Origin of the sequence: Halomonas sp. DN3 (genome assembly GCF_024137905.1) — a bacterium.
GTDB lineage: Bacteria > Pseudomonadota > Gammaproteobacteria > Pseudomonadales > Halomonadaceae > Halomonas > Halomonas litopenaei.
The window spans coordinates 1,035,446-1,093,116 of the sequence record NZ_CP099965.1 but is presented as its reverse complement, the minus strand read 5'-3'; the positions used below and the strand labels follow the sequence as shown (position 1 = coordinate 1,093,116).

48 protein-coding genes and 1 tRNA gene (2 of these 49 running past the window's edge) are annotated in these 57,671 nt (G+C 63.1%); 22 read left to right on the top strand and 27 right to left on the bottom strand.

Translation table 11 applies throughout. The annotated features are described in order from the left end of the window. The 3 genes from asd to NKF27_RS04900 all read left to right on the top strand — a co-directional run. Positions 1 to 442 carry the final stretch of an archaetidylserine decarboxylase gene (gene asd / locus NKF27_RS04910; RefSeq protein ID WP_253555561.1) on the top strand. The gene continues 458 nt to the left of window position 1, outside the view, so only the last 442 of its 900 coding nucleotides appear in the window; its start codon lies off the left edge, out of view; the stop codon is at positions 440 to 442. 211 nt (positions 443 to 653) lie between these two features. Further along, complete coding sequence (locus NKF27_RS04905; protein WP_213227713.1) at positions 654 to 965, top strand: DUF1778 domain-containing protein; 312 nt, start codon at positions 654 to 656, stop codon at positions 963 to 965. Then, positions 965 to 1,504 (top strand): GNAT family N-acetyltransferase, encoded by a 540-nt coding sequence (locus tag NKF27_RS04900; protein ID WP_253555560.1) that lies wholly within the window; start codon positions 965 to 967, stop codon positions 1,502 to 1,504. Before NKF27_RS04905 ends, NKF27_RS04900 begins: the two co-directional genes overlap by 1 nt. Before the next feature lie 102 nt (positions 1,505 to 1,606). Here NKF27_RS04900 and epmA read toward each other — a convergent pair whose 3' ends face one another. Continuing rightward, complete coding sequence (epmA, locus tag NKF27_RS04895; protein ID WP_253555559.1) at positions 1,607 to 2,578, bottom strand: EF-P lysine aminoacylase EpmA; 972 nt, start codon at positions 2,576 to 2,578, stop codon at positions 1,607 to 1,609. A gap of 98 nt (positions 2,579 to 2,676) precedes the next feature. Beyond that, entirely contained in the window at positions 2,677 to 3,243 is a 567-nt protein-coding gene (efp, locus tag NKF27_RS04890) for an elongation factor P (protein ID WP_253555558.1), read from the bottom strand. Positions 3,244 to 3,348: 105 nt separating this feature from the next. On the opposite strand from efp, the gene epmB reads away from it, so the two are divergent. Further along, entirely contained in the window at positions 3,349 to 4,386 is a 1,038-nt protein-coding gene (gene epmB, locus NKF27_RS04885) for an EF-P beta-lysylation protein EpmB (protein WP_253555557.1), read from the top strand. 117 nt (positions 4,387 to 4,503) lie between these two features. After that, positions 4,504 to 4,956 carry an antitoxin Xre/MbcA/ParS toxin-binding domain-containing protein gene (locus NKF27_RS04880; protein WP_108449818.1) on the top strand — a complete coding sequence of 151 codons (453 nt, stop codon included), beginning with the start codon at positions 4,504 to 4,506 and terminating at the stop codon, positions 4,954 to 4,956. A gap of 315 nt (positions 4,957 to 5,271) precedes the next feature. Here the strand turns inward: NKF27_RS04880 and leuA are convergent, their stop codons facing one another. Then, the gene (leuA, locus tag NKF27_RS04875; protein WP_213227706.1) at positions 5,272 to 6,978 is read right to left on the bottom strand and encodes a 2-isopropylmalate synthase; all 1,707 of its coding nucleotides are present in this window, start codon (positions 6,976 to 6,978) and stop codon (positions 5,272 to 5,274) included. A gap of 607 nt (positions 6,979 to 7,585) precedes the next feature. On the opposite strand from leuA, the gene NKF27_RS04870 reads away from it, so the two are divergent. Beyond that, positions 7,586 to 8,917, top strand: coding sequence for a glycerophosphodiester phosphodiesterase family protein (locus NKF27_RS04870; RefSeq protein ID WP_253555556.1), 1,332 nt, complete (start codon positions 7,586 to 7,588; stop codon positions 8,915 to 8,917). 212 nt (positions 8,918 to 9,129) lie between these two features. On the opposite strand, the gene arcC is transcribed toward NKF27_RS04870, so the two are convergent. The 9 genes from arcC to pgi all read right to left on the bottom strand — a co-directional run bounded on the left by arcC (position 9,130) and on the right by pgi (position 22,383). Continuing rightward, positions 9,130 to 10,077 (bottom strand): carbamate kinase, encoded by a 948-nt coding sequence (gene arcC / locus NKF27_RS04865; protein WP_253555555.1) that lies wholly within the window; start codon positions 10,075 to 10,077, stop codon positions 9,130 to 9,132. A gap of 77 nt (positions 10,078 to 10,154) precedes the next feature. Continuing rightward, positions 10,155 to 11,165, bottom strand: a complete 1,011-nt coding sequence (locus tag NKF27_RS04860; protein ID WP_045994511.1) for an ornithine carbamoyltransferase — start codon at positions 11,163 to 11,165, stop codon at positions 10,155 to 10,157. 76 nt (positions 11,166 to 11,241) lie between these two features. Beyond that, positions 11,242 to 12,498: an arginine deiminase gene (arcA, locus tag NKF27_RS04855; protein WP_045994512.1), complete on the bottom strand. Its 1,257-nt coding sequence runs from the start codon at positions 12,496 to 12,498 to the stop codon at positions 11,242 to 11,244. Positions 12,499 to 12,593: 95 nt separating this feature from the next. Beyond that, entirely contained in the window at positions 12,594 to 14,021 is a 1,428-nt protein-coding gene (gene arcD / locus NKF27_RS04850; RefSeq protein ID WP_253555554.1) for an arginine-ornithine antiporter, read from the bottom strand. A gap of 411 nt (positions 14,022 to 14,432) precedes the next feature. Continuing rightward, a complete protein-coding gene (serB, locus tag NKF27_RS04845; protein ID WP_253555553.1) occupies positions 14,433 to 15,656 on the bottom strand; it encodes a phosphoserine phosphatase SerB in 1,224 nt (407 codons plus the stop codon). Positions 15,657 to 15,711: 55 nt separating this feature from the next. Continuing rightward, positions 15,712 to 17,967, bottom strand: coding sequence for a DNA topoisomerase IV subunit A (gene parC, locus NKF27_RS04840; RefSeq protein ID WP_253555552.1), 2,256 nt, complete (start codon positions 17,965 to 17,967; stop codon positions 15,712 to 15,714). An 88-nt stretch (positions 17,968 to 18,055) separates the two neighbouring features. Further along, positions 18,056 to 19,936, bottom strand: coding sequence for a DNA topoisomerase IV subunit B (gene parE / locus NKF27_RS04835; RefSeq protein WP_045994516.1), 1,881 nt, complete (start codon positions 19,934 to 19,936; stop codon positions 18,056 to 18,058). 55 nt (positions 19,937 to 19,991) lie between these two features. Then, the gene (locus NKF27_RS04830) at positions 19,992 to 20,630 is read right to left on the bottom strand and encodes a YqiA/YcfP family alpha/beta fold hydrolase (RefSeq protein WP_253555551.1); all 639 of its coding nucleotides are present in this window, start codon (positions 20,628 to 20,630) and stop codon (positions 19,992 to 19,994) included. A gap of 85 nt (positions 20,631 to 20,715) precedes the next feature. After that, positions 20,716 to 22,383: a glucose-6-phosphate isomerase gene (gene pgi, locus NKF27_RS04825; RefSeq protein WP_253555550.1), complete on the bottom strand. Its 1,668-nt coding sequence runs from the start codon at positions 22,381 to 22,383 to the stop codon at positions 20,716 to 20,718. 127 nt (positions 22,384 to 22,510) lie between these two features. Between pgi and cmoA the strand changes: the two genes are divergently transcribed. Continuing rightward, on the top strand, positions 22,511 to 23,248 hold the full coding sequence (gene cmoA / locus NKF27_RS04820; RefSeq protein WP_253555549.1) for a carboxy-S-adenosyl-L-methionine synthase CmoA: 738 nt from the start codon (positions 22,511 to 22,513) through the stop codon (positions 23,246 to 23,248). Then, the gene (cmoB, locus tag NKF27_RS04815) at positions 23,245 to 24,249 is read left to right on the top strand and encodes a tRNA 5-methoxyuridine(34)/uridine 5-oxyacetic acid(34) synthase CmoB (protein WP_253555548.1); all 1,005 of its coding nucleotides are present in this window, start codon (positions 23,245 to 23,247) and stop codon (positions 24,247 to 24,249) included. Before cmoA ends, cmoB begins: the two co-directional genes overlap by 4 nt. Before the next feature lie 104 nt (positions 24,250 to 24,353). Here the strand turns inward: cmoB and NKF27_RS04810 are convergent, their stop codons facing one another. From NKF27_RS04810 to NKF27_RS04780, 7 genes are all read right to left on the bottom strand, one after another. Beyond that, complete coding sequence (locus NKF27_RS04810) at positions 24,354 to 24,605, bottom strand: Rho-binding antiterminator (protein ID WP_253555547.1); 252 nt, start codon at positions 24,603 to 24,605, stop codon at positions 24,354 to 24,356. 274 nt (positions 24,606 to 24,879) lie between these two features. After that, positions 24,880 to 26,307 (bottom strand): sulfate adenylyltransferase subunit CysN, encoded by a 1,428-nt coding sequence (gene cysN, locus NKF27_RS04805; RefSeq protein ID WP_253555546.1) that lies wholly within the window; start codon positions 26,305 to 26,307, stop codon positions 24,880 to 24,882. Positions 26,308 to 26,433: 126 nt separating this feature from the next. Further along, on the bottom strand, positions 26,434 to 27,390 hold the full coding sequence (gene cysD, locus NKF27_RS04800) for a sulfate adenylyltransferase subunit CysD (protein WP_253555545.1): 957 nt from the start codon (positions 27,388 to 27,390) through the stop codon (positions 26,434 to 26,436). Positions 27,391 to 27,502: 112 nt separating this feature from the next. Further along, positions 27,503 to 28,240, bottom strand: coding sequence for a metallophosphoesterase (locus NKF27_RS04795; RefSeq protein WP_253555544.1), 738 nt, complete (start codon positions 28,238 to 28,240; stop codon positions 27,503 to 27,505). A gap of 35 nt (positions 28,241 to 28,275) precedes the next feature. Then, positions 28,276 to 28,725 (bottom strand): DUF1249 domain-containing protein, encoded by a 450-nt coding sequence (locus NKF27_RS04790; protein ID WP_045994525.1) that lies wholly within the window; start codon positions 28,723 to 28,725, stop codon positions 28,276 to 28,278. A gap of 1 nt (position 28,726) precedes the next feature. Further along, positions 28,727 to 29,353 carry an NUDIX domain-containing protein gene (locus NKF27_RS04785; protein WP_108131435.1) on the bottom strand — a complete coding sequence of 209 codons (627 nt, stop codon included), beginning with the start codon at positions 29,351 to 29,353 and terminating at the stop codon, positions 28,727 to 28,729. 135 nt (positions 29,354 to 29,488) lie between these two features. Beyond that, entirely contained in the window at positions 29,489 to 30,187 is a 699-nt protein-coding gene (locus NKF27_RS04780; RefSeq protein WP_253555543.1) for a hypothetical protein, read from the bottom strand. Between the two features lie 322 nt (positions 30,188 to 30,509). Here NKF27_RS04780 and greB point away from each other — a divergent pair, with 322 nt between their 5' ends. After that, on the top strand, positions 30,510 to 31,055 hold the full coding sequence (gene greB, locus NKF27_RS04775) for a transcription elongation factor GreB (RefSeq protein ID WP_253555542.1): 546 nt from the start codon (positions 30,510 to 30,512) through the stop codon (positions 31,053 to 31,055). Positions 31,056 to 31,099: 44 nt separating this feature from the next. Here the strand turns inward: greB and NKF27_RS04770 are convergent, their stop codons facing one another. Then, complete coding sequence (locus NKF27_RS04770) at positions 31,100 to 32,092, bottom strand: methyltransferase (protein WP_253555541.1); 993 nt, start codon at positions 32,090 to 32,092, stop codon at positions 31,100 to 31,102. Next, complete coding sequence (locus NKF27_RS04765) at positions 32,089 to 33,039, bottom strand: methyltransferase domain-containing protein (RefSeq protein WP_253555540.1); 951 nt, start codon at positions 33,037 to 33,039, stop codon at positions 32,089 to 32,091. The genes NKF27_RS04770 and NKF27_RS04765 overlap by 4 nt, the downstream gene beginning before the upstream one ends. A 169-nt stretch (positions 33,040 to 33,208) precedes the next feature. On the opposite strand from NKF27_RS04765, the gene NKF27_RS04760 reads away from it, so the two are divergent. The 6 genes from NKF27_RS04760 (at position 33,209) to NKF27_RS04735 (ending at position 42,490) form a co-directional block, all read left to right on the top strand. Continuing rightward, positions 33,209 to 33,285, top strand: a tRNA-Arg gene (locus NKF27_RS04760). Positions 33,286 to 34,296: 1,011 nt separating this feature from the next. After that, positions 34,297 to 36,021 (top strand): hypothetical protein, encoded by a 1,725-nt coding sequence (locus NKF27_RS04755; protein WP_253555539.1) that lies wholly within the window; start codon positions 34,297 to 34,299, stop codon positions 36,019 to 36,021. Further along, positions 36,018 to 37,469, top strand: coding sequence for a hypothetical protein (locus NKF27_RS04750; protein WP_253555538.1), 1,452 nt, complete (start codon positions 36,018 to 36,020; stop codon positions 37,467 to 37,469). Before NKF27_RS04755 ends, NKF27_RS04750 begins: the two co-directional genes overlap by 4 nt. A 536-nt stretch (positions 37,470 to 38,005) precedes the next feature. Next, on the top strand, positions 38,006 to 38,644 hold the full coding sequence (locus NKF27_RS04745) for a hypothetical protein (RefSeq protein WP_253555537.1): 639 nt from the start codon (positions 38,006 to 38,008) through the stop codon (positions 38,642 to 38,644). Positions 38,645 to 39,403: 759 nt separating this feature from the next. Further along, positions 39,404 to 40,891: a DUF1254 domain-containing protein gene (locus NKF27_RS04740; RefSeq protein WP_253555536.1), complete on the top strand. Its 1,488-nt coding sequence runs from the start codon at positions 39,404 to 39,406 to the stop codon at positions 40,889 to 40,891. Positions 40,892 to 40,954: 63 nt separating this feature from the next. Then, entirely contained in the window at positions 40,955 to 42,490 is a 1,536-nt protein-coding gene (locus NKF27_RS04735; protein ID WP_253555535.1) for a DUF1254 domain-containing protein, read from the top strand. Positions 42,491 to 42,686: 196 nt separating this feature from the next. On the opposite strand, the gene NKF27_RS04730 is transcribed toward NKF27_RS04735, so the two are convergent. The 3 genes from NKF27_RS04730 to NKF27_RS04720 all read right to left on the bottom strand — a co-directional run bounded on the left by NKF27_RS04730 (position 42,687) and on the right by NKF27_RS04720 (position 45,282). Beyond that, positions 42,687 to 43,109, bottom strand: a complete 423-nt coding sequence (locus NKF27_RS04730) for a DUF3617 family protein (RefSeq protein ID WP_253555534.1) — start codon at positions 43,107 to 43,109, stop codon at positions 42,687 to 42,689. 244 nt (positions 43,110 to 43,353) lie between these two features. After that, entirely contained in the window at positions 43,354 to 44,163 is an 810-nt protein-coding gene (locus tag NKF27_RS04725; RefSeq protein ID WP_253555533.1) for an enoyl-CoA hydratase/isomerase family protein, read from the bottom strand. 189 nt (positions 44,164 to 44,352) lie between these two features. Further along, complete coding sequence (locus NKF27_RS04720) at positions 44,353 to 45,282, bottom strand: LysR family transcriptional regulator (RefSeq protein ID WP_253555532.1); 930 nt, start codon at positions 45,280 to 45,282, stop codon at positions 44,353 to 44,355. Positions 45,283 to 45,482: 200 nt separating this feature from the next. Between NKF27_RS04720 and NKF27_RS04715 the strand changes: the two genes are divergently transcribed. The 3 genes from NKF27_RS04715 to NKF27_RS04705 all read left to right on the top strand — a co-directional run bounded on the left by NKF27_RS04715 (position 45,483) and on the right by NKF27_RS04705 (position 48,721). After that, complete coding sequence (locus NKF27_RS04715) at positions 45,483 to 46,337, top strand: DUF4437 domain-containing protein (RefSeq protein WP_253555530.1); 855 nt, start codon at positions 45,483 to 45,485, stop codon at positions 46,335 to 46,337. Between the two features lie 319 nt (positions 46,338 to 46,656). After that, the gene (locus NKF27_RS04710; RefSeq protein ID WP_253555529.1) at positions 46,657 to 47,568 is read left to right on the top strand and encodes a LysR family transcriptional regulator; all 912 of its coding nucleotides are present in this window, start codon (positions 46,657 to 46,659) and stop codon (positions 47,566 to 47,568) included. Between the two features lie 142 nt (positions 47,569 to 47,710). After that, positions 47,711 to 48,721, top strand: a complete 1,011-nt coding sequence (locus NKF27_RS04705) for a zinc-dependent alcohol dehydrogenase family protein (protein ID WP_253555528.1) — start codon at positions 47,711 to 47,713, stop codon at positions 48,719 to 48,721. Here NKF27_RS04705 and NKF27_RS04700 read toward each other — a convergent pair whose 3' ends face one another. Continuing rightward, positions 48,722 to 49,099, bottom strand: a complete 378-nt coding sequence (locus NKF27_RS04700; protein ID WP_045994728.1) for a YkvA family protein — start codon at positions 49,097 to 49,099, stop codon at positions 48,722 to 48,724. Positions 49,100 to 49,591: 492 nt separating this feature from the next. Here NKF27_RS04700 and NKF27_RS04695 point away from each other — a divergent pair, with 492 nt between their 5' ends. Then, the gene (locus tag NKF27_RS04695; protein WP_253555527.1) at positions 49,592 to 50,509 is read left to right on the top strand and encodes a TIGR03571 family LLM class oxidoreductase; all 918 of its coding nucleotides are present in this window, start codon (positions 49,592 to 49,594) and stop codon (positions 50,507 to 50,509) included. Between the two features lie 53 nt (positions 50,510 to 50,562). Here NKF27_RS04695 and NKF27_RS04690 read toward each other — a convergent pair whose 3' ends face one another. Further along, complete coding sequence (locus tag NKF27_RS04690) at positions 50,563 to 51,531, bottom strand: LysR family transcriptional regulator (protein WP_253555526.1); 969 nt, start codon at positions 51,529 to 51,531, stop codon at positions 50,563 to 50,565. Between the two features lie 130 nt (positions 51,532 to 51,661). Between NKF27_RS04690 and NKF27_RS04685 the strand changes: the two genes are divergently transcribed. Both NKF27_RS04685 and NKF27_RS04680 read left to right on the top strand, forming a co-directional pair. Then, on the top strand, positions 51,662 to 53,197 hold the full coding sequence (locus NKF27_RS04685) for an efflux RND transporter periplasmic adaptor subunit (RefSeq protein WP_253555525.1): 1,536 nt from the start codon (positions 51,662 to 51,664) through the stop codon (positions 53,195 to 53,197). Then, positions 53,194 to 56,406: an efflux RND transporter permease subunit gene (locus NKF27_RS04680; RefSeq protein ID WP_253555524.1), complete on the top strand. Its 3,213-nt coding sequence runs from the start codon at positions 53,194 to 53,196 to the stop codon at positions 56,404 to 56,406. The genes NKF27_RS04685 and NKF27_RS04680 overlap by 4 nt, the downstream gene beginning before the upstream one ends. Positions 56,407 to 56,542: 136 nt before the next feature. Here NKF27_RS04680 and NKF27_RS04675 read toward each other — a convergent pair whose 3' ends face one another. Continuing rightward, entirely contained in the window at positions 56,543 to 57,139 is a 597-nt protein-coding gene (locus NKF27_RS04675) for a TetR/AcrR family transcriptional regulator (protein ID WP_253555522.1), read from the bottom strand. 235 nt (positions 57,140 to 57,374) lie between these two features. Between NKF27_RS04675 and NKF27_RS04670 the strand changes: the two genes are divergently transcribed. Next, positions 57,375 to 57,671, top strand: the 5' portion of a protein-coding gene (locus tag NKF27_RS04670) for a carboxymuconolactone decarboxylase family protein (protein WP_253555520.1). 258 nt of this gene lie beyond the right edge of the window; only the first 297 of its 555 coding nucleotides appear in the window; it begins with the start codon at positions 57,375 to 57,377; its stop codon lies off the right edge, out of view.

Sequence of the window (57,671 nt, the reverse complement as noted above, 5' to 3'; positions counted from 1 at the left end):
CGAGATGGTCTACGTGCCCGGGCGCCTGTTCTCGGTCAACGACGCCACCACCCGCCACGTCCCGGGCCTGTTCGCCCGCAACGAGCGGCTGGTATGCCACTTCGAGACCGAGCACGGTCCCATGGTGCTGGTGCTGGTGGGTGCGATGATCGTCGCCGCCATTGAAACGGTGTGGGCCGGCCAGGTGACACCGCAGTCCGGCCGGGTCGAGCGTGTCCGCTTCGATCGTCCGATTCACCTCGCCAAGGGCGCCGAGATGGGCCGCTTCAAGCTCGGCTCCACCGTGGTCATGGCCTTCGCCGAAAAGGTCGACTTCGATGCCTTGAGCGGCAAGGCCGGCAGCCCCGTCGCGGTGAGCATGGGCCAACGCCTGGGCGGCGAGCCGGGAACCAGCGCAACACCGGCGACGGCAGACGGCGAAGCGACCGCCAGCGCGGACTGAAGCGCCAAGGCGTGTCGGCAACGCCTGTGGCATGACAACACTTTTGAAAGGGGCGGCGGTGGCCGCCCCTTTCGCGTCTGTCCCCAGCCCCCACAGAGCCGACTGAACGAATACAGCAAGACACCGAGGGGAAAGAAAGCAAGCTCTGGAGATGTACGCCGGCAGGGCGTACAGTGTGATTTGAAGATCACACGCACTGGAGGTCAACACCTTGGCCAGCCAATCTTCCGACGCCAGTACAGAAGCACGTCAGCGCAACACTGAACGTTTTGGCTTCCGTACAACACCGCGTATCAAGCAAGCCATCGAGCAGGCGGCCGCGCTGAGTGGCCAGGACATGTCCACGTTCGCGTTGTCCGCGGCGTATGAGCGGGCAATGGAGACCATCCGGGCGCATGAAGTGACACGGCTCATGCCTGAAGATCATGAGGCCTTCCTTGAGGCCATCGAGAACCCTCCGGCTCCGACCGAGAAGCTACGTGACGCCTTCACCCACCATCGGCAGACGGTGGCGAAGCGCTGATGTCGACCACCGTCGTCATCGAGCCGCTCGACAAGTCTCGACACCATCGAGCGGCTTTTTGGTCAGGGGTGGATCAAGTCGACAACTTTCTGCAGCGCACCGCCAGCAGGCTGATGGATGGTGGCACGATTCGCGTCTTCGTGATGACAGACCCAACTCGGGATCCCTCGAAGATCCTGGGTTTCTATTCGCTCAACGCCCATAGCGTGGACTGTAGCGACCTGCCCAACCGCTACAAGCGCATGGCGAATGCGGATGGCAGTATCTCTGCCGCCTTCATCGGCATGATCGGCGTCGATCAACAGTTCCAGGGGCAGGGAATCGGTAGACGCCTGCTGGTCGATGCATTGAATCGAGCCTTTGCAGCATCACTGAGAATAGGCACGGCCGTTGTGCTGCTCGATATTCTGGACTGCGGAGACTCGCAGGCGGTGGAAAGAAGGCTGCGTCTATACACAGGCTTTGGTTTTCAGTCTCTGCCATCGAATCCGTTACGCATGTTCCTGCCGATGGCCACTGTCGCGAAGCTCCAAGGCTGAACCGCCACAGACCTTCTACCTCCCTGTCCAGCGACCCCTTCTAGCTGACGATCAAAAGATCTGGGCACCTGGAATGACTACCCCACGAGGTGCCCAACCCCCTCAACAGCGCGGTGTGGGAAAGGCGATCACCTCTTCAAGACGCGACTTGCCCAGCGCCAGCTGGATCAACCGGTCGAGTCCCAGGGCGACCCCGCTGCCCTCGGGCATGCCGGCGCCCAGCGCCGCCAGCAGGCGCTCGTCGACGTCGACCTCGGCAAGGCCTTCCTCACGCCTGGCGCGATTGTCACCGGCGAAGCGTGCGCGCTGTTCGTCCACATCGGTCAGCTCGTCGTAGCCGTTGGCAAGCTCGAGCCCATTTAGATAGACCTCGAAGCGCGAGGCCACCCAGGCGCCGTCGCGGGGGTCCTGGTGACGCCTGGCCAGCGCCGCCTGGCTGGCCGGGTAGTCCAGCACCACGTCGATGCCGTCGCGGCCAAGCTCGGGCTCGATGGCGAGGCTCATCAGCAGGTCGAGACACTCATCGCGCGGTGCCTCGGCCATGTCGAGGCCACCGCGTTCACCGGCAATACGGCGAAGCGATGCGATTTCCACCTCAAAAGGATCGATATCCAGCACCTCGCCAAACAGCTCGCGATAGCGACGCTTTCGCGTCGGGCCAGGATCGAACGGCAGCACCTCGCGGATCAGCGCCTGGGTTTCTTCGATCAAAGCATCGAGACTCCACCCCGGGCGATACCACTCCAGCATGCTGAACTCGATATTGTGGCGGCGTCCCACCTCGCCGTCGCGAAAGCTGCGGGCGATCTGGAAGATCGGCCCACTGCCGGCCGCCAGCAGGCGCTTCATGTGAAATTCCGGCGACGTCTGCAACCACAGGGTCTCGCTGCCCGCCGGGGTGACCGCTCGACAGGACAGCGACGCCAGGTGCACGTCGGTGCTGCCACCGTGACCGAGACAGGGGGTCTCCACCTCGAGCACGCCGCGCTCGACAAAGAAACCGCGCACCCGCTGCATCAGCACGGCGCGGCGGCGCAGGGTGTCCAGCGAGGCCGTGGGTTGCCAGTCTGTCATCGTTCGTTCCTTACCACTTGCCCAAACGACAAAGGCCACGCGATCGCGTGGCCTTTGTCCGTATCTCGATCTGCCAATCCGGGGATATCGCCCTCGCCTCAGGCGCGGGAGACGTAATCACCGCTACGGGTGTCGATCTTGAGCACTTCGCCCTGGTTGATGAACAGGGGAACGCGCACCACCGCACCGGAAGACAGGGTCGCCGGCTTGGAGCCGCCCTGGGCGGTGTCGCCCTTGAGGCCCGGGTCGGTCTCGACCACTTCCAGCTCGATGAAGTTGGGCGGGGAGACCGAGATGGCGTTGTCGTTCCACAGGGTCACGGTGTACACCACCTGCTCCTTGAGCCACTTGTCGCTGTCGCCCAGGGCTTTCTTCTCGACGGCGTACTGCTCGAAGGAACCGTCGGTCTTCATGAAGTACCACATGTCACCGTCGGTGTAGAGGTACTCCATGTCCAGATCCATGACGTCGGCGCTTTCCAGCGACTCGCCGGACTTGAAGGTACGCTCCCATACGCGGCCGGTCATCAGGTTGCGCAGCTTCACGCGGTTGAAGGCCTGGCCCTTGCCGGGCTTGACGAATTCGTTCTCGACGATGGCACAGGGGTCACCGTCGAGCATCACCTTCAGACCGCCCTTGAATTCGTTGGTAGAATAGTTCGCCATGAGATCTCGTTCCTTTCGGTGCCCGGCCCGGCCATCGGCTCAGAGCGGCACTCAACTGACATTTTGCGAGGACAAGCCCCTCGCACGCATCGATGGATGGCCCGCATGATAACCCGAAGCTCGACGCTTTTGCATTGCTCTGCCCCGGATGAGCCGGGACTTCCCGCCCCCGGCGGCTGGCAGCGACAGCTGGCCGGCGCCATTCGTGACCCGCGCGAGCTGTGCCGACGCCTGGGGCTCGACGCCTCCCTGATCCCCGGCGCCGAGGCCGGCCACTCCCTGTTCGAGGTGCGTGTGCCCGAGGCCTTTGCCGCGCGCATGCGCCACGCAGACCCGGACGACCCCTTGCTGCGCCAGGTGCTGCCCCTGGATGCCGAGCAGACAAACCCCGAGGGCTACGTCACCGATCCGCTCCAGGAGGCCCAGCACACCGCCCGTCGCGGCCTGATCCACAAGTACGCCGGACGGGTACTGCTGATCACCAGCCCCGCCTGCGCGATCAATTGCCGCTACTGCTTCCGTCGCCACTTCCCCTACCAGGAAAACGCCCCCTCACGCAGCCAGTGGGACGACACCCTAGACTACCTGCGCGAGGACGATACCCTGCGCGAGGCGATCCTGTCCGGTGGCGATCCGCTGGCCGCCAGCGATCGCCAGCTGGCCTGGCTGGTCGAGCGGCTCGACGCCATCCCCCATCTCAAGCGACTACGCCTGCATACCCGGCTGCCGGTGGTGATCCCCGATCGCGTCGACGGCCCCCTGCTCGAGTGGCTCACCGGCAGCCGCCTGCAGAAGGTCATGGTGCTGCATATCAACCACGCCAACGAGATCGACGAGGCCGTCGCCGGCGCCTGCGCGCGGCTCAAGCAGGCCGGCGTGACCCTGCTCAACCAGAGCGTGATCCTCAAGGGAGTAAACGACTCGGTAGATGCACTGGAAGCGCTCTCGGAGCGGCTGTTCGAGGCCGGCGTACTGCCCTACTACCTGCACGCCTTCGACCCGGTGTCCGGGGCAGCCCACTTCGACGTGGCCGACGCCCGCGCCAACGCCCTGGTCGACGAGTTGCGCACCCGCCTGCCCGGCTTCCTGATGCCGACCCTGGTCCGCGAGGTCCCCGGCGAAGCCAGCAAGACGCCGTTGTAGCTGTGACGCAATCGTCAAAGTACGCTGGGTATCAGGCCCGTCGTGGGGCGAGGGAAGCTGCAACAGCCTCTCGTCCTCTTTTGTGATATCGACCGATGCCACAAGGAAAGGTGCAACATGAAGTCTGCCATCAAGGTTTTCCGACCGAAGCAGGCCGACCACAAAAGTGACCTCTGGCACGCCATTGGGCTTCCCCGGCGAGGCCCGCAACTGCACGAAGCGTTAAGAAATGGTGTCGCCTACGAGGTGTACTCCATGCTCGCCTCCTTCACGGGGTTAGGAAAGCAGGACCTGAGACGCTTTGTCGCCATCTCCCCCACCACACTGAGGCGTCGAGCGACGACTGGCCGCTTCACCGTGGACGAGGGCGACCGGCTTTATCGTGTTGCCGAGGTATACCACTGCGCCATTGATCTGTTCGAGGGTGACACGCAGCAGACTAACCAGTGGCTGCTTACCCCTGCCCCTGGTCTTGGAAACACGCGGCCGGTGGATATGGTGGTGACATCGGCTGGTACAGCTGCCGTGCTGAACCTGATTGGACGGCTCGAGCACGGCGTCTGCGTGTGAGTATCGCTCATGACAGACACTCGCCTTGCGAAAGCAGTTAATCCACAACGTCGGTGACGAATCTCGCGGTGCCAAGCGTCATCGTGCCGAGGGAAACGAACTACCTGATCAACCCGGCGCATTTCAGCTTCAAGGCGATGGTCGATGAAGCCCGAGAGATGCCCTTCGCTCCCGATAAACGTCTTTAGTAACGACTGCTGGTGACCCACTCCGCAGAACGCCCCTCCCTGGACCACACCAAGCATGCTGCAAAAAAACCGCCCCCGGGGTTTCCCCCGGGGGCGGTGCGTTTACGCCATTTGCCGGCGGCGCGAATCAGGCCACGCTGTCGGCGGTGACGTTGGGCGCCACCTCTTCGGTGGACAGGCAGCGGTTGATCGCGCTCATCACACCCTTGATCGAGGCGCTGGTGATGCTCTCGTCGGTACCGACGCCGAACACCGCCTCGCCCTTGACCCGGACCTCGACGTAGGCGATCGCCTCGGCGTCGGCGCCCTGACCACGGGAGTGCTCGTGGTAGTCGATGATCTCGATATCGTGGCCTTCGCTGCGCAGCGCCTTGACGAAGGCCGCCAGCGGGCCGTTGCCTTCGCCGCTGATGGTGTGGCGCTCACCGTCCTTGGCGATGCAGGCTTCCAGCGTCACCGTCGGGCTGTCCGGCTCGGACGACAGACGGTGGCTGACCAGGCTGTAGGGCTCGGTCTTGGCCAGGTACTCGTCGACGAAGGTCTGGTAGATCATCGCCGAGGTGATCTCCTTGCCGACCCGATCGGCCACCTCCTGCACCACCAGGCTGAACTCCATGGACAGCCGGCGCGGCAGTTCGATGCCGTGCTCCTGCTCCAGCAGGTAGCTGACGCCGCCCTTGCCGGACTGGCTGTTGACGCGAATCACCGCCTCGTAGCTGCGGCCCACGTCGAGCGGGTCGATGGGCAGGTAAGGCACCGCCCAGACGCTGTCGGGGTCTTCCTTGCGCAGCGCCATGCCCTTCTTGATGGCGTCCTGGTGGGAGCCGGAGAAGGCGGTGAACACCAGATCGCCGACGTAGGGATGACGCGGGTGGACCGGCAGCTGGTTGCAGTGCTCGACCTCGCGCATGATCGGGGTGATGTTGGAGAAGTCGAGGCCCGGATGGACGCCCTGGGTGTAGAGATTCATCGCCAGGGTGACGATGTCGACGTTGCCGGTGCGCTCGCCGTTGCCGAACAGGGTGCCCTCGACCCGGTCGGCGCCGGCCATCACCGTCAGTTCGGCGGCGGCCACACCGGTACCACGGTCATTGTGGGGGTGGACGCTGACGATCAGGTGATCACGGTGCTCGACGTTGCGGCAGAACCACTCGATCTGGTCGGCGTAGTTGTTGGGGGTGGCGCACTCCACCGTGGCCGGCAGATTGACGATCATCTTGTTGTCGGCGCTGGCCCCGAAGGTCTCGCTCACGGCATTGACGATCTCCACCGCAAAGTCCATCTCGGTGGTGGTGAACAGCTCCGGAGAATACTGGAAGGTCCAGTTGGTCTCGGGGGCCGCCTTCATCAGGTCACGGATCTGGGTGGTGGCATCGACCGCAATCTGGATGCACTGGGGCTTGTCGACATTGAATACCACGCGACGGAACACCGGATCGGTGGCGTTGTAGACGTGAACGATGGCGTTCTTGGCGCCCTTGAGCGATTCAAAGGTGCGCTCGATCAGGTGCGGGCGGGCCTGGGTCAGTACCTGGATGGTGACGTCGTCCGGGACCTTGTCTTCCTCGATCAGGCTGCGCACGAAGTCGAAGTCGGTCTGGGAGGCGGAGGGGAAGCCCACCTCGATCTGCTTGAAGCCAATCTTGACCAGCAGATCGAAGAAGCGCTGCTTGCGCTCCTGGTCCATCGGATCGATCAGCGCCTGGTTACCGTCGCGCAGATCGACGCTGCACCACTGGGGCGGGGTCTCGATGCGCTGGCTGGGCCACTGCCGATCAGGCAGGTCCACGGCCACGAAGGGGCGGTACTTGGTCGAAGGGTCCTTGAGCATCATGGCGTTTTCTCCGGAATAGGGTGTGTCGAGCGAAGCGTTATTGGAAGGCCTGTTGGGCGGCCCGGCCAGCGCCTTGTGAGCAAAGGCCAGGTAAAAACGGCGACGCCCCGCTCGCCAGAGGCGAGCGGGGCGTCATAAGTCGTTCCAGGACCGAGACGATAGCGACCACGACAATTCGCGCACCAGCCATCCGTACATCGTCGCAACGACGAGAGCGGACACCACAGGTGGCGTGACGGGACGGGTTCATGGTGGGGCACTGGGTACTGACGGACATCTTGCAACCTCGACTCAACCTGACTGGTGGCGATCCTGCCGGCGACGCAAGCACAAAGGGCGTCGCCACGCGCATTCAAACGCGTAGTAGTAGTCGTAGGTCGAGGTGGCGAGATGTCATGTTCATGCGCTCTAGAAAATCAGTCTTCAGCGACGTTGTCAACTGCGGCGCGCCAGCGCGGGCGCCAAGAGCGCTCGCTGTCATGTGAATGTCCCCGAGCCGGACTAGGGTAATAGAGCGATTCCGGCGCCCCGGAACCACCGTAATCTCTGATAACACCACCAGACTCGTGCTGATGGTTCAGCATGGCTGACACAAAGGAGACGCTCCATGGATGCCCATCACCACCGCCGCCCCGCGCCCCTCGCCGCGTTACTGTCATGCGCGATCACAGCCATCGCGCTCTGCGGGGTCACCGCCGCGCCCGCCATGGCCGAGGACAACGCCTCCAACGCCAGCGCTTCTTCCTCCCTGCCGGTCAGTCTGGGCCCCCGCCCCTACTTCCTGATCGACGACATGGACGAGGACAATGCCCAGTCCGCGGAGCTCAAGGCGACCCTTGAGCAGTGCGCGGCCAACCTTGAGCAGCCCACCCGGAGCGACTTCTCCATCGGCCACCGCGGCGCCCCCCTGATGTTCCCCGAGCACACCCGGGAATCCTACCTGGCCGCCGCGCGCATGGGCGCTGGCGTGCTCGAGTGCGACGTGGCCTTTACCGAAGACAAGGAACTGGTCTGCCGCCACTCCCAGTGCGACCTGCACGGCACCACCAATATCCTCGAGACCGAGCTTGCCGAGCAGTGCAGCGTGCCGCCGACCTTCGATGCCGATGGCAAGTTGACCAACGCCGCCGACGTCCAGTGCTGCACCAGCGACATCACCCTGGCCGAGTTCAAGACCCTGGAAGGCCGCATGGACGGCGTCGACACCAGCGCCGACACCCTGGAGGCCTACCTGGCCGGCAACCCGCGCTGGCGCACCGAGCTCTATGCCGATCGCGGTACCCTGATGAGTCACGCCGAAAGCATCGCGCTGTTTCAGGACCTGGGCGTCAAGATGACCCCGGAGCTGAAGACACCGAGCGTCGAGATGCCCTTCGACGGCATGAGCCAGCAGGACTATGCCCAGAAGCTGATCGACGAGTACGTCGAGGCCGGCGTGCCCCCGGAAGACGTCTTTCCCCAGTCGTTTCTTCTCGATGACGTGCGTTACTGGGTCGACAACACCGAGTTCGCCGACCAGGCGGTGTATCTGGACGATCGCTATGACGTGGAAGGCTTCGACGTGACCGACCCCGCAAGCTGGGAGCCGTCGATGCAGGAGCTGGCCGATATGGGAGTGAAGATTCTGGCCCCGCCGATGTGGATGCTGCTGGCCGAGGGGGACAGCGAAGACCGGCCCATCGTGCCATCGGTCTACGCCGAGAAGGCCAAGGAGGCAGGACTGGAGCTGATCGCCTGGTCCTTCGAGCGCTCGGCGCCGCTGACCCGTGACGGTGCCTGGTACCACCAGACCATCGACAATGTCGTCGACAACGATGGCGACAAGATGGTGGCGCTTGACGTGATGGCCCGCGATATCGGGGTCAAGGCGGTGTTCTCTGACTGGCCGGCGGCGGTCACCTTCTACGCCAACTGCATGGCCGACGAGTTGGCAAAATAAGCGGCAATGACCACCAGCGAACCTGGTCGGAACGCATAAAAACGGCCGGGTGGATAACCACCCGGCCAGAACGCCTTCCGTGGCGTTGGCGCCCCTAACGCCATTCCGAGGGCTCCATCCTAACGATCGTCAACCTGGAGAGCGCTCCCCCATCGGCGGTAGCCAGCCGCCTCCAGACGAGGGCAGGCAACCAGGCATGTCCCGCTCCTCCTTCAAGGAGCCGTCGTCTCCTGGGCGAAGCTTATGCCGGTGGCCCTGATACTCACCCGAGTGCCGGCGTGGCCTGCGACGATAGCCTCGATATCGGCCAGCGCCCCGATAACTGCAGTCTTGCCGCTTGAACGAGCAAACTCACAGGCCGCCTGCACCTTGGGCCCCATGGATCCTGCGGCAAAACCCTGGGCTTCCAGGCTATCGGGATCGGCCATCGCCACCCGACGGCTATGCGGGGTCCCCCAGTCCAGATAGACCCCGTCCACATCGGTGGCGATGATCAGAAGATCGCTGGCGAGTTGCTGTGACAACAGCGATGAGCACAGGTCCTTGTCGATGACCGCCTCGATGCCCTCGAGCTTGCCATCCTCCCCGTAGACCGTGGGGATGCCGCCACCGCCGGCACAGATCACCACGGTGCCCTTCTCCAGAAGCCAGCGCAGCGGGCGAATCTCGAAGATCCGTTTGGGTCTAGGGCTCGGCACAACGCGGCGGTAGTGATCGCCGTCTCGCGCCATGGTCCAGCCCTTGAGCTCCGCCAGCCGGCAGGCCTCGTCGCGCTGGTAGATGGGGCCGATGGGCTTGCTCGGCTGCTGGAAGGCCGGGTCATCGGCGTCCACCTCGACCTGGGTCAACAGCGACGCAAAGGGCACCTCCGGCGGCAACAGATTGCCGAGCTCCTGCTCGATCATGTAGCCGATCATGCCTTCGGTCTCGGCACCCAGCACATCCAGAGGAAAGGCGTTGTCCTCATCGTAGGCCGCCCCTTGCAGGGCCAAAAGGCCCACCTGGGGCCCGTTGCCATGGGCAATCACCAGCTCGTTGCCCGATGCGATGCGCGCGATCTGCTCGCAGGCGATACGAATGTTGGCGCGCAGGGCCTCGCCGTTCATGACCTCGCCACGCCGCAACAGGGCGTTGCCACCAAGGGCAATCGTGATACGCATAACAGTGTCCTTCCCGTTCGGGGTTGCAGGCGGCCCACGGGCCGCCTGGCTATCTTGCCGATCCGTTGGTGCGTGGCTTACACATCGCCGAGGGTCGAGACCATCACCGCCTTGATCGTATGCATGCGGTTCTCTGCCTGTTCGAAGGCGATGCAGGCCGGTGACTCGAACACCTCCTCGGTGACCTCGATGCCGTCCTTCAGCATCGGGTACTGCTCAGCGACCTGGCGCCCCACCTTGGTGTCACAGTTGTGGAAGGCCGGCAGGCAGTGCATGAACTTGACCCTGGGGTTGCCGGCGGCCTCCATCAGCGCCTTGTTGACCTGGTAGGGCAGCAACTGGTCGATGCGCTCGGCCCAGGCCTCCACCGGCTCGCCCATCGACACCCAGACGTCGGTGTGGATGAAGTCGACGCCCCTGACCGCCTCGCGCGGGTCCTCGGTCAGGCAGATGCGCGCGCCGCTGTCCTCGGCGAAGCGCCGGCAGTTGGCCAGATGCTCCTCGTCCGGCCACAGCGAACGTGGCGCGGCGATCCGCACGTCCATGCCCAGCTTGGCGCCGATCAGCAGAAGCGAGTTGCCCATATTGTTGCGGGCATCGCCCAGGTAGGCGAAGGAGATCTGGTGCAACGGCTTCTCGGCGTGCTCGCGCATGGTCAGCACGTCGGCGATCATCTGGGTCGGGTGGTACTCGTCGGTCAGGCCGTTGTAGACCGGCACCCCGGAGAACGCCGCCAGCTCCTCGACCACCTCCTGGCTGAAGCCGCGGTACTCGATGGCGTCGTACATGCGCCCCAGTACCCGGGCGGTATCGCGCATGGACTCCTTGTGCCCGATCTGGGACGAGGTGGGATCGATGTAGGTGACGTTGGCGCCCTGGTCATAGGCGGCCACCTCGAAGGCGCAGCGGGTCCGAGTGGAGGTCTTCTCGAAGATCAGGGCGATGTTCTTGCCCTTGAGTCGCTGGGCCTCGCAGCCGCTGTACTTGGCCCGCTTGAGATCCCGCGACAGGTCCAGCAGGTAGCGCAGCTCGCGCTCGGAGTGATGCATCAGCGACAGCAGGTGACGGTTGTGGATATTGAAGGACATGAGGGTCTCCTTGACGGCCACCTGGGCAGCCGCCGATTCACGGTAAGAAAAAGCGAAGTAACGCGTAACGACGTCGTCAGAAGTCGACGGGATCTCGCTGAATCGGACAGGTCATGCAGTGACCGCCGCCCCGTCCACGGCCCAGTTCACTGGCGCTGATGGTGATCACCTCGACCCCGGCCTTGCGCAGCAGGGTGTTGGTGTAGGTGTTGCGGTCATAGCCGACCACCACGCCTGGCTCCAGGGCGACCACGTTATTGCCGTCGTCCCACTGTTCGCGCTCGGCCTCGAAGCTGTCGCCACCGGTCTCCACCACCCGCAGTTTCGGCAGCCCCAGCGCCTCGGCCACCACCTCGATGAAGCTTCCCTTCTCGCGGCGCACGTCGATGCCACTGGGCTTGCTCTCGTCGGGGCGCAGACTGAAGGGAACGATGTCCTTGACCACGTCAGGGAAGACCGTCACCAGGTCGCGATCGCAGAAGCTGAAGACGGTGTCCAGGTGCATGGCGGCACGCGACCGGGGCAGTCCCGCCACGATCACCCGTTCGGCCTCGCCGGCCCTGAACAGGGCGCTCGCCACCTGACCGATGGCCTGGTGCGAGGTGCGCTCGCCCATGCCGATCAACACCACGCCGTTGCCCACCGGCATCACGTCGCCGCCCTCCAGGGTGGCCGAACCATGGTCCTGGTCGGGATTGCCGTACCACACCTTGAAGTCGGCGCCGGCGAAGCGCGGGTTGAAGCGATAGATCGCCGAGGTCAGCAGCGTCTCCTGGCGACGGGCCGGCCAGAACATCGGATTGAGCGTCACCCCGCCGTAGATCCAGCAGGTGGTGTCGCGGGTGAACAGGGTGTTGGGAAGCGGCGGAAGAACGAAGCTGGACTGTCCCAGATAGTCGCGGAAGGTCTTGAGGGTCTCGCCTCCGTGGCTCTCGGTGATGTCGGCCCAAGACACCCCGCCGATCAGGAACTCGGCGAGTCTCCGGGGCTCCAGTTCACTGAGCCAGGCGCGGACCTCATCGGCAAGGCCGAAGCCGACCAGGTTGGAGGTCACCTTGCGCTCGAGAATCCAGCGCATGGCGTCGCGATTTTCGAGGGTTTCGGTGAGCAGGTTGTGCATCTCGAGCACTTCGATGTCACGCTCGCGCATCTTGGTCACGAAGTCGAAGTGGTCGCGCTTGGCCTGGTTGGTCCACAGCACATCATCGAACAGAAGGTCATCACAGTTGCTGGGGGTCAGTCGCTGATGAGCAAGCCCAGGCGAGCACACCATGACCTTGCGAAGCTTGCCTACCTCGGAATAGACACCCAATCGTGAAGATCCACTTTTCATTCTGTTTCTCCTTCCCTTTTGCGGGACTGTCACTACCGCATCATCAATGAACCTGACCGCTGTAACATGTCGAACATCGAGGTCTAACTACATAACTACAGACTCAACCACCCCTGATAGAGCCCCAGCGTGGCCACCAGCGCCGAGGCGATAGTGACCGCGAAGATAATCTTCTCGATGGGGGTAAAGACCTTTTCATCACGCTCGCTCTTGGCCTTGTAGAAGGACACGGCACCAGGGGCGTAAAGCAGCGCCGACAGCAACAGATAGTCGATACCGCCAGCAAACAGCAGCCAGATCGCGTAGAGGGTAGCCAGGCCGCCGATAAACAGATCCTTGCGGCGTACCTCAGGCTCCTTCTCGTAGGTTTCTCCCTTTACCGCGAGCAACAGGGCGTAGGCTGCCGACCACAGGTAAGGCACCAGGATCATCGAGCTTGCGAGGTAAAGAAGGCTCAGGTAGGTGGACTCGTTGACCAGCGTCAGCAGCAGAAAGAGCTGGATCAGGCCGTTGGAAAGCCACAGGGCGTTGACCGGCACCTTGTTGGCGTTTTCCTTGCTCAACAGTTCAGGCATGGTGCCGTCGCTGGAGGCCGCGTGAAGAATCTCGGCGCACAGAAGCGTCCAGGACAGCAAGGCGCCAAGCAGCGAGATCACCAGGCCAAGGCTGATCAGATGTCCGCCCCAGGGGCCGACCACCTGGCTCAGCACCAGCGCCATGGACGGGTTCTTGAGCTCGGCGAGTTCCGGCTGGCTCATGATGCCCATGGACAGCACATTGACCATCACCAGAAGCAGAAGCACACCGACAAAGCCGATCACGGTGGCGCGCCCGACATCGCGACGATCGCGAGCCTTGGCGGAATAGATGCTGGCACCCTCGATACCGATAAATACCCAGACGGTGACCAGCATCATGTTGCGAACCTGGTCCATGACGCTGCCAAGATCGGCGTTGCCGGTGCCCCAGAAGTCCATGGTGAAGACGTCCAGGTGAAAGCCGATGGCGGCCAGCACGATGAACATGATCAGCGGGACGATCTTGGCGATAGTGGTCACCAGATTGATGAACGCCGCCTGCTGGATGCCCCTGGCCACCAGGAAGTGAACCGCCCACAACAGGATCGAGGCACAGCCGATGGCCACCGGCGTATTTCCCTCGCCGAATACTGGGAAGAAGAAGCCCAGGGTGCTGAACAACAGAACGAAGTAGCTGACATTGCCGAGCCAGGCACTGATCCAGTAGCCCCAGGCGGAAGAGAAGCCAAGATAGTCGCCGAAACCAGCCTTGGCGTAGGCATAGATGCCGGCGTCGAGTTCCGGCTTGCGATTGGCCAGGGTCTGGAAGACGAACACCAGTGCCAGCATGCCGACCGCGGTAATTCCCCAGCCGATCAGCACCGCCCCTGGTGCGGCGCTCGCCGCCATATTCTGCGGAAGCGAAAAGATGCCGCCCCCGATCATCGAGCCGACGACCAGCGCGAGCAAGGCGCCGAGTCTCAGCTTTCCTGTGTCATTTTCCATGGGAAGGGTTTCCTCGTGGGGACCAAAAGTTTGCCAATTCAGGCTACTCTCTTTTTGGCCCCGTGAGGCTACCGAAACCGCCGTACACACCTCTCTGCTGACTCGTGTCAACTACGCCTTTCGACGTACATAATAACGACCCCGATCAGGTTATATCGCTCCACCACCACTGTTTGATCTCGGCCGCTTGCAACGACCTTTCCCTCGGATTTGCGGTCAATGGCTCGTCCCGAACGAGGGAACTTTGCTTCGCGAGCACTCGCAGTGTCATGCCCCAGCTGCCAGGTTCGCGACAACGTTCAGGCTCGCTGGCACCGTGCGGGAATGGGGGGGACAAAAAAAGGGAGCCCTGGGCTCCCTTGCAGTAGAAGTGAACATCGCGTCCAAGCGGCGATGTCGATGTCGTCTGGACTATTCGTGGCCCGGCGCCTGGCATGAAAGATCCGCCTGGCGATAGCCGATCAGATAGAGCACGGCGTCAAGCCCCAGGGTCGAGATGCTCTGACGGGCCTGGGCACGCACCAGCGGCTTGGCCCGAAAGGCGATACCGAGTCCGGCGGCGGCCAGCATCTTGAGATCGTTGGCGCCATCGCCCACGGCGATGGTCTGTTCCATGGCGATCCCCTCGCGCTGGGCGATCTGGTGCAACAGCGCGGCCTTGCGATCGGCATCGACGATCGGCTCGCGCACCTCGCCGGTGACCTTGCCGTCCTCGATCACCAGCTCGTTGGCGTGGATCTCGTCGAAGCCCAGCCGCTGTTGCAGATGTCGGGCGAAGTAGGTGAAGCCGCCGGACAGGATGGCGGTGCGGTAGCCCAAGCGCTTGAGCTGGGCCATCAACTGTTCCACCCCGTCCATCAGCGGCAGCTCTTCGGCGATCTCGGCCAGCACCGACTCGTCCAGGCCCTTCAGCTTGGCCATGCGCTCACGGAAGCTCTGCTGGAAGTCGAGCTCACCGCGCATGGCCCGCTCGGTCACCTCCGCCACCTCGTCGTAGACCCCGTGGCGGCGCGCCAGCTCGTCGATGACCTCGGCCTTGATCAAGGTCGAGTCCATGTCGAAGCACACCAGGCGACGGTGGGTGCGCCAGATGGAGTCTTCCTGCAGGGCGATATCGACCCCGTGGGTCGCACCCAGCGCCAGCGCCTTCTCGCGCAGCGACTCAAGGTCCACGTCCTCGCCGCGCAGCCAGCACTCGACGCAGCTACCCTGGGCCGGCGCCTCGCCGTCCAGCGGCTCGCGCCCGGACAGGCGATGGATCAACTCCACCGTCAAGCCGTGCTCGGCGGTCAGTGCCCCTACCTCGGCCAGGATGCCGGCGGGCAGTCGCGGCGCCAGCAGGGTCATGATCAGGCGCGGCTGACTCGCGGTCTCGCTCCAGCGATGGTATTCGTCGGCGCTGATCTGGATCGCCTGGACGTCCAGGCCCAGCTCGTCACCGGCGCCCGACAGGGCGCCTTCCAGGTCGGCCTCGTGGTCCAGCGCCACCAGCGCCTCCAGCGAGACGATGCCGAAGGTCACGCTCTGGTTGATGTCCAGCAGGCGCGCGCCGCTGCGGGCCAGGATCCGCCCCAGGCCGGCCAACTGGCCGGGGCGGGCCTGGCCGGTAGCGCGCATCAGGATTCGTCGTGTCATGGTTGTGTTCCTTGGGCACCCGCACCAACCGGCGGGCGCCGTACCGTCGTAAGGGTTACGCCTCGAGGCGCTCGAGCCGGTCGACCTTCTGCAGCCCGCGAGGCAGCTTGCTGCCTCGGCGTCCGCGATCTCCCCGATAGTAGTCGAGCTCACCGTTCTTGAGCGACAGCTTGCGCTTGCCGGCGTGCACCACCAGGGTATCGCCTGGCGCCAGCACCACCAGGCCACGCACAAACTCTTCGCGCCGGGCCGCCCGCGCGCCGGGAATATCCAGCATCTTGTTGCCCTTGCCCTTGGACATCTCCGGCAACTGATCCAGCGGGAACAGCAGCAGTCGGCCTTCGTTGGAGACCGTCGCCACGGTCAATTCCTCGGCCGCCGGCAGCTCCACCGGGGGCAGCACGTTGCAGCCCTTGGGCAGGCTCAGCACCGCCTTGCCGGAACGGTTCTTGCCGGTCAGGTCCTCGAGCCGGGCGACGAAGCCGTAGCCGCCGTCGGAGGCCAGCAGGAAGCGGGCGTCCCCCGGCGCCAGCATGACGCCGGCCATGTGCGCGCCGGCCACCACGTTGACCTTGCCGGTGACCGGCTCGCCCTGGCCGCGGGCACTGGGCAGCTGGTGGGCCGGCAGGGTGTAGGCCCGGCCGGTGTCATCGAGCAGCACCAGCGGCTGGTTGGTCTTGCCCCGGGCGGCCAGATGGAAGGCGTCGCCGGCCTTGTAGGACAGCCCGGCGGGGTCGATGTCGTGGCCCTTGGCGGCACGAATCCAGCCCTTCTCGGACAGCACCACCGTCACCGGATCGGCACCCACCAGTTCGACCTCGGACAGCGCCCTGGCTTCCTCGCGCTCGACGATCGGCGAGCGGCGCTCGTCGCCGTGCTCCTCGGCGGCCTTGCGCAGCTCCTGCTCGATCAGGTCGGTCATCGCCGCCTCGTTGCCGAGCAGCTCTTCAAGACGCTTGCGCTCCGCCTCGAGCTCGTCCTGCTCGGTGCGGATCTTCATCTCCTCGAGCTTGGCCAGGTGGCGCAGGCGCAGCTCCAGGATCGCCTCGGCCTGACGATCGGTCAGACCGAAGGCTGCCATCAGCGCGCTCTTGGGCTCATCCTCCTCGCGGATGATGCGGATCACCTCATCGATATTGAGGTAGGCGATCAACAGGCCTTCGAGCAGGTGCAGGCGGTCGTTGACCTTGCCCAGCCGGTGCTCGAGGCGACGGCGCACCGTGGTGCGGCGGAAGTCGAGCCATTCACCGAGCAGCTCCGGCAACGGCATCACCCGCGGGCGGCCATCGAGGCCAATCACGTTGAGGTTGACCCGCACGTTCTTCTCGAGGTCGGTGGTGGCAAACAGGTGCGCCATCAGCGACTCGATATCGACCCGATTGGAGCGCGGCTCGATCACCAGACGGGTCGGCTCCTCGTGGGTCGACTCGTCGCGCAGGTCGGCCACCATGGGCAGCTTCTTGGCCTGCATCTGCGCCGCGATCTGCTCCAGCACCTTGGCCCCGCTGACCTGGTAGGGCAGCGCGGTGATCACCACCTGGCCCTCTTCCTGCTCGTAGCGGGCGCGCATCTTGACGCTGCCGCGACCGCTTTCGTAGAGCTTTCGAAGGTCCGCGCGCGGGGTGATGATCTCCGCCCGGGTGGGAAAGTCCGGGCCAGGCAGGTGCGCCATCAGGTCGGCGGTGGTGACGCCGGGATTGCGCAGCACCTCGCAGGTGGCCTCGACTACCTCGCGCACGTTGTGCGGCGGGATGTCGGTGGCCATGCCCACGGCGATGCCGGTGCCGCCATTGAGCAGCACATGGGGCAGACGCGCCGGCAGCACCACCGGCTCGTTCATGGTGCCATCGAAGTTGGGCGCCCAGTCCACGGTGCCCTGGCCGAGCTCGCTGAGCAGCACCTCGGCGAACTTCGACAGCCGCGCTTCGGTGTAGCGCATGGCGGCGAAGGACTTGGGATCGTCCGGGCTACCCCAGTTGCCCTGGCCGTCCACCAGCGGATAGCGATAGCTGAACGACTGAGCCATCAGCACCATGGCCTCGTAGCAGGCGCTGTCACCGTGGGGGTGGAACTTGCCGAGCACGTCGCCGACGGTACGCGCCGACTTCTTGTACTTGGCGTTGGCGTTCAACGCCAGCTCGCGCATGGCGTAGATGATGCGCCGCTGCACCGGCTTCATGCCGTCGCCGATATGGGGCAGGGCCCGGTCGAGAATGACGTACATCGAATAGTCGAGGTAGGCCTTCTCGGTGTATTCGCGCAGGGACAGACGCTCGACGTCGCCCTCCGCCACCTCAATGTCCAGAGTCATGATCCCTCGTTCTCAATCCTGGTCGCCTGAACCGACGACGTGAAATCCGGGAGCGTCACTGCGTGCAAGTCACCGCGATGGCGGCCCGTCACACTTCGATATCCGCCAGGTTGCCGTAGTCCTCGAGCCAGCTCTTGCGGTCCGAGGCGCGCTTCTTGGCCAGCAGCATATCCATCATTTCCATGGTGCCGTCGCCCTCCTCCCGGGTCAGTTGCACCAGTCGCCGAGTCTCCACCGCCATGGTGGTCTCACGCAGCTGCAGCGGGCTCATCTCGCCAAGGCCCTTGAAGCGCTGCACGTTGGGGGTGCCGCGCTTGCCTTCCAGCTTGCGCAGGATGGCCGCCTTCTCGCTCTCGTCCAGGGCGTAGTAGACCTCCTTGCCGAGGTCGATGCGGTACAAGGGCGGCATGGCGACGAAGACGTGGCCGGCGTCGACCAGCGACGGGAAGTGACGCACGAACAGCGCGCACAGGAGGGTGGCGATGTGCAGCCCGTCGGAGTCGGCATCGGCGAGGATGCAGATCTTGTGATAGCGCAGCTTGGACAGGTCGGCGCTGGCCGGGTCGGCGCCGATGGCCACGGCGATGTCGTGGACCTCCTGGGAGCCGTAGATATCGTGAGAATCGACCTCCCAGGTGTTGAGAATCTTGCCGCGCAGCGGCAGGATCGCCTGTGTCTCGCGGTTGCGCGCCTGCTTGGCGCTGCCCCCGGCGCTGTCACCCTCGACCAGAAACAACTCGCTCAAGGCCGGGTCCTGGCCACTGCAGTCGGCCAGCTTGCCGGGCAGCGCGGGACCGGAGGTGACCTTCTTGCGCGCCACCTTCTTCGAGCTCTTCTGGCGCCGCTGGGCGGCGCTGATCACCAGCTCGGCCAGCGCCTCGGCCTGGTCGACGTGGTGGTTGAGCCACAGCGAGAAGGCGTCCTTGACGACGCCGGAGACGAAGCCCGCCACGGTGCGTGACGACAGCCGCTCCTTGGTCTGGCCGGCGAACTGCGGATCGAGCATCTTCACCGACAGCACGTAGGCGACCCGCTCCCACAGGTCCTCGGCGGTCAGCTTGACCCCGCGCGGTAGCAGGCTGCGGTACTCGCAGAATTCCTTGAGCGCCTCGAGCAGGCCGGAACGCAGGCCGTTGACGTGGGTGCCGCCCTGGGCGGTGGGGATCAGGTTGACGTAGCTTTCCATCAGCGAGTCGCCGCCTTCGGGCAACCACTGAATCGCCCAGTCCACTCCCTGCTCGTCGTCGGCGAAGTGACCGACAAAGGGCGAACTCGGCAGTACCTCGTAGCCGTCGGTGGTCTGGGCCAGATAGTCGCGCAGGCCGTCCGCAAACTGCCAGGTGGTGGCGGTGCCGTCGGCTTCCACCAGCTCCACCTTGAGGCCGGGGCAGAGTACCGCCTTGGCCCGCAGCAGGTGCTTGAGCCGCCCCACCGCCAGGTTGGGGCTGTCGAAGTAGCTGGTATCCGGCCAGAAGCGCACCAGGGTGCCCTTGGCGCGCTTGGCGGCGGTGCCGATGACGTGCAGATCCTCGACCTTGTCGCCGTGCTCGAAGGCCATGGCGTGGCGCTCGCCGTCGCGCAGGACCTCGACCTCGAGGCGTCGCGACAGGGCGTTGACCACCGACACCCCGACCCCGTGCAGACCGCCAGAGAAGCGGTAGCTCGACGAGGAGAACTTACCGCCGGCGTGCAGCCGGGTCATGATCAGCTCGATCCCCGACACCCCGTGCTCCGGGTGAACGTCGATGGGCATGCCGCGGCCGTTGTCCGTCACCTCGATGCCGCCGTCGTCACGCAGTACCACGCGGATCTCGTTGGCGTGTTCGGCGAGCGCCTCGTCGACGCTGTTGTCGATGACCTCCTGGACCAGGTGATTCGGGCGGGAGGTGTCGGTGTACATGCCGGGGCGCTTGCGAACGGGCTCCAGCCCGGAAAGCACCTCGATCGAACTGGCACTGTATTGGGTCATGCGTGGTCCATCATCAGGATGACTGGGATCGTCTTTGCGCCGTCGACTGAACGGCTCACTCGGCCGGTACCGGCGCCACTCGCCCCGGCGCCAGGGCGTGACCGCCGTGGGCGAACACCGCCGGCAGGTAGTCGGCCAGGGCATTGAAGCCGTGCTCGCCGCCGGGATGCAGGATCGCCTTGGCCCCACGGTAGGCGGCGAAGGCGTCGGCGCTGTCCAGCGTCTCGTCCTCGGTCACCAGCAGCAGCAGATAGCGCCCGGGTGTCACCACCTCCGGCGTCATCTCGGCGATCTGGTCACGGTGGCCCTGCCCGACCACGAAGCGCTCACCGGTGTAGGCGTTGACGAAGCTCTCGCCGAGCATGGTGTCGACCAGCCTGGCCGGTCGCACCGCCGGATTGACCAGCACCGCCGGCAGCTCATGGCGCTCGGCCAGTACCGTGGCCAGAAAACCGCCCATGGAACTGCCCATCAGCATGGGGCTGGGCCCCAGCCGGGGTAACAGCGATTCGGCGAGCCGCAAGGCGTCGGCCGCCTGCGAGGACAGGTCCGGGGTCTCGCAGGGAAGCCCCAGCTCTTCACAGGCAGCCTTGACCAGCCGCGCCTTGGGCGAGGCCCCGGCGCTGTTGAATCCATGCAGGTAGAGCACGCCGCTCGCTGCGGCAGCACTCGACGCCGATGCCGGGCTCAGCATAACGGAAAACCTGTATAAATGGCCAGTTTTCGACCCTCCCCTGCACCCGCAGGGGCGCTGTCGCTATCGCTCATGTCGCCGGTCATCAGTCCCGCGCCGCCTGCCAGGTGGCCTCGATCAGCCCGCGGGTGGAGTCATCCATCGCCTCCAGCCCCTGGCGCCCCTCGATGATGTCACGGGTCTCGTTGGCGATCTTCTTGCCCAGTTCAACGCCCCACTGGTCGAAGGGATTGATGCCCCAGATGGTGGCCTGGACGAACACCTTGTGCTCGTAGAGGGCGATCAACGCGCCAAGGGTCTGCGGGGTCAACCGCTCCAGCAGCAGGGTGGTCGAGGGCTGGTTGCCGCGATAGCGCTTGTGCTCGGGCCTGGGCCCGTCATCGGCGATGGCGTCGTCGCCCAGCATCAACACACGGGACTGGGCGAAGCAGTTGGCCAGCGTCAGTCGGTGCTGGCCCATCAGGTGCTCGCGGGTGGCCGGGTCCTCGACGTCATCGTAGCGGGCCAGTGGCGCGATAAAGTCGCACTCCACCGCCTGGGTGCCCTGGTGCAGCAACTGGTAGAAGGCGTGCTGGGCGTTGGGCCCGAGCTGGCCCCACAGCACCGGACAGGTGGAGTAGTCGACGATATCGCCGTCGTTGGTCACCGACTTGCCGTTGGACTCCATCTCGAGCTGTTCGAGGTAGGCGGCGAAGTACTCCAGGCGTCCATCGTAGGGCAGAATCGAGTGGGCACGGATATCCAGAAAGTTGTTGTTCCAGATACCGGCCAGCGCCAGCAATACCGGCAGATTGTCCTCGAGCGGCGCCTTCTGGAAGTGCACGTCCATGGCGTGGGCGCCGGCCAGGAAATCACGGAAGCCGTCCATGCCGATGACCAGGGCGATGGGCAGGCCGATGCCGCCCCACAGCGAGTAACGCCCACCGACCCACTCCCAGAACTCGAGCTGGTGGTCGCAGGCGATGCCCCACTCGGCCATCTTGTCCGGGCTTGCCGAGACACCAATGAAGTGCTGGCGCAGCACCAGCTCGCGATCCACGCCCTCCTGGCGCGCCTCGACCAGCCGGGACAGCAGCCAATCCCGCGCGGTATTGGCGTTGGACAGGGTATCGATGGTGGTGAAGGACTTCGACGACAGCACAAACACGGTGGTCTCGGGGTCGAAGCGCATCAGGTAGTCGACCAGCTGGGAGCCGTCCATGGTCGAGGCGAAGTGGACCTCGACCGGATGGGTATCCGCCGGGCGATAGTCGGCCAGGGCGTGGGTCACCATCAGCGGCCCCAGGTCGGAGCCCCCGACCCCCAGGTTGACCACGTCGCGGATCGGCTTGCCGGTGGCGCCGCGCCACTGGCCGGAATGGAAGCGCTCGACCATGGTCGCCATCTTGTCCAGGGTGGCGTGCACCGCCGGCACCAGATCCTCGCCTTCTACCACCAGCGACGCATCCTGCGGCAGACGCAGCGCGGTATGCAGCGCAGGGCGGTCTTCACTGACATTGACCCGCTCACCGGCCAACAGGCGACGGATGGCGTCAGGCACGCCGGCCTCGTCGGCCAGCGCCAGCAGATCCTCGAGGGTCTGCTGGTCCCAGCGCTGCTTGGACAGGTCGAGTTTCAGCCCGGCAGCCTCGTGGCTGAAGGTGGCAAATCGCCCGGCATCCTCGCGAAACATGTCGCACAGGTGGCGCTTGCCGACTTCCTGTGCCTTCTGCTTCAACGCCTGCCAGGCCGGCGTTTGATCGATCGATGGCATGATTCCTCTCCTTGGGCCCTGTCTGGTGGGCAAAGCTGGGCCGAACGGCGACGGCAAGCCTCATCGTGCAGCCTGACCGCGGGGCGCGTACAATCACTCTCCCCGAGCCCGACAACACTGGCAATCCATGAGTGACGCATCTTACCGTGACGCCATCTTTTCCACACCCCTGGACAAGGTGGCGCGCTTTTCGTTCGACGAGCGGGTCGTCGCCTGCTTCCCCGACATGATTCGCCGATCGGTCCCCGGCTACGGCCAGATCCTCGGCATGCTGGGGGTGATCGCCGAGCGCCACCTGCGCCACGGCGCCCACGTCTATGACCTTGGCTGCTCGCTTGGCGCCGTAGGCCTGGCACTGGCCGGCCAGCTGCCCAAGGACGCCTTCAGCCTGACCGGGGTCGACCTGTCCCCGGCCATGGTCGAGCGCGCCCGCCAGACCTTGGAGAACGAGTGCCCCGACCACGCCATTGAGGTGATCGAAGGCGACATCCGCCACCTCGACTACCGTCCCAGCGGCATGATCGTGCTCAACTTCACGCTGCAGTTTCTGGCCCCGGAAGACCGAGACGGCGTGCTCGAGAAGCTCTACCAGGCGCTGGAGCCCGGCGGTGTATTGATCCTGTCGGAGAAGATCAAGGCCGGTGACGAACAGGACAATGCCTGGCTGGTGGAGCGCTATCACGACTTCAAGCGCGCCAATGGCTACAGCGACCTGGAGATCAGCCAGAAGCGCAATGCGCTGGAAAACGTGCTGGTACCCGACACCCTGGAACAGCACCACCAGCGCCTTGCGCGGGTAGGCTTCGAACGCTCGCTGACCTGGTTTCAGTATCTGAATTTCGCCTCCATGGTGGCCTTCAAATGATTCCCGAGCATCAGCGCGATGTGTACCGCGCCTTTCTCGAGCAATCCTTCCGCCACGCCGGCATGGGCGACTGGCTTGCCCGCCTGCCCGAGCAGTTCGCCCGTGGCCTCGACCGCCAGCGTCACGGCGACCTGCCGGCCTGGGAGAAGGCGGTGGCCAAGCTGCCGGCGCTGCCCGACAAGCGCCAGGTCCAGCTCGATCGCGACGAGGTCACGGTCGAGCTGGAGCTTGATGAAAGCCGTCGTCGCCAGAGCGAGAACCTGCTGCGCGCGCTGATGCCGTGGCGCAAGGGGCCGTACCGGCTGGCAGGCATCGCGATCGATACGGAGTGGCGTTCGGACTGGAAGTGGCAGCGGCTGGCGCCGCACCTGTCGCCGCTGCGCGGCCGACGGGTGCTCGACGTGGGTGGCGGCAACGGCTATCACGCCTGGCGCATGGCCGGCGCCGGTGCCGACTTCGTGCTGGTGATCGATCCCTCACCGCGCTTCTACTGGCAGTTCCAGGCGGTCAAGCACTTCGTCGGCGACGCCGACGGCGGACGCACCCACTTCCTGCCGGTGGGCATCGACGATGTGCCTCAGGGCCTGGGCTTCTTCGACAGCGTGTTCTCCATGGGCGTGCTCTACCACCGCCCTTCCCCCCTCGACCACCTGATGCAGCTGCGCGACGCCCTGCGTCGAGGCGGCGAACTGGTGCTCGAGACGCTGGTGGTGGAAGGCGACGAGACCCGGGTGCTGGTGCCGGGCGATCGCTACGCGGCGATGCCCAATGTCTACTTCCTGCCGTCGTCGCGCGCCCTGGTGGGCTGGCTCGAGAAGGTCGGCTTTTGCGACGTTCGGGTCGTAGATGAAGCCCCCACCAGCCTGGAGGAGCAGCGCTCCACCGACTGGATGACCTTTCAGTCGCTGGGTGACTTCCTCGACCCTGAGCGCCCCCACCTGACCCGCGAGGGACACCCGGCCCCGCGTCGGGCGGTGGTGATCGCGACGCGCCCAGCCTGATCCCGTGCCCCCTGCCCCCATAAGACGCGACGCCCCGCTGATCCAGTCAGCGGGGCGTCGTCGTCAGGGGCGGTATCAGGGGCTGTGTCAGGGGCGGACCCGCGTCACACGAAGTCCAGCACCATAAAGTGGGGGTTGTCGACCAGCACTTCCATGCGGGTAATGTCGTCGAGCGCCACCATGCGCTCGCCGCGCTCTGTCTTCAGCGACAGACACTCCTCGCGATCCTCGTTGAAGGCGGTATCCAGCGCCTCGCCGTGCTTCTCGTCACCGCCTCGCAGCGACAGCTTGACCGGGAAATGGTACAGGCAGGCGATTTCGATATTGTCATAGAGATGGCAGGCCACCATGTTCATGCCCTCCCTGCTTCCGTGGGGGAATGGAAGACGTCGTCATGACGTCACACGCGACGCATCCTGCCTTTGGTCTAGCCCAGGCACCAGCCCGCCACCATCTGGCTGCTCAGTTAGAGTTAAATCCATCGGAAAGCACGAGTATTCTGGTTCAACCAAGCCACTGACACGCCGCTATTACTGTGCTCTTTCAGTGCTCATCTGACAGCGGCCCCTGCGCCGTAGCGCAGGGGCCGCTGTTGCAGCGAACCAACGATGGTGAAGCCAGTCGCGGACGTCAGCGCTTGAGCAGCTCGCGCACGTCCTTGGCCTCCCAGTGGGGGAAGTACTTGCGCACCAGGGCGTTGAGCTCCAGCTCGAAGCCGGCCCAGTCGACCTGCTCGGTGCCGCCGCCTTCGACGCTGGCCGCACCGCGGATCATGCCGGCGCCCACGGTGACGTTGGTCAGCCGGTCGATGACGATAAAGCTGCCGGTGCCAGGCACCCACGCGTAGTCGTCGATCGGCACCTCGGCGGTCAGCGCCACCCGGCAGCGGGCGATGGCGTTGAGCTCGAGTCGCTCGGCGCCATGACGCTCCAGGCTGTTGACGTCGACCTGATAGTGGATGGCGTCGACGTGTCCCGCCACGGCACGCCCGGCCATGCGGATATCGTACTGACGCCCAGGCTCGAGGGCGTCGTCGTGCATCCACACGATGTCGGCGTCGAAGGCATTGGACAGGGTGATGTCGGCGTCTGCCGCCACCAGCCAGTCGCCACGCGAGATATCGATCTCGTCTTCCAGGGTCACGGTGATGGCCTGGCCCGGGTAGGCATCGTCAAGATCGCCTTCGAAGGTGACGATACGCTCGACCCGGCTGAGCTTGTTGGACGGCAGCGCCTTGACCGCCTGGCCGGGACGCAGGATGCCCGCCTCTAGGGTGCCGGCGTAGCCGCGGAAGTCGAGATTGGGGCGATTGACGTACTGCACCGGGAAGCGCAGATCGCTCAGGTTCTGGTCGCGGCTGACCTCCACGGTCTCTAAAAGCTCCAGCAGCGCCGGGCCCTGGTACCAGTCGAGGCGCTCGCCGCGATCGACCACGTTGTCGCCCTTGAGCGCCGACAGCGGCACGAAGCGGATGTCGCTGGCGTCGAGCTGCTCGGCGAAGGCGCGGTAGTCGGCGACGATCTCGTCGAAGCGCGCCTGGGAGTAGTCGACCAGGTCCATCTTGTTGACCGCGATGACCAGATGCTGGATGCCCAGCAGGTCGGCGATAAAGCTGTGGCGACGGGTCTGGGTCTGCACGCCGTAACGGGCGTCGATCAGGATCACCGCGAGGCCGGCGGTGGAGGCACCGGTGGCCATGTTTCGGGTGTACTGCTCGTGCCCCGGGGTGTCGGCGATGATGAACTTGCGCTTGTCGGTGGAGAAGAAGCGATAGGCCACATCGATGGTGATGCCCTGCTCGCGCTCCGACTGCAGACCGTCGACCAGCAGCGCCAGATCCACCTCTTCGCCGGTGGTGCCCTTGGTCTTGGAGGCCTGGGTGATGGCCGCCAGCTGGTCGTCGAAGATCATCTTGGAATCGTGCAGCAGGCGACCGATCAGGGTCGACTTGCCGTCATCGACGCTGCCGCAGGTGATGAACCGCAACAGGTCCTTGTTTTCGTGCTCGTGCAGATACTGCTCGATGTTGTCAGCAATCAGACTGGACTGGTGAGACATGCTGTACCCCTGATGGTGACCCGGCGTCGTGCTGGACGCCGGACCCTTGATCTGTCATCTGCGTCCTCGCTCCCGGTCACTGTCGGCCGGGGCAAGGCGCGTGGCTGCGTGCGGTCGGTGCTGGCGTCAGAAGTAGCCTTCGCGCTTCTTCTTCTCCATGGAGCCGGCCTGGTCGTGATCGATGGCACGGCCGGAGCGCTCGCTGGTGCGGGTCAGCAGCATCTCCTGGATGATCTCCGGCAGGGTCTGGGCCTTCGACTCCACCGCACCGGTCAGCGGGTAGCAGCCCAGGGTGCGGAAGCGCACCCACTTCTGTTCGGGCTCTTCGCCTTCGGCCAGGGGCAGGCGTTCGTCATCGACCATGATCTGCATGCCGTCGCGTTCCACCACCGGGCGCGGGGCAGAGAAGTACAGCGGCACGATGTCGATGTTCTCGAGGTAGATGTACTGCCAGATATCCAGCTCGGTCCAGTTGGACAGCGGGAAGGCACGGATCGACTCGCCCTTGTTGATGCGGGCGTTGTACAGATTCCACAGTTCCGGACGCTGGTTCTTGGGGTCCCAGCGGTGGTGGCGGTCGCGGAAGGAGAACACCCGCTCCTTGGCACGGCTGGCCTCCTCGTCGCGGCGGGCGCCACCGAAGGCAGCGTCGAAGCCGTACTGGTCCAGCGCCTGCTTGAGGGCCTGGGTCTTCATCACGTCGGTGTAGCCGCTGGAGCCGTGGTCGAAGGGATTGATGCCGGCGGCACGCCCTTCCTCGTTGGTGTGAACGATCAGCTCCATGCCCGCTTCCTTGGCCATGCGGTCGCGGAAGGCGATCATCTCGCGGAACTTCCAGGTGGTGTCCACGTGCATCAGCGGGAACGGCGGCGGGCCAGGATGGAAGGCCTTGCGCGCCAGGTGAAGCATCACCGAGGAGTCCTTGCCGATGGAGTAGAGCATCACCGGGTTCGAGAACTCGGCGGCCACTTCACGGATGATATGGATGGACTCCGCCTCGAGCTGCTTGAGGTGGGTCAGTCGCTTCGGCGTGAGCGACGCCTGGGCGGCGCCCTCACGGGCTGGTGCGGAAAGGCTGGTCATGGCCGGACACCTCGCATGACGGGAAAAGTGGAGATGTCAGCGAGGATAATGCGGGGCGAGTAATAACGTAAAAGAATTAATAACTATCTTTTTAGAACCAAGCGTAAGGCGCCTAGATATCGACGCGCTCCACCCAGGTCTGCCACTCTCCTTCCCGCTTCAGCTCCACCACCCGGTAGCCGGGGCGCGACGCCTCATCCACGGCGAACTCCTCGCTGCCGGGCAGGAACTGGTCAGAAGTGGAGGGACAGGCGTAGACGTCGACCCGCCCATGGGCCAGGGACATCACGCCGTGGAAGGCCTGATGCACATGACCGCACAGCACCATCTTCACCTGGGGATAGCCGTCCAGCACCTCCCAGAAGCCGTCGGCATCCACCAGGCCCAAGGCGTCGATCCAGGCGCTGCCCACCGCCAGGGGCGGATGGTGCATGGCGATCAGGGTCGGGCGGTCGTCCTCGGCCAGACGCGCGCCGAGCGCGGCCAGGGCCTCTTCTCCTAGCTGCCCGGAGGCCTCGCCGACAAGCTGGGTGTCGAGCTGCAGAAGCCGCCAGTGGCCGGCCTCGACCTCGGCCAGGATGTCCCGCTCGGCGCCCATCAGCGCCGCGTCGTCGTGGTTGCCGGGAATCCAGAACCAGGGACAGTCGAGCTCGCTCAATCGCTCGGTGGCGAGCCGGTAGGCGGCCTCGGACTCATCCTGACTGATGTCACCGGTGACCAGCACCAGGTCCGGGCGGTCGGCGTCCACCGCCTTGACCACCGCCTCCAGCTGATGGGCGGGCAGGCCCCGGCGCGATCGCGCCATCGGGTCGGCGTACAGGTGGCAATCGCTAATCTGGATCAGGCGCATGGAGATCTCTCGACGGGCGGCAACGGCGAACCGGCTCAGGGCAACTGCGGCAGATCCAGCGAGTGGCCGTGGGCCAGCCCGTGATCGAGCCATTCGCCGAGGAAGCGATTGATCTGCAGCTTCTCGTCGGGCTGGTGCATATGCGCGTTGGGATAGCGGTAGCGGCCATCGAAGTGGCGCCGGCGCTGAAAGTCGGTGACCTCGGCCATGCGCACATCGTGATACAGGTGCACGCGCATGCGTGGGCTGTCGATGACGCCGTCGAGGATACCCTCCTGGCTGACGCGAATGATGCTGGTATAGGGCGCCAGCTCTTCGACATGCAGGCGCAGGGCACCGAGTCGACGCTCGCCGTTGAGCAGTTCGACCTCGCGACTTTCGCCCTCTTCCAGCTCGCCCAGCAGGCGCGTCAGGCGGATGTAGTTGGCCGTGCACTCGCTCTGCAGGGTGCGCAGATCGGTGACGTAGGCGCTGCGTTGGGTCACGCTACCTCCTTGCTCTCAACGACGCCCGTTCGGCGGCCAGCCAGTAAAAGCCGATCAGGCACATGGCGTTATCGAGTCTCCCTTGATTGAGAAGTTCCCAGGCACGATGAAATGGCAACACATGGACGCGGATATCCTCGTGCTCTTCGTCCAGGCCATGCACCCCACCCAGTCCGCTGGTATCGACGAGACCGCAGAAAAGCGTCACACGTTCGTCGCAGGCACCCGGACTAGGATAGTAGCTATGCAGCAAGATGAGGTCCCCGACCTCGCAACCGGCCTCCTCGAGGGCCTCGCGACGGGCCACTTCCTCGGCAGACTCGTCCTTGTCGACCAGTCCGGCCACGCACTCGAGCTTCCACGGAGTGTGGGCGTCTTCCATTGCGCCGGCACGGATCTGCTCCACCAGCACCACGCTGTCGCGCTCGGGGTCATAGAGCATGACACCCACGGCGTCGTGCCGGCTATGCACCTCGCGCACCACCGCCTCGCTCCAGCCACCTTCGAACTTGCGATGGCGGAAGGTCAGCTTGTCCAGACGAAAGAAGCCCTGGTGCAGACAATCTCGTGACACCAGTTCGACGTCCTGGGCGGTAAAGGGGGCATCGATGTTGCTCGTTTCCGGCATGGGGACCTCCGCAGACAGATCGGCCCATTATCCGGATCGGTCAGGGGCCCCACAAGGCGAGTCCAGGTGGGGCCTCCTGTCAAGGCGGGAAACGACAGGAAAATCGGGGCGGGTCAGAGCTCGTTGAGCGCCTGATCAGAGCTCGTTGAGCAGCGCGCGCGCCTCGGCCTTGAGCGCCTGGTCCGAGGCCTCGCGCCCAGCGCGAACCGAACCGGCGATGGCCTTCTCGGCGTGCTGGCGGGCCTCGGCGTCGCGGCCTTCATCGGCCAGGTAGGCGGCATAGTAGTAGTTGACGTCGATGCCACCGGGGCGAATCGTCAGCGCGCGCTTGAACATCTCCTCGGCCTTGTCGTCATCACCGAAGGCCACCGGCCAGCCCGGAGCACGGTCGTACAGCGCCCCCAGGGTCACATAGGCCGAGCCATCGAGGCCATTGGCGTCCAGTGCGATGGCCCGCTCCAGCGCCCGCCGCGCGGCCTTGGCGTTGTCCAGCGCGCCGAGCCCGCCCTTGGCCTTGGCCAGCGACGCCTCGATGATGCCCTCCCACACCAGCAGCTCGCTGACGTTGGGATTGGCCGAGCTCAGCTCGTGGGCTTCGGCGGCGAGCGCCGTCAACGGGGCCTCCTGGGCCGACAAGGCGCTCGAGGTGGTGACGCTTTCCCAGCGGTTCTTGAGCTGGTCGAGCTCGCCCTGCCAGGCCAGCGCCACGCCACTGGCAAGGCAGGCGGACAGGGTGACAAGCGTCAGCGCCGTCGAGGCCAGCAGCCGACGCGGGCGTCGGCGCAACGAGGTAGGTGGAACATCAGGCGAGGCGGAAAACAGGGTTCGTGACATTTGGCGGCTCCGGATACTGTTATTGTGATGCACCCTGATGCTGGGTGGTCATGGTGGGCGGCCGTAGTGCGCAATCAGGCCAAGCGATCAGGACGAGCACTGACCCAAGCGTTGTAACCCGATACGGAAAACCACGACGCGTTCTGGCGCCCTCCCCGAAATGTAACGAACGTTTGATTTATTCGCCAGTCGCATTCTTGGTTAACCGCTCACTGCATCGCTCCCCTGACCTTTCCCCCACCACCCAAAGCGCTTGCGACCTGACCCAAGTCGCGGCACCCTCGTGGACCTTGTCTGATTCAACGACTCACCGAGGATCGCCATGAAAGGCCGCAACATGACTCGCTGGCGTGACCCGGCGAAGGATCCCCGTCAGGAACCCAAGAGCAACCTGATCACCCTGGAAGGTGCCGAGCGCCTGAGGGGCATTCTCGACCACCTGAGCCGGGTCAAGCGACCGCAGCTATCGGCCAAGGTCGGCGAGGCGGCGGCCCTTGGCGATCGCAGCGAGAACGCCGACTACACCTACAACAAGAAGGAACTCAACCGGGTCATCGGCCGTATTCGCTACCTGACCAAACGCCTGGATGAGTTGCAGGTGGTGGACCGTCTGCCGGCGGACACCGATCGGGTGTTCTTCGGTGCCTTTGTCACCCTGGAAGACGAAGACGGCGAAGAGATGTCACTGCGCATCGTCGGCCACGACGAGACCGACACCAGCAAGCGCTGGATCAGTGTCGACGCGCCGCTGGCCAAGGCGCTGCTCGGCAAGTCACTGGACGACGAAGTGACGGTGGCCGCCCCCGGCGGGGAGACCACCTGGCTGATCACCGAGATCCACTACCGCACGCCGGGTCAGAGCACCTAGCCCGACAAACGCCTAGCCCGACAGACGCCTAGCCCGACTAGCACCTAGCCCCTGGCGAGGCGGGCACGGTAGACCCGAAAACGGCCATTGTCGGCCAGGATCTCGAAGTCGCCGAAGGCCTTCTCCAGGGGATCTGCGTAGGGCAGGAAGGCGTTGGCCACCAGGATCAATTGCCCGCCCGGCGTCAGGTGCTGCGGCGCCTCCTGGATCAGACGGGCCGCCGGGCCGTAGTCGATGGAGCGCTCCTGATGAAACGGCGGATTCGAGACGATGGCGTCGAAGCGACGACCCTCCAGCGCCGAGTAGACGTCGCTTTCCAGTGCCTCGCCGTTGAGCCCATTGGCCGCCAGCGAGCGCTGGGTCGCTTCCACCGCAAAGGCGCTGACATCCACCGCGGTGACATCACGCCCCTGCTGCGCCATCCAGGCCGCCAGAATGCCGTCACCGCAGCCCATGTCGAGCACCTGGCCCCGAGGCAAGGCGGTCTCTAGCTGCTCGATCAAAAGCCCCGTGCCCTCGTCGAACTTGCCGTGTCCAAAGACGCCCGGGTGGCTTGCCAGCGTCAGGCCGGCGGCCTCGAAACGCGTCCACACCGCTTCCGGGTCGAGGGGCTGGGGCGCCGAGCGGGTCGCGAACAGCGAGCAGCGCCGGGCGCTGTCGAGCTTGCGACAGCCCATGCCCAGGGCCGCCAGCACCTTGAGTACCCGCTTGATGCCACCCTGGTGCTCGCCCACCAGCTGCATCGGCGTGCCTTCGGGCAATACCTGACACAGCCACAGCAGCCACCACTCCCCCAGGGCGTGGGACTTGGGCCAGAACAGCACCACACCGGGCGGCGGCGACGCCTCGGGCGAGAACGGCGACAACGCCGGGCGCCCCTGGGCCTGCCAGGCGGCGCGCACCGACACATCGGCGCTGATCAGGGTCCCTTCGCCCTGCTCGAGCCAGCCATCCCGAGGCGGCGCCACCCACCACCAGCCGCGATAGTCGGCGTCCTGACGCTCCAGCAACTGGCACACCGGGGTTTCGGCACTCATGTCGGGGTCTCCTCACGGGTGACAGCGTCGCCGTCGCGCAGCGATGGACGCCCCTCGGGGTCGGCCGGACGGCGGAAGGTATAGAGCAGATAGCGGCCCAGCCGCCAGTGGGGGTCCAGGCGGCAATAGGCGTGCTCCAGCGCCACCAGCTTGTCGAGTTCCTTGTCGTCCTGGGGTGGGCGGCGCAGGTAGTCGTGGAACACCCTGATCCCCGCCACGCCCTCGCAACGAAGCCCGGCGGCTTCGGTCCAGGCCATCACCTGGTCATGGGTCAGCGGCGAGATCGGCGTCAGCCGCTGGCGCTGCCCCTTACCCTCGAGCCGGTCCTCCAGGGCCTTGTCCAGGTTGCCCTTGACCACATTGGATAGCCGCAGGGCGTCGCGGTTGAACACCATCAGCGACAGTTGAGCCCCCGGCGCCATCAACGCGGCCAGACGATCGATGGCCGCCCTGGGGTCGCCCAGCCATTCGAGCACCGCGTGGCACACCACCAGCGGCCAGGGCCCAGGGGCCTTGCCCGCCAGGTCCTGCAGCGGCGACGTCAGATAGCGAACCCGGGACGTCTCGACACCCTGGGCGTCGATCGCCTCCCGGGCCCGGTCGAGCATTTCGCCGGCGGGCTCGGCCAGCGTCACCACATGCCCACGCTCGAGAAACCACTGGGCCTGCTGACCGAGCCCCGCGCCCACATCCAGCACCGGCTGGCCATCGAGATCGAGCATCTCCGGCAGCAGACGGTCCAGCAACGACAGGCGCAGCTCGCCGCGCAGGTGCCCGTAGAGCGACGCCGAGAACTTGTCCGCCAGTCCATCGAAGTGGCGATCGCCATGGACAGACAGCGGCGCACCGCCGGACGCATGACCAGCAACAGAAGCGGCAGCATCAGAAGCAGCGACAGAACCAGCAGCGGGAGTGACGGCAGCGTCACTCGTGGGGTGTTGAGACATCGAAAACGCCAGACAGGTGTGGATAACAAAGAGCCGTGGCGCGCATTCTACCGAGCCAGGCCAGCGCTGACACCCGCCCTCATCACCTGCCCAGCCACCGTCCCTGCTACCTTCCCTGCCAACTGCGGGTTTATCTTGGCGAGTCAGCCGCTTATAATGCCGCCCCAACGCCCTCTTAGCTCAGCAGGATAGAGCAGCCGCCTCCTAAGCGGCAGGTCGCAGGTTCGAATCCTGCAGAGGGCGCCATGTCAGATCTGCGATCCATGCCCCCTCCCCTGACATTCCGGCGCTTTTTGCCCCGATTGTTGCTGCTGGATGTTGCCGCATCCCCTTCCTGATCCAGCACCACGGTAATTTTGCACCTCATCAATCCTTCTCTCGAAGATGACCGACGCCTTGTTTATGGCCCGGCTTGGTGTTGGCACAAGATTGACACCGGCCACCAGATCGGCACCAGCAAGCAGCCCGTAGAGCAGCTTTTAGCTACCCCGACCGGCAGGAAACTCAGCACGACAAACATGACATTGAGCAGAGACAATTGGCCGCTATCGGTAGCCTTTCCCTCAGGCTGCTACCGCTACCTCATTCCAGCGATAAGCAGCAAACAGTAATCCCAGCGCTAAGCGGTTAAATACCGCGAGAGGCCGTTCAAAGCAGCATCGCGACAACGAGACGCCTGAAGGAGCTGGAGGCAACTCTGGCAAGCGCTTCAGGGCGGTCTCAACCTACAAGCTCCCTACCCATCAACCCCGCCATCCGGCGGGGTTGATACGTTTTTAGCCCTACCAAACACGCTGCCCTGGGCGTCCTTGAGTAACCAGCTCTCCTGTCTCACCAGCGCCCAGTTGCCACCATCCCCCTCCTCACCCGTCCGCCACCCTGGCGCGCTGTCGACACCCCTCCCCGCCTGCGCGCTAAACCCGTCGGTTTTAATGCACTCATGCGCTGGCCACCAACACGCACCACTACTAAGCTCTGCCAGTGATAAAGGCACACCAGAACTCATGCGAAATCATGCGAATCTATGATGAGGATGCGACGCGTTGGAGTAGCGTCAGTAGCGGAAAGGGTAAATCTATGCCAAGTTCGCAACAGTATGGTCTCACACAGGCCTGACTGGTCCGGAGGCTGCTTCCAACCCAAAGCGGACATGCTGGTAGGTAAAGTGGGCACGTCGATTCGTGTTATGCAGCTGGCGGGATGACTAGTTTTCCACTGTGTTAGCCGCGAACAATAGCCTTCTAAGGTGATTAATCAGTGAAAACCACCCCCTCTATTCACAAGCAACTGGAATACGCTGATCGTAGTGGTGAATTGATTCCATATCTTCTTTCACTTGAGAGCCGTATTCGCAGACAGGAATACGGCCCAGTATTATGTGAGCTCCATAATTTAGGGGAAATTTCGCTGGTGTCAGATCATAACCTGGCCGCTATTGAGGACCTAGATCACAACGAGTTTTGGTTGGTTATGCATTTATTTGATCAGGCGATCCCCGAACTGGATTGTTCGTTTCGAGACGTACTGAGGTTGGTCCACATTCTAGTTAGTAAAGCTGGATCTGACGGCGCGGCAGGGATGCCAAATATTTCTCTGGTTAAATGGTGCAAAGCCAATCCTGAAAAGGCTAAGCTGATCGTCGATGGGGCTATATCTCTCGATAAATTATGCCTTTCACATTGTGTTTTTGCGGTTCAAGCCCTTGGGAGCATAGAGCTTGCCTTCGAGTTGCTAGGGCACTCCGATAAAGCTGTTGCCGCTGTGGGGCTGCGTTCTCTTGGGAGGCTCGAGGTAGGCAATGAAACAATTGCCAAACGCGTCATAGACGAGTGCTGCAAAGTCATCGCTATTGAAAAAAATCAGGACGTAAGATCTTCCGCTATCGAAACTGCGTTCAATACCTGGGAAAAATTTGGTTCGTTTGAGCCATACCGACAACAGGAGTTCATTGAAGCTATTATCAATGCAAAGGGCGACAGCGAACTAGTTCATTTATCAGCTGCTTTATTTTATCATTCAAACGGCATTGGGGCTGAGAGTATCGATATTATTTTGCAGGCTCTCGCTGGAGAAGTTTCAAATCCACAGGCAACCCTTCATTGGCTGGACCATGCCTTACATGAAAAAGACGAAGGATGGGATCTAAATAAAGTTATAAAAGTATTCGCCACTCAAATTCCGAAGCTGGAAAACTCAATCGAACCGAGTCAGCTTTACAATTTTTGCCAGTGGATATGGAGTAGTCCTGACAATGCAGCTCAACTTTTTTCTAGTTGGCTTGTTATCGGTCAGTTTGATTTATGCAAGTTTCTCGCGGATATGGTTGGAGAAGGCGGCAATAAAAACAACATTGTTGAAATTTCTAAGGCCAGGTTGCCGAATGATTTAAATGATCAGATTTTCATGGCACGAAAATGCGTTGGCTTTCTTTGGCTTCATGAAGTTACCGCCGCGTCCATTCTCTTGAGCATCGTAAAAAGCGGGAAGAAATTAGCGAGAGAAGAGGCCGAAAAATTGTTATATAACCCTCTGCTTCTTAGCTATAATGGTGCTCTTCGAAATTTCCTTGACGAACAAAGAAAAAAATCATCAAAACGAATCTCTGGTTGTATTAAACGCCTTATCGAAAGGCATGATATTTACCTAGAAGGTCTTAAATCAACGGAACATCTGGTCGAGTTTCGTCCCACTATTGAGCAACGACGTGCCGCAGCAATTCAGGATCGTGAGTGTAATAAAGAAATTAAAAAACATGCACATGAGAGATCGTTAATTTGCCAGTTAGTTCCTCGCCAAACCCTCCTTTACGGGAGGAAAAGCTTTTCCCTAACAAGCGGGGAAAATGGCAAGAAAGTACCCAGTGTCACGCCATTGTCAGAGTTTTTCTATAGTGCTGAACTTCCACGACTTGCTGTGATTGACTCAGTGGGTTTTAACGAGAAGCTCACAATATTTCGAATTGAGCAAAAGGTTTCGCAATGAGGATCATTCTGAAAGAGTACCTCGCTTCGCTTAAGGAGCGTGGAGATCTAGATAAATCTGTTTTGCCCAACCTGCTCTCTGAGATCGGACTGCGCGTGCTGAACACGCCAATGATAGGGACTAGGCAGAATGGTGTGGACATCGCAGCTGTTGGAAAAATTAAAGGTGAGGATAAGCAGAGATATCTATACCTATTCTGTATCAAGGCGGGAAATATTTCTCGTAGCGACTGGTCAACGGGAGTTCAGGCTGTCCGCCCAGAATTGGATGAAATTAGAGACATTTATCTGCGGAGCAACGTGGCTCGAGAGCACGCAGATCTTCCGATTAAAATCTGCCTATGCTGCGGAGGAGAGCTAGAGGAAACAGCTCTCATGAACTGGGCAGGATACACTGCCCGGTATACGACGGACAAGATAAGCTACGAAGAGTGGAATGGATATCGACTAGCCGATCTCATGATGCGTTGCCTCTTGGCCCGAGAGCTTTTAGAAGAAGAACCTCGTCGTAACTTCCAAAAAGCAGTGGCAATGGTCAATGAGCCTAGTGTTTGTTATGAGTACACGCGCGCCTTTCTCGGAAACCTTCTGCTAGAAGAGCACTCATCTCAGAAAGATCAACTTCTTCGCTTGCGCCAATCGTTTATCTGCTTACATGCAGTGATATCTTGGGCGATTGAGGCGAATAACTTAGAAAGTACATACAGAGTTTCCGAACTCGGTATGCTATTCTGCTGGAATTTAATTCGGAAGCGAGAACCGAAGAAAAGGCTAACCAAACATGAAGAGAACTTAACGTTTGTTTTTGATCAGTTCTTAAAGCTGTATCTGACAACATCGGAGATGTACTTGGAAAAAACGGCATATGCCCATGCCGGGACCCCGCACGCACTCTCTGTAGCTGTACGCTCAAGGGAGTCAGTTGATGTTAATTTGGCAATGTTTGAGCTCATGGGCAGATTGGCTACGCGTGGAATTTGGACTGTTCTATTATCAAAACGTTTACCAGATGACGATCCAGAGTTCTTGATGTCTTTGACAGAGAGTACTAACCGAACATTGGATACATTGGTTTCGATGATCAATTCTAATCCGACTCTCAGTTCGCCGATTCGAGATGACCACATGATTGAAATTTCGTTAGTTATGTATCTTTCCCAGTTAACGCAGTCAGAGTCTCGCTTTCTGCCATGGTTGAAACTCATTTCTCACCGAACAACTTTCGCTCTTCTCACAAATTCTCGGTATCCCACATGCCTGAGAGGCTACGTTGATCTTCTAGCGCATCCGGAAAGTGCGGATCAATCGTACCTTGATGAAGCATGTGTGGGCAGTATTTTATATCCCTATATCTATTTTTGGATGCCGTACGTAGCCGATGAGAGAGAGACGAAAGAATTCACTGAACGTCTAAATCAGAAGATACCAAACTGTACCCATCAAGCATAGTTTCCAGACGAGACCTCCGATGATTTAATGTGGTTTAGTGAGGCGCATCACGGAATTTGTGTTACCGATTTATCGCCTCATAATGGCCATGAAGCATTGGTAGAAACATTAAACAAAGCTATAGAAACTTGCACTGCCATAAGTAATATTAGTGCAGTTAGGACTGGCTTAATTCCTATGTTCTTGACTGCGTGCAGACATTACCGATTGCCTATCCCGCCAAACTTCTGGTTTGTGCGCAAGTAGTTTGAATAAAAACCCTGTTTTATATAGGTTAATGGAAACAACAAGATACTTTCCAGCTGCACAAGCTAAAAATGCATAAAAAATGGTTAAAGATGACGTCTACCGCGAACCTAAACCAAGCATAAATCAGGCTTTTCTAAACTAGCATGCTTGGCCGGATGTCAGACTTTATACCATGCTGATGGACCTGGCGTGGTAGCTGATGGCCGAATCAGCGGGGTAGTCGGGAGTGTACGCCCTATCTATCCTACTCATCGCTACTTTGCATTTTATTTAAGGATTTATATGTTATGAAAGACAGTTCAAAGGGAAGGTTCCTTCGCCGGTACACTGAGCTACCGTTTCTGATCGACTTTCTCGAATCAAAAAACATCACACTTCTAAATCCGAAGTATTGGGATGATCGTAATGACTCATATTATTTGCAACAATATGGAGTAGCTACTGGGCTTAGCTCAATCTATTCTCTGTGCCTTACTGAAACTAACGAAACTTATCATCACTGGAGGGTTTTTTCACATGGAGCCAGTGGCGTTTGCATCGAGTTTCATAAAGGAATGTTTTTGGATCGCGTGAGGCAAGTGGAAGGCTTAAGAGCAGAACCAGTCATATACAGAACTTTAGATGATATGCGTTCAAAGCCGCCAGAAACCGAGGAACTGCCATTTATTAAGCGTCATGCCTTTGGTGATGAAATGGAGTATCGTCTTTTCGTTGCTCGCACCAATCACGAGACGATCACACTCAAGATTCCAGTTGGCCTAGACACAATCAGTCGAATCATGTTAAGCCCTTGGCTCCCCAAGGAAGTCGCAAATCAGGTTAAGTCGGCCCTTCGAGCCATAAGAGGATGCAGTAAGATAAAGATCTACAGATCAACTTTGGTAGAGAATGAGGCTTGGAAAAGGTTTGCAAAAAATGAAATATAAAAATACGTGGAAAGAAGCGTTGGACCCCATTCGCACTTTTTCTTCGATAAGGCTCTACCCGGCGTCCAATGCACCTGAGCATAGCGCTGTATCAGAATCTCCTTAAAGGCAGACGTTGGCCGAAAGTGGGCAGGGGGCGTGCCCTTCGCTGCGAAAGCATGGGTGCGCAGCCGTGTGTTGAGGGAAGATGGTATAGCGAATGGTATAAAAAAAACCCAAACTACCTAGAAAAACCATATATAACATATACTTAATTGTACTTATCGAATCCTGCAGAGGCGCCATGTTGGTCCTGCCACCATTGCTCCCTCCCGTCCTTGCTATTGCCGCCCCTGGCTCCCCTCCCTGCCTGTCCACGCTAACGCATCGTCTGTCACATGTTGTCGCAAGCCCTTCTGGCTTACTGTCCCCCTGACCTTACCTCTGTCCCTCCCCCTTGAAGCGCTCCTCAGCTTCATTCGAAAGTACTATGCAAAATCGGCAGTAGCCCGAAGGGGGTTTAGTGGCGGGATCTCGGGCTCTGTGCCAGCTTTCTAAATCAGAAACATTTTGAAGACGATTCTCGAGCGGTGGCGAATCAGGCGCTGCGCGGAACGGGCTTTGTTGCGTCCTGTCGATGCGCAGCGTCCCCCACCCACCCGAGGCTCGGACGACACCAGGCACGATCGGATCGACAGCACGACGGCGCGGATTGGCGGGATGGAGGCGAACTCCGCCCGGCTCAGACCACCATCGATATCAGAAAGGGAGTTCGGGAAGATGCTTCGTCACATGTCCACGGCCACCGTCGCCGGGGCGCTGCTCTGCGCTACGGGGCTCGCGCAATCAGCCGTTCCACTCGATCAGGCAACCCTCAAGGGCGACGAGGTGATCGAGACGCCCGCCGGCGAGATCGAACTGCAGGACAGCTACTTCGATGAACAGGCGTCGCAGCGACTGTTCGATACCATGGACGTGCAGCGGGCCGCCCAGGTCTATATCTGGTCGACGCCACTGGTCAGCACGACGACCTGGCGGGACAACCAGGGCGAAGCCTTCGGCACCGATGAACCCGGGGCCTTTGCCGTCCTCGAGACGCTCAGGGAAAAACGCGGCATCGTCACCGCCAACCTGACGACCCCCTACATCTTCAACTTCACCGATCTTTCCGACGGGCCGGTGCAGATCGACTACCCGCCCGGCCAGACCGCCGGCGGCGTGCTCGACATGTGGATGCGCCCGGTCTTCGACCTCGGCCTGACCGGCCCCGACAAGGGCGAAGGCGCCACCTACATCGTGGTCGGCCCCGGTGACGATCCCGACGACTACAGCGAAGAAGATGCCCACGTCTTCCAGAGCGAGACGAACAACGTGCTGGTGGGCATCCGTATCCTCGATCCCGACCCGGCCTACTACGACACCTATGTGTCCCAATACCAGATGGGACCGGTGGGCGACACCTCGCCCAGCACCTTCGTCAAGGGCAAGGACGTCGAGTGGAGCGCCACCGCGCCGCGGGGCCTCGCCTACTGGGAAAAGCTCGCCTCGATCATCGACGAAGAGCCGGTACGCGAGATCGACAAGGCGTGGATGGCGATGCTCGCGCCGCTCGGCATCGCCAAGGGCGAGGCCTTTGCACCGGACGAGCGCCAGCGAGAGATCCTGCTGCAGGGCGCGGCCCTGGGTGAGCTGATGACCCGTAACCTGCAGGTGAATCCGCGCTATGCGGATGTCTGGTGGGAGGGCACGTCCTGGTACAAGAGCTTCGACTTCGTCGTCGCCCAGGCCACCGATACGCTGCAACAGATCGACGAACGCGCGACCTGGTTCTACGAGGCGGTCGGCTCCAGCGAAGGCATGGTCAACCCGACGCCCGGCGCGGGGCAGGTCTACATGACCACCAAGCGTGACGCCAACGGCGACATGCTGCGCGCCGATCGCAACTATGTACTGCATGTCCCGGCGGACGTCCCGGTGGAGCAGTTCTGGTCGCTGACGCTCTACAGCGAAGACACTCGCCGCCCCTACGACAACGGAGGAACGGAGATCTCCGATGTCAGCCTCGACAGCCGCATGGAACAGCTCCAGTACAACGAAGACGGCTCCATCGATCTCTACATCGGCCCGGATGCCCCGGACGGCCTGGAAAGCAATCACATGAAGACGGTCGAGGATGATGGCTGGTTCGTGTATTTCCGACTCTATGCGCCGGGCCAGGCCTTCTTCGACAAATCCTTCTCACTCCCGGACTTTGAACTCGTCGAGTAATCCTCTGATCGACCCGCTGCCCTTGCCGGCGGGTCGCCCCTTTTCACGCCGCGGGAGCCGATCATGAAATGCCTGTCCAGACCCCTTCTGTGCGCCGGTCTTGTCCTGACCCTGCCACTGGCCCTGACACCGGTCGCATTGGCCCAGTCAGAGCGCGCGACAGAACTTGCCAACCTGCCCTTTGAGCAGAACCGCCCCACCGAGCAGACCGCCCAGCAGCTGATGGAGGAGCTGACCTTCCAGCGAGCGACACAGACCTATCTGTGGGCGCTGCCACTGTTGAACACCATGGGAATGCGCGACGGGGCGGCGGAGGCCTTCGGCACCGGCTACAACGTCATGCCCATCTGGACCGAGCGCCTGGACGCCAGGACACTGATCACGACGCCCAACTCGGACCTGATCTACGGCATGGTGTTCGCCGACCTGGGCGAGAGCGGTCCGCTGGTCTTCGAGGCGCCACCGAAGCTGCAGGGCATCCTGCTGGATGCCTGGCAACGCCCGATTCCCGTCGATGGCGGCGAATACTTCGGTGATCTGGGCCTGCCTGGGCCAGACGGTGGCGAGGGCGGCAACTTCCTGATCGTGCCGCCGGGCTGGGACGGCGACGTTCCCGAGGATCACTACGTCTATCGCTCGGGCACCAACAATGTCTTCTTCTTTCTGCGCTCGTTCTATCAGTCCCTCGACAACATCGCGCCGGCGACGGACCTGCTGAAACAGTCGCTGATCTATCCCCTCGGCGAGAAGGATAGCGCCAGACCGATGGAATTCCCGGACGCTGCGGGCGGCTCCTACAATATGCTGCCGCGCTCCGATGCCACGGCATTCGACCAGCTCAAGTATCTGGTCGATACCGAAGGAGAAGCCCTGGCTGGCCCCGACTGGCTGGGCATGCTCGAGGGTATCGGTATCGCCTCGGATCGGGACTTCGCCCCGGATGAGGCGACCCGAAAGACACTGGAAGCCGCCGCCCGGACCGGTTACAAGACCAGCCGCGTCATCGGCTTCCAGCACGGTCTGAACGGCGAGGACTTCCGCGTCTACGAGGACCGCCAATGGCTGAATCCGGTCAACAACGTCTCGGCCCGCTGGCCCGACGTGCCGGTCGGGCTCGACTGGATGTCGAACGAGGCAGGATACCGTGAGCTGGACGCCCGCGCCTGGTTCTTCACCGACTACTTCTCGATCAGCCCCGGCATGGTGTCGATGACCCCCGGCAAGGGCGCCTTCTACATGATCGCCTTCGAGGATGCGGACGGCGAGCCACTGGTCGGCGACCAGCACTACACCCTGACACTGCCCCCCGATATCCCGGCGGAACTGTTCTGGTCGGTGACGCTGTACGAGGCGGAGAATGCCTCGGGCCTCGACAATGGCCAACCGTTTCCCTCGCTCGGCAAGCTCGATGAACCCGCCCAGGAAGACGACGGCAGTACCCAGCTTTATCTCGGCCCCGAGGCCCCGGAGGGCCAGCAGGACAACTGGCTCGCCACCGCCCCGGGGCGCGGCTTCTTCGCCATCCTGCGCCTCTATGCCCCCGCCGAACCAGCGCTGGACGGCAGCTGGAAGCCAGGTGATATCGAGAAGGCGCAATAATCACCGGTCCCCCCGGGAAGGTGGCGGGCACCTGGCCAGGTGGCAACGCCCTCACTCGCTATCGCCTTGATGGAGAAAAGCAGAAGGCCCGCCATAGGCGGGCCTTCTGCTTGTCAGCCGTGGTGCAAGCCAACTGATTCGGGGCCTTGCTTGGCTTACTTAGCTGGGCTTGGCACTGGAGGCTTGAGCTCCTGGCTTAGCTTTCGCAGTTCTCGCCGACCCAGTGACCTTCCTGCTCGATGGTGACCTGCTGGCCGTTGTCCATCTCGATCATGCTCTTGAAGTGCTCGTCACTGTGCATCGTGATACTGGCATCGAAGGTGGTCGTGCGAGCGCCGGCGGGACAGGTTGCCTGGGCATCGATGGTATCGCCATCGCGTCTGATCTTGATGTCTTCGCAACCAGACGATGTCCAGTCCTCGCGCAACGTGGCGATCATGTCACTGGATTCTTCCGCGGTCATGCACTGCGTCTCGGTCGTCTCCTGAGTCATCTGCTCAGGCATCTGGTCGCCCGACATGCTTTGGATAATTTCCCATTGTCCAGGCTTGAGGTCGCTGGCCATGGCGCTGGTGGATACCGCGATCAGCAGAGAGGCAAGCAAGAGGTGTCGTGACATGGATCCTTCCCGTCTTTTTCTGGTGAAAAGTCGCCGAGGTATCGGCGCCCCCAGCCTATCTCACCAATGACCGGCAAAACGGAAAAACATCCAAAAGAAAGCAATTAAACAACAGAACGTTACATCAAGGATCGCGCTGTCGATGTCGGCACGCTCGCACGCGGGAAGCCATGGTCCTGCCGGCCCGGGAGGTTCACACCGGGCTTGTCATACCGTCTGTCAGGTCGCGCGTCATTCCTCTCGACTAGGCCAGGGCGAAGCCTGTGTAATCCGTCTGCACATCTTCCCTTGGGCTATCGTGCAAGGGTGTCGACGCAGGGTCGATGTCTCGTCGCTCGTCTGTCACGCCGGTCTGGCCCGTCAGGCGTCTCACTAGATCATCGACATAGGTGGCGACATCTTCCGGATCCAGAGCACGGTGAATGGTGCCAAGATATTCCGCCTGATCGGCGCCGTAGTCACGGCTACCCAGCAAGGAGCCCAGCCCACCGACTGGCCCCACATGATTCTCGCGCCTATCAGAAGTCCCACGGGCCAGCAGCCCCGTCAAGCCGACCTCCATCGGTACGAATCTCGCAAGGCCCCGTGCGGCGATGCGAACGTCGCACGCCATGACGAGCTCGTGGCCGCCATACCGGGCCATGCCTTCCACCTTGGCAATGGTGGTCTGCGGGAGGTCTTCGATTCGCGCAAGAAGGCGCTTGAACTCACGCTTTCTGCTGTCGTCATTGCCGACCTGGGGGGATGACGCAGGATCCAATTTCTTGTATCCCGCCAAGCGAGAGAACACTTCTGGGAACCGAGACTGAAAGACGATGGCATCGATCCTGGCATCACACTCGAGATGGTCCAGCAGCTTGCTCATCTCGTCGAGAAAGATGGCACCGCTTGGGTCCAGCGGGGCATCGAGAAAGGTAACCCAGGCGGCACCTCGGCGTACCGACACATTGAAGGTGGTGAAATTCCTGTACTGCATGACAATCCCCTCGGGCAGATTTGTTAATCCGTCGCCGACCAGACACTGCGGATGGTCTAGCCATTCTGCGCATTGCACGCCGGCCTCCCGCGACTACCATTCAGCTCGATGACACTCGGACCAACTTAGCCCAGCCGAGACGGCTTCAGAATGGCCGCTTTCCGGTTTCAGAATTCGCAAAATCCGTATAATGGGGACCAATTTTCGCCCTTTCAGACACTTCCCTCACATTCTCTCCCCCGACAAGACGTTCGGCAGTGCCAGCTCTTACCGGTTCTCTCTGCCAGCCCTGTGGACCGAGACGGCTTGCTCTCTGGCAGATAGCTCCTGGCAGAGCGCTTCGGCGAACGCCTTCACCCGCCGAGGTTGATCGCGAGCGGGGGGAAACATCAGCTGCAAGGGCTTGGGGGGCGCCGCCACGTCCTCGAGCAGTGGCACCAGCCGCCCCTGTTCAAGGTCTTCCTGAAGATCGAGCTCGGACTTGAGGCAGATGCCATGACCTTCCACCGCCCACTGGCGCACCAGTGAGCCGTCGTTGGCGATCCGGTTGCCCTTTACCGTCACCTGCTGCGGTGCGTCCTCCGGTCCAAAGCTCCAGACGTTGTCCAGCGCCGCACCAAAACGCATCACCAGGCAGTTGTGCTTCGCGAGATCCGTCGGGGTGCCAGGAACGCCATGGCGCTCCAGGTAGGAAGGGGCGGCACAGACGATCCGGCGAAACGATCCCAGCTGGCGAATGCGCAGGCTGCTGTCCAGGACTTGCCCGAACCGAAGCGCCAGGTCGAAGCCCTGACCGACGATATCGGTGAAACCGTCCGACAGCGACAGCTCGAGCGATACGTCCGGGTTTTCGCGAGCAAAGTGCGCCATCACCTGGGACACCACCCCGCGGCCCAGGTCGATGGGCACGCTGATGCGAATCGGCCCGGACAGGGTCTGGGCGCCATGACGAATGCGGGATTCCAGCTCCTCAAGCTCTGCCAGCACCTGCTTGGCGCCCTCGACCAGGGTACGGCCTTCTTCGGTGAGGCTGATGGAGCGGGTCGTGCGATTGATCAGCACCACGCCGAAGTACTGCTCCAGCGACGCCAGGCGCTCGGACACGGTGGTACTGGAAAGCCCCGTCTCTCTGGCCGCCGCCACCAGGCTGCCCTTCTCCACGATGGTCAGAAAGAGGCGCATGTTGTGAACGAGCATTATTCGGATTCTCCGGATTTATTTTTCGAATATAGGCGGTTTATCCCCCCAACCCCAGCCGATACCGTTCATCGCGTCCCCGCTGGGCCGGCAACCATGCTCCTCCCTGCGGTGCCTTGAACAAGGCTTCGGTTGCCGACCCTCCCATTCCAAAGGTCCGGCCCCCGCCGTCCATCCAGCGTCTTTTCAGGAGTGACCCCATGCGCTTGTCTGCTCTTCCCTTGCTTGCCACCAGCGTTGCGATGGCAACGCTCTCGATCGCCGGCCCAGCCACCGCCGCCACCGAGGTGGTGCTGCGCTCGGAGGTGACGCCGCAGCCGCTGAACCCTGCCAGAGGCGACGCCAGTCCCCAGGCCAGCGTGCTGTGGGGCGACATCACCAAAGATGTGCCCAGTGGCGCCATCATCGAGTTCAAGGAAGGCTTTGCCTCGCCCCCACATATTCACAACATCACCTACCGTGCGGTCGTCATCGAGGGTGCCGTGCACAATGATGACCCGGATGCCGCCACCATGTGGATGGGCCCGGGGTCGTTCTGGACACAACCGGCGGGCGAGGACCACATTACCTCCGCCATCGCCGAAGAAGGCGCCACCATCTTTCTGGAAATTCTGAAGGGGCCCTACCTGGTCCAGCCCTCGGACCAGGCCTTCGACAATGGCGAGAAGCCCGTCAACCTGGAAGCCGGCAATATGGTCTGGCTACATGCCGATGCCATCAACTGGCTCGACGTACCCGGCCAGTCGCAGGAAAAGGGCGCCGAAGTGGCCTTCCTCTGGGGAAGCACCGCGCCCGGAGAAGCCAACGGCTCCCTGCTGAAGATCCCGGCAGGAGCCTCGGGGACCATCAGCGGGGACGGCGACACCTTGCGCGCGGTTGTCATCCAGGGCGACGCCGAACTGAGCGGGGCCGATATTCAGGGCTCGTCATCGCTTCCCTCTGGCAGCTATTTCAGCGCGAATGACGACTCGGCTCCGCTCTTGACCTGCACCTCGGACGCCGAATGCCTGTTCTACGTGCGCACGGATGGCAGCTTCGACTTCGCGTCGCGCTGACCTCCCGACGCCTCGCGTTCGCCGTGCCCCCGGCCTCCCGGCCTCCTGGAAAAATTCGTGCAGGCTCGATACCGCGCCTCTGCCCCGGGGGCCGCTCGGTGCTGCCGCCCGGCCCGGCCAGGGGGCGCTGCGCACGGTGAAGGCATCGCCGAGGCATGGGTAAGGCAAGGCCGAGGCATGGTGAAGGCATCGCCGGAGCACCACCGCGACGCGGCCCTTTCAAGCCCTGCCTCGGCTCAGCAGCTAACCGCGATATCTGTAAAGTAGCGCTTGCCTTAAGCTGGTGCCGGGGCCATCAACGTCATCGGGAGCCCAATGCATGGATACAGATGGACTACGCCTGTTTGTACTGGCGGCCGAGACGCTGAATATCAGCGCGGCGGGTCGCCAGCTCGGCATCGCGCCGGCGGTTGCCAGCGCTCGACTGTCAAAGCTGGAACATCAGGTCGGTGCCGACCTGCTGCACCGCTCTACCCGCAAGGTATCACTGTCCCAGGAGGGGGCGGCCTTTCTTCCCTTCGCCAAGGAGATGCTGGCCCAGGAGGACGCCGGGCTCGCCGCCCTCGGCAAGGACAGCGAAGAAGCGACCGGGCGCCTGCGATTCGCCGCTTCCAGCACCTTCGCCCAGCGCTATGTCGCACCGATTCTGCCGGAATTTCTCGACCGCTATCCCGGTATCAGCCTGGAGCTGCGCCTGTCGGATACCCAGACCAACCTGATCGAGGGCGGGTTTGACCTGGCCCTGCGCAACTATCCGATCGAGGACAGCAACCTCAAGGCGCGCAAGCTGGCCGACGACAAGCGCGTGCTGTGTGCGTCCCCCGACTACCTGAAGCGCTACGGCGTGCCGAGGACGCCGCAGGACCTGCAAAGCCATCAGCTGGTGGCCTTTCAGGGTGGCACGCCACGGGCGTTATCAAAGAACGGGATGCGCACCCCTCATACCTTTCCCCCGGCCGGTGCCAAGCCCCGCGTGACTTGCGACGATGGCGCCAGCATGAGGGTGGCCGCGGTGGCGGGCACCGGCATCACCATGCATGCGCTGTGGAGCATCCACCAGGACCTGGAACAGGGGACGCTGGTCAGGATACTGCCCGACCACGAGGTCGACGATCATTCCGCCATCTGGCTGGTCTACCCGAAAGCCAACGTGCTGACCGCCAAGGTAAGGGTGTTCATTGACTTCCTGCTGGAGAAGATCGGCACTCCACCGATCTGGGACAGGCACTGACAGCACTACGCCGTACTACGCCGTAGCCGGCGCGGACTGTCAGCGATTTCCAGAAACTGATTCCCGGGTCATGGCGTTTTTTTCCAAGGCGGCATCGGCAATCCTGTAGGCATCGATCCACACCCTCTACAGGAGACCGACAATGTCCACCTCATCGATGTCCGCCATGGTCCTCAACCGCTACGGCGAGGACGCGCCGTTCGAATCCGCCACCCTGCCTCGCCCCCGGGTCAGCAGCGGTCAGGTGGTGGTGCGTATCGCCGCCACCAGCGTCAACACCATCGACACCATGATCCGTCAGTTGGGCCAGGAGGAGCTTCCGATCGCACCGGATCTGCCCGCCGTACTCGGCATGGACTTTGCCGGCACCATCGAGGAAGTCGGCGAAGGCGTCACCGGCTTCGCCCCGGGCGATGAGGTCTATGGCTGCGCCGGCGGGCTCACCGACCTCAAGGGCAGTCTGGCCGAGTACATGCTCGCCGACGCCCGACTGATCGCGCACAAACCGCGTTCGCTGTCGATGCGTGATGCCGCGGCCCTGCCGCTGGTCGCCATCACCGCCTACGAGGGCCTGACCCGCGCAGGCGCAGGGACCGGCGATAAAGTACTGGTGCACGGCGGCGCCGGTGGCGTCGGCCATGTAGCAGTGCAGCTTGCCCGCCATCTGGGGTGTGAGGTCTACGCCACCGGTTCCGGCGACAAACAGCGCGAACTGATCGAAGGCTTCGGTGCCACCGCCATCGACTTCAAGACCCAGAGCGTCGACGACTACGTCAACCAGCACACCGACGGTGCCGGCTTCGACGTCATCTTCGACAGCGTGGGCGGCCCCAACCTGATCAACTCCTTCAATGCGGTCAAGCTCAACGGCCAGGTGGCAACGACCATGTCGCTGGCCGAACTGGACATGACGCCGGCGCACTTCAAGGGCGCCTCGCTGCACGTGATCTTCATGCTGATTCCGATGATCCACAACGTCGGCCGGGAAGTGCACGGCACCATCCTGTCGACGCTTGCCGAGATCATCGATTCGGGGGCACTGACGCCGCTGGTGGACGACAACCGCTTCGCCCTGGCCGACGTCGGCAAGGCCTACGCCCACCTCACCTCGGGCAAGGCCGTCGGCAAGGTGGTCGTGGACGTCGAGGGCTGATCAGGAAAACCAGCGCTTCAAGGTGGCGCTGGCCCTGTCCTTGTGCTCGTCCTTGACGTAGGCCGCCACGGTCATCAGCGCCACCGCCAGCATGCCCATGTCGTCGGTGTAGCCGACCAGCGGGGTCAGATCCGGCAGGGCGTCCAGCGGTGAGATGAAGTAGCCGAGCGCACCGTAGATGGTGGTCTTGGCCCACACGGGGGTGTCCTTGTCCCGGGCGGCGTAGTAGAGCGTCAGCGCCCGGGACAGGGTGACCTCGCCGGCGGCCTTGGCGTAGCGCCCGACCTTGGCCCAGAAGCGCTCGTCGGAATAGTGGCCCTGGTGCTCTTCGATCGGCTCTCCGGCCAGGATGACCTGCTGGGTTGTCTCGTCTTTCATTGTTCCCTCCCGTTGCGCCGTGGCATCGCCCGCTGCCCTTCCCTGAGCCGGCCCCAGTCGGCGATACCTTTGTCGGCGATATCTTTATCGCCGATACCTTTATCGCCGATACCATTGTCCTAGTGAAGCAGGACTCACGGTGTCGGTTCAATGGTGTCGCCCTGCCCCGTGCCTGCGCCAGCATCATCGGATGTTTCGTGTCGATTGTTGCCGCAAACGAAAAAGTGATTCCGCCGCGAGCCTCTTTTTCCCCGCCTCTGACGGCGCCACACTCCATTACAACGATTAGGGCTTGTCTGAAAAGTGCCTGCGCTCGGTAATACGGCGTTAAAAATCGGCTGGTGCGCCAGCCCGGTCAAAATGCTCATTTACACCCCGTAAACTGCGCTTTCTCACCGATTTTTGCCTTGTCTAACCTTCGCTCGTCGACTTTTCGGACAGCGCCTAGCGTTCTATCGAACAGATACGCCTCCCCTCGAGGCAGGAGCCAAGATGAGCTTGCAACGACTGACCAGTGGCCCCTTGACCCTGGGCCTGGAGCTGGCGCTGGACAATGACTGGAGCCCCGCCGGTGAAGCCGCCCGCCTGCGCGATGGTCGCGCCTTCGGCGTCCCCGATCTGAGCGAACACCTTAACCCTGTCCAGCTGGCCGATCGCCTCGGCTTTCGTGCGCTGTGGCTGCGCGATGTACCGCTCTACGACCCGCATTTTGGCGACGCCGGTCAAGTGTTCGAGATGTTCACCTACCTGGGCTATCTGGCGGCGTCCACGCAGCATGCACTGTTGGGCACCGCCGCTGCGGTGCTGCCGCTGCGTATGCCCTGGCTGGTCAGAAAGGCCGCCGCCAGCGTGCAACAGCTCAGCGGTGACCGGCTGCTGCTGGGTGTCGCCAGCGGTGACCGTCCGGTGGAATATCCGCTGTTCGGAATACCTTTCGAGCAGCGCGGCGAGGCCTTTCGCGACGCCGTCGCGGTGCTGAGGGGCGATCAGGATGCGCGGCTGGACGCCGGCCAGGCGCTGCTGCCGATGGCGACGCCACCGCCCCTGCTGGTGGCCGGTCTGGCCCAGCAGCGCCCGGACTGGGTCGGCCAGCACATGGATGCCTGGCTGGCCTACCCCGGCACGCCGGAGGACCACCGCCGTCGGGTCGGCCTGTGGCGCGAGGTGGCCGGCGACAAGCCCTACGTCAGCTTCCTGCACCTGGACCTGGCCGAGCGCGCGGACGAACCGCCTCGCCGCCACCGCTTCGGGCTGAGGGTCGGCAGCCAGGGATTGATCGCCGAGCTCGAGGCCATGCAGGCCGCCGGCGTCAATCACATCGGCCTGAACCTGCGCCGCAACCAGGCGCCGGTGGAAGAGACCCTGCATCGCCTGGCCGAGGAGGTATTGCCGGCCTTCGATGCTGGCTAGGCTCACCGTGCAGCGACGTGCGAATAACAGCCGGCTCGTCACCCTGGCCACTCTCAGGACGCCAGACCCATCCCTCCAGCGCCCTTGCCGTACATCTCGGCAAAGCCAGGGATGCGTGCCTCCCACTGGGGTGGCGAGCCGACCATCTCGCGCAGAATCTCGATAAAGCGCCGGGTACGCAGCGGCATCTCGCGGTGGGGATAGAGCAGCGTGATGACGCCGAACTCCGGCAGTGCCAGGTCGGTCATCAGCGGCACGATACGTCCGTCGCTGACTTCGTTGTACATGGCGAAGGCCGGCAGTACCCCGATACCCATGCCTTCCATCACCCCGCGCTTGATCACCTCGGCCTCGCTGGTGCGCACCTGGCTATTGAGCGGCAGCTTCTGCTCCCGCCCCTGGTCATCCAGGTAAGGCAGATAGTCGAGCTGGAACTGCTGTGAGCTGAAGGTCAACGCCGGCAGCCGGGCCAGGGTGGCGAGATCTCGTGGCTCGCCATGACGCTCGATAAAGGCGGGACTGGCGCCGATCAACAGATGATTGGGCGCCAGTGGCGAGGCCACCAGATTGGAATCCTTCAGGTCGCCGACCCGCAGCACCAGGTCGTAGCCTTCACCGATCACGTCGACCCGACGCTCTTCCAACTGCAGGTCCACCTGCACATCGGGATAGTGCTGACGAAAGCGTCTCATGGCCTCGAAGCCCAGGCAGCGGCCGAGGATGCCCGGGGCGCTCACCTTGAGCCGTCCGCTCGGCATCTGCTGCAGGTTCTCCGCCAGCGCCTGGGTGTGGTACATCCAGTCACGCAGGTCACGCCCCTGCTGCACCATCGCCTGCCCCGCCTGGGTCAGTGACAGCGAGCGCGTCGAGCGATTGAGCAGGCGCACCCCCAGCTCCTGCTCGAGGCGCGCGATATGCTTGGACACCACCGAGCGATCCAATTCGCGGCGCTTGGCGGCCTCGGAAAAGCTGCCAAGCTCGGCCACATCGACCAGCAGCAGCAGACGACTCGGTTGGTCCATGAAGGTCTCCACAGAAGGTACAAGCGCACAGATGCGTGCATATTTGGCATCAATAATGTGCGACCAACCGGTCTAATACAAGTCTCGATCGAGGATTACACTGGCGAACCTTTTGCTCAGGAGTCGCCAGATGTCCGACCAACGCCCCCCGTGCGACCCCCAGGTGGTGTCGCCTGCCCCCTCCCCTGCGCTTGCCGTATCGCCACCGCAGCCTGACGACCTGCCGGCTCGAGGGGGTGCCGACAGCGCTGGCTGCACGCAGCATCGCACTGGACATTGCACTGAACATCGCACGGCGAGTCGTACAGCACCTCGTAAGACACCTCGTGCAACACGTCGCCTGGCCCGTGGCCTGGGGCTCGCCGCCCTGGCGCTGTTGCTGGCAGCCTGCCAACCCGGCGAAGGTCAGGGCGGACAGGGTGACGCTGCCGATGGCGCGGGCTCTGCGCCCGCGCCTCGGGTCGAGGTGGTTCAGGCGGTGCGTCAGCCGGTCTCGAACTGGTATCGCTACACTACCCGCCTCGAGGCTCCCGAGCGTGTCACCCTGCGTCCCCGGGTCACCGGTCAGGTGGCCGAGATTCTGTTCGAGGAAGGCTCCCTGGTCGAACAGGGCCAACCGCTGGTACGCCTGGACCTGGCGCCCTTCGAGGCGCGGGTGCGTGAGCTGGAGGCGGGGCTTGCCAGGGGCAGGGCCGAGCTGGCCCGCGCCAACGGTGAGGCCAACCGTGCCAATCAGCTGGTCGGGCGCAACCTGATGGCCCGCGAGGAAGCCGAGGCCCGGCGCGCCAGTGCCCAGGCCCAGAATGCCGAGGTCGCCTCGCTGCAGGCACAGCTCGACAGTGCTCGTCTCGATCTGGCCTACGCCGAGGTCAGCGCGCCGATCAGCGGTCGCGTCTCCCGCGCCGACCTGACGGTGGGCAACGTGGTCAGCGCAGGCCAGAGCGTGTTGACCACAATCGTCAGCACCGACCAGGTCGACGCCTACTTCGATATCGACGAGCGCAGCTGGAACCGCGACTTTGCCGAGATTACCGCCGATCAGGGCTGGCCGGTAGAACTGCAGCTCGCTGGCCAGGACGACTTCGCCTACCAGGGCGAGCTCGACTTTATCGACAACCGGGTCGATGAGGCCACCGGCACCCTGAGGGTGCGCGCTCGCTTCGACGCCGGGCATCCATCGCTGCGCCCCGGCGCCTTCGCCCGGGTGCGAATCGCTGCCGCCCGCCATCGCGATGGGGTGCTGGTGCCCGACCGCGCCATTGGCACCGACCTCGACGCCAACTTTGTACTGGTCGCCGACGAACAGGGCAAACTCGCCTACCGCAAGGTCACCACCGGCGCCCGCTTCGGGGCCTGGCGCGAGATCAGCGAAGGGCTCGAGGGCGGTGAGTCCGTGGTCGCCGCCGGTCCCTCGAAGTTCGGCCCCGGCATGGCGATCTCTCCTGCGCTGGTCGACGGCCCCGACCGCGCCCCGCTGGAGCAACTGCGAGAGCGTACCCGTCGCCTGGCCGAACGCCTCGACGCAGCGCCTGGCTCCCCCACTGCGTCTGTCTCTGAATTGGTCCCCGGCCCGGTTGCCGATGCCGCTCCGGACGACACCACTGGCGATGCGGGCACGCTGGCCGCCGACGCCAAGCACCTCGATCAGGAGCCTGCGCGCACATGAACCTGTCGAACTTCTTTATCCGACGCCCGGTGTTCGCTGCGGTGCTGTCGATCCTGATCGTGGTGGCTGGCAGCCTGGCGCTGTTCAAGCTGCCGGTCTCTGAATACCCCGAGGTGGTGCCGCCCACCGTGGTGGTCAAGGCCAACTACCCCGGCGCCAATCCGGAGGTCATCGCCAAGACCGTGGCCACCCCGCTGGAGCAGGAGATCACCGGGGTCGAAGGCATGCTGTACATGGACTCCCAGTCCACCGCCGACGGCAACCTGACGCTGACCGTGACCTTCGCCCTCGGCACCGACCTGGACCAGGCCCAGGTCAACGTCCAGAACCGGGTGGCCCGCGCCACGCCTCGCCTGCCCCAGGAGGTCCAGGCGCTGGGGGTGACCACCGAGAAGTCGTCGCCCAACCTGACCATGGTGGTCCACCTGACCTCACCGGATGGGCGCTACGACCAGCTGTGGCTGTCGAACTTTGCGCGGCTGAACCTGCAGGACGATATCGCTCGCCTCGAGGGCGTAGGTGACGTCGGCCTGTTCGGGGCCGGCGAGTACGCCATGCGGGTGTGGCTAGACCCGGACGCCATCGCCTCCCGGGGCCTCGGCGCCAGCGACGTGGTGGCGGCGCTGCGTGAGCAGAACCAGCAGGTCGCCGCCGGCAGCCTGGGCGCCCAGCCAGCCCCGCGCGAAAGCCAGTTCCAGCGCCTGCTCAACGTCAAGGGACGGTTGTCCTCGCCTGAAGAATTTCGCCAGATCGTGATCCGGGTGGACGACGACGGCCGCATCACCCGCCTGGGCGACGTCGCCCGGGTGGAGCTCGGTGCCGACCAGTACGCCCTGCGTGCCCAGCTCGACGGCAAGGACGCGGTGGCCTTGCCGGTGTTCCAGCGTCCGGGCTCCAACGCCATCGCCCTGTCCGACGGCGTGCGCGACTATATGGCCGAGGCCGCCGAGACCTTCCCCGACGGCGTCGACTACGACATCGTCTATGACCCCACGGTGTTCGTGCGCGGCTCCATCGAGGCGGTGGTGCATACGCTGCTGGAGGCGGTGCTGCTGGTGGTGGTCGTGGTAGTACTGTTCCTGCAGACCTGGCGGGCCTCGCTGATTCCACTGATCGCGGTGCCGGTCTCGCTGATCGGCACCTTCGCGGTGATGCAGCTGATCGGTGTGTCGATCAATACGCTGTCGCTGTTCGGCCTGGTGCTGGCGATTGGCATCGTGGTGGACGACGCCATCGTGGTGGTGGAGAACGTCGAGCGCAATATCGAACTCGGCCACTCGCCCTATGAGGCCACCCGCATCGCCATGAGCGAGGTCACCGGGCCGATCATCGCCATCGCCCTGGTACTGACCGCGGTATTCGTGCCGACCGCCTTCATCAGCGGTCTGACCGGCCAGTTCTACCAGCAGTTCGCGCTGACCATCACCATCTCGACGCTGATCTCGGCGTTCAACTCGCTGACCCTGTCACCGGCGCTGTCGGCGCTGTTGCTCAAGCCCCACGGGGCGAAGCCCGACTGGCTGACCCGGCTGATCGACGCCGTGTTCGGCCGCTGGCTGTTCAGCCCCTTCAACCGCGCCTTCGCTGCCATGTCGCGGGGCTACACCGGGCTGATTCGTCGCCTGCTGCGCTTCGGGCTGATCGTCGGTCTCGGCTACCTGGCGCTGCTGGGGCTCACCGGCAAGCTGTTTCAGGAGGTCCCCGGCGGCTTCATTCCGTCCCAGGACAAGCAGTACCTGGTGGCCATGGCCCAGTTGCCCGACGCCGCGAGCCTCGAGCGCACCAGCGAGGTGCTCGCCGAGATGCAGGAGATCGCCCTGGCAACGCCGGGCGTCGCCAACACCGTGGCCTTCCCCGGTCTTTCGGTGAATGGCTTCGTCAATGCCTCCAACTCGGGCATCGTCTTCACCCCGCTTGCGCCCTTCAACGAGCGCCAGTCGCCGGAGCTTTCGGCCGGCGCCATCGCCGCCCGCCTCAATGCCCAGTTCGCCCAGATCGACGAGGCCTACGTGGCGGTGTTCCCGCCTCCGCCGATCCTTGGCCTCGGCACCACCGGGGGCTTCAAGCTGCAGCTGCAGGACCGCGGCAACGTCGGCTTCGACGGGCTGTTCGAGGCGTCCCAGGCGGTGGTCGGCGCCGCCAATCAGGACCCGCGGCTGGCCGGTGTCTACTCGAGCTATCGCATCCAGGTGCCGCAGTACGACGTGGAGGTGGACCGCGAGCAGGCGCTGGTGATGAATGTCTCGCTGGACGCGGTGTTCGACACCCTGCAGATCTACCTGGGGTCGCTCTACGTCAACGACATCAACCGCTTCGGCCGGACCTATCAGGTACGCGCCCAGGCCGACGCCGAATACCGCCTGGACGCCGAGGCCATCCGCCAGCTCAAGGTGCGCAGCAACGACGGCCGGATGATTCCGCTGGGCAGCTTCGTCGAGATCAGCCCTACCACCGGGCCGGACCGGGTCATGCACTACAACACCTTCGTCAGCGCCGACATCAACGGCTCGCCGGCGCCGGGGATGTCCAGTGACCAGGCCAAGCAGGCGATAGAGGAGGTGCTGGCCACCACCCTGCCGGCCGGCGTGGCCTACGAGTGGACCGAGGTCACCTACCAGCAGGTGCTGGCGGGCAACACCATGATCTACGTCTTCCCGCTGGTGGTGCTGCTGGTGTTCCTGGTGCTGGCGGCCCAGTACGAGAGCTGGTCATTACCGTTCTCGATCATCCTGATCGTGCCGATGACGCTGCTGTCGGCCATGGCCGGTGTGTGGCTGACCGGCGGCGACAACAACATCTTCACCCGCATCGGCTTGATCGTGCTGGTGGCGCTGGCCTGCAAGAACGCCATCCTGCTGGTGGAGTTCGCCCGCGAGCAGCAGAGCCAGGGACAGTCGCGACTGGACGCCGTGCTGACCGCCTGCCGCCTGCGCCTGCGGCCGATCCTGATGACCTCGGTGGCCTTCACCGCGGGCGTCATCCCGCTGATGCTGGCCTCCGGCGCCGGCAGCGAGATGCGTCAGGCGATGGGCGTGGCGGTGTTCTACGGGATGATCGGGGTGACCCTGTTCGGGCTCTTGCTGACCCCGCTGTTCTATGTGGGCGTGCGTCGCCTGGTGGAGCGTGGCCGGCCACGCTCAGGCGATAGCGATAGCGATACCGATAGCGATACCGCGACAGCCGAGGCGACATCACCTTCCGCCTCCTGACGCCCTGCCCGCTGCCGAGTCTGGCGTTACCTGCGTCGGACTCGACAGGCGGCCCACCATTGGCGGACGTGCATCAGAACAGGCGCGCCGCGTTCAGGGAAGCCGCAGCGCCTCGATCAGAACAGGCGCGCCGCTATCAGGGAAGCCGCAGCGCCTCGATCGAGCAGGCCATATCGTCGGCCAGGGCGTGCACCGCCTGACTATCGACCTTGCGCTGGGCGTAGGCGCGAAGGCCCATCACCTCGGCCTGCAGCCGCCGCCCCAGGCGTACCGGGTCGGCGCTCGGTTCAAGCTCGCCGGCGTCCTTGGCGGCGCGAAACTGCTCGACGAAGCCGGCTTCCATGGCCTCGAGCAGGGTCTCGGCCTTGCCCAGCGCCGCCTGCTCTCGCTCGCCAAGCTCCAGCAGGCTCTTCACCAGCATGCAGGCCCGGCTGGGCAGTTCCTGGTCCCGCAGACAGCCCAGCTTGCGCAGGTAGGCGGCCAGCCCCGCCAAGGGCGAGTCGTACTCGGCCAGGGTACGCTCGAGCTCGACCAGCCCGAGCCGGGCATAGCGTTCCAGCGCCTCCTGAAACAACGCATCCTTGCTGCCGAAGGCGGCATAGATGCTGCCCGGCCTCATATCGAGGGTGCGTTCCAGGTCCTTGAGCGAGGTGGCGTGGAACCCCTTCTGCCAGAAGAGGTGCAGGGCACGTTCCAGCGAATCCTGACGGTTGTGTAGTGTCGCGCGCGGCATGGATGGGTCCGGTGTCGTGGCCGGTACGGCCTTCAGAAAATTGAGCAACTGCTCAAATTTTAACTTGAGTGATCGCTCAGGTATAGCTAGAGTATGCCCGAACGGCTTTCAGCAGGGCCTGCTGGCGGCCAATTTTGAGCAATCGCTCAAAAAATCGGAATCAATGGCGCGTGCACCGCCCCGGTCTGCAACGGTCTGCGGCTTTACCACAGGCGCCATCACACAGGAGAACCCGATGACCGACTTTAGCCTCCACGACAAGCAAAGCGCCCCCGAAGAGAGCCAGGCACTGCTCGACAACTCGGTCAACGCCTTTGGCATGGTCCCCAACCTGCACGCGGTCATGGCCGAGGCACCGGGCCTGCTGGAAGGCTACCAGCGCCTGCACCAGCTGTTTCTGGATTCCTCCTTCGATGCCGAGGAAACCACCGTGGTGTGGCAGACCATCAACGTCGAGCACAACTGTCACTACTGCGTGCCCGCCCACACCGCCATCGCCAAGCAGATGGAAGTGGATGACGCCGTCTCCGAC

What these genes read in the sequence shown, in the direction of transcription:
- NKF27_RS04900 (WP_253555560.1), top strand. Translation starts at nt 965, where the DNA reads ATGTCGACCACCGTCGTCATCGAGCCGCTCGACAAGTCTCGACACCAT.
- epmA (WP_253555559.1), bottom strand. Translation starts at nt 2,578, where the DNA reads ATGACAGACTGGCAACCCACGGCCTCGCTGGACACCCTGCGCCGCCGC.
- efp (WP_253555558.1), bottom strand. Translation starts at nt 3,243, where the DNA reads ATGGCGAACTATTCTACCAACGAATTCAAGGGCGGTCTGAAGGTGATG.
- epmB (WP_253555557.1), top strand. Translation starts at nt 3,349, where the DNA reads ATGATAACCCGAAGCTCGACGCTTTTGCATTGCTCTGCCCCGGATGAG.
- NKF27_RS04880 (WP_108449818.1), top strand. Translation starts at nt 4,504, where the DNA reads ATGAAGTCTGCCATCAAGGTTTTCCGACCGAAGCAGGCCGACCACAAA.
- leuA (WP_213227706.1), bottom strand. Translation starts at nt 6,978, where the DNA reads ATGATGCTCAAGGACCCTTCGACCAAGTACCGCCCCTTCGTGGCCGTG.
- NKF27_RS04870 (WP_253555556.1), top strand. Translation starts at nt 7,586, where the DNA reads ATGGATGCCCATCACCACCGCCGCCCCGCGCCCCTCGCCGCGTTACTG.
- arcC (WP_253555555.1), bottom strand. Translation starts at nt 10,077, where the DNA reads ATGCGTATCACGATTGCCCTTGGTGGCAACGCCCTGTTGCGGCGTGGC.
- NKF27_RS04860 (WP_045994511.1), bottom strand. Translation starts at nt 11,165, where the DNA reads ATGTCCTTCAATATCCACAACCGTCACCTGCTGTCGCTGATGCATCAC.
- arcA (WP_045994512.1), bottom strand. Translation starts at nt 12,498, where the DNA reads ATGAAAAGTGGATCTTCACGATTGGGTGTCTATTCCGAGGTAGGCAAG.
- arcD (WP_253555554.1), bottom strand. Translation starts at nt 14,021, where the DNA reads ATGGAAAATGACACAGGAAAGCTGAGACTCGGCGCCTTGCTCGCGCTG.
- serB (WP_253555553.1), bottom strand. Translation starts at nt 15,656, where the DNA reads ATGACACGACGAATCCTGATGCGCGCTACCGGCCAGGCCCGCCCCGGC.
- parC (WP_253555552.1), bottom strand. Translation starts at nt 17,967, where the DNA reads ATGACTCTGGACATTGAGGTGGCGGAGGGCGACGTCGAGCGTCTGTCC.
- parE (WP_045994516.1), bottom strand. Translation starts at nt 19,936, where the DNA reads ATGACCCAATACAGTGCCAGTTCGATCGAGGTGCTTTCCGGGCTGGAG.
- NKF27_RS04830 (WP_253555551.1), bottom strand. Translation starts at nt 20,630, where the DNA reads ATGCTGAGCCCGGCATCGGCGTCGAGTGCTGCCGCAGCGAGCGGCGTG.
- pgi (WP_253555550.1), bottom strand. Translation starts at nt 22,383, where the DNA reads ATGCCATCGATCGATCAAACGCCGGCCTGGCAGGCGTTGAAGCAGAAG.
- cmoA (WP_253555549.1), top strand. Translation starts at nt 22,511, where the DNA reads ATGAGTGACGCATCTTACCGTGACGCCATCTTTTCCACACCCCTGGAC.
- cmoB (WP_253555548.1), top strand. Translation starts at nt 23,245, where the DNA reads ATGATTCCCGAGCATCAGCGCGATGTGTACCGCGCCTTTCTCGAGCAA.
- NKF27_RS04810 (WP_253555547.1), bottom strand. Translation starts at nt 24,605, where the DNA reads ATGAACATGGTGGCCTGCCATCTCTATGACAATATCGAAATCGCCTGC.
- cysN (WP_253555546.1), bottom strand. Translation starts at nt 26,307, where the DNA reads ATGTCTCACCAGTCCAGTCTGATTGCTGACAACATCGAGCAGTATCTG.
- cysD (WP_253555545.1), bottom strand. Translation starts at nt 27,390, where the DNA reads ATGACCAGCCTTTCCGCACCAGCCCGTGAGGGCGCCGCCCAGGCGTCG.
- NKF27_RS04795 (WP_253555544.1), bottom strand. Translation starts at nt 28,240, where the DNA reads ATGCGCCTGATCCAGATTAGCGATTGCCACCTGTACGCCGACCCGATG.
- NKF27_RS04785 (WP_108131435.1), bottom strand. Translation starts at nt 29,353, where the DNA reads ATGCCGGAAACGAGCAACATCGATGCCCCCTTTACCGCCCAGGACGTC.
- NKF27_RS04780 (WP_253555543.1), bottom strand. Translation starts at nt 30,187, where the DNA reads ATGTCACGAACCCTGTTTTCCGCCTCGCCTGATGTTCCACCTACCTCG.
- greB (WP_253555542.1), top strand. Translation starts at nt 30,510, where the DNA reads ATGAAAGGCCGCAACATGACTCGCTGGCGTGACCCGGCGAAGGATCCC.
- NKF27_RS04770 (WP_253555541.1), bottom strand. Translation starts at nt 32,092, where the DNA reads ATGAGTGCCGAAACCCCGGTGTGCCAGTTGCTGGAGCGTCAGGACGCC.
- NKF27_RS04765 (WP_253555540.1), bottom strand. Translation starts at nt 33,039, where the DNA reads ATGTCTCAACACCCCACGAGTGACGCTGCCGTCACTCCCGCTGCTGGT.
- NKF27_RS04750 (WP_253555538.1), top strand. Translation starts at nt 36,018, where the DNA reads ATGAGGATCATTCTGAAAGAGTACCTCGCTTCGCTTAAGGAGCGTGGA.
- NKF27_RS04745 (WP_253555537.1), top strand. Translation starts at nt 38,006, where the DNA reads ATGAAAGACAGTTCAAAGGGAAGGTTCCTTCGCCGGTACACTGAGCTA.
- NKF27_RS04740 (WP_253555536.1), top strand. Translation starts at nt 39,404, where the DNA reads ATGCTTCGTCACATGTCCACGGCCACCGTCGCCGGGGCGCTGCTCTGC.
- NKF27_RS04735 (WP_253555535.1), top strand. Translation starts at nt 40,955, where the DNA reads ATGAAATGCCTGTCCAGACCCCTTCTGTGCGCCGGTCTTGTCCTGACC.
- NKF27_RS04730 (WP_253555534.1), bottom strand. Translation starts at nt 43,109, where the DNA reads ATGTCACGACACCTCTTGCTTGCCTCTCTGCTGATCGCGGTATCCACC.
- NKF27_RS04720 (WP_253555532.1), bottom strand. Translation starts at nt 45,282, where the DNA reads ATGCTCGTTCACAACATGCGCCTCTTTCTGACCATCGTGGAGAAGGGC.
- NKF27_RS04715 (WP_253555530.1), top strand. Translation starts at nt 45,483, where the DNA reads ATGCGCTTGTCTGCTCTTCCCTTGCTTGCCACCAGCGTTGCGATGGCA.
- NKF27_RS04710 (WP_253555529.1), top strand. Translation starts at nt 46,657, where the DNA reads ATGGATACAGATGGACTACGCCTGTTTGTACTGGCGGCCGAGACGCTG.
- NKF27_RS04705 (WP_253555528.1), top strand. Translation starts at nt 47,711, where the DNA reads ATGTCCACCTCATCGATGTCCGCCATGGTCCTCAACCGCTACGGCGAG.
- NKF27_RS04700 (WP_045994728.1), bottom strand. Translation starts at nt 49,099, where the DNA reads ATGAAAGACGAGACAACCCAGCAGGTCATCCTGGCCGGAGAGCCGATC.
- NKF27_RS04695 (WP_253555527.1), top strand. Translation starts at nt 49,592, where the DNA reads ATGAGCTTGCAACGACTGACCAGTGGCCCCTTGACCCTGGGCCTGGAG.
- NKF27_RS04690 (WP_253555526.1), bottom strand. Translation starts at nt 51,531, where the DNA reads ATGGACCAACCGAGTCGTCTGCTGCTGCTGGTCGATGTGGCCGAGCTT.
- NKF27_RS04685 (WP_253555525.1), top strand. Translation starts at nt 51,662, where the DNA reads ATGTCCGACCAACGCCCCCCGTGCGACCCCCAGGTGGTGTCGCCTGCC.
- NKF27_RS04680 (WP_253555524.1), top strand. Translation starts at nt 53,194, where the DNA reads ATGAACCTGTCGAACTTCTTTATCCGACGCCCGGTGTTCGCTGCGGTG.
- NKF27_RS04675 (WP_253555522.1), bottom strand. Translation starts at nt 57,139, where the DNA reads ATGCCGCGCGCGACACTACACAACCGTCAGGATTCGCTGGAACGTGCC.